The following is a 57,671-nucleotide window of genomic DNA, read 5'->3' as shown; positions in this document are numbered from 1 at the left end:
AACCAGCCAAGGAAGAGACATGGCGACCGATCCGCTGACGCTCGGCGAGATCGTCGAGAACGGTCTTTGCATCGGCTGCGGCCTCTGCCGGTCGATCGCCGGTGCAGGTCGCGTCGACATGGTGATGACGCCGGAAGGGCGCGAGCGGCCGGTGGCGAGGCGTGCATTGGACAGGTCGACGCTGGCGAAGATCAACGCCGTTTGCCCGGGAACGCGCATCGCCGGCCCGCCACCGGCGCAGATGAATGACGCCGCGTTGACGGACACGGTCTGGGGACCTGTCGAACGGCTTGTGCTCGGTTCCGCCGGAGATCCCAGGGTGCGGTTTGTCGGCTCCGGCGGCGGCACGCTGACGGCGCTCGGGCAATTCCTGCTCGACACCGGGCGGGTCAAGTTCGTGCTGCATGTCGCGGCCTCGCATTCCATGCCGATGCGCACGGAGCGCAAGCTGAGCTTCGACGCCGCTTCGGTGCTCGAAGGCGCGGGCTCGCGCTATGGCCCGGYGGCGACGCTGGTGGATTTCAACGATATTCTCGACCGCGGCGAGCCGTTCGCGCTGATCGCCAAGCCCTGCGACGTCACCGCCGTGCGCAACCTGGCGCGGCTCGACCGCCGTGTCGACGAGCACATGCGCTATGCGCTCGCCTTCGTCTGCGGCGGCGCTTCGGACCTCACCAAGTCGGAGCAGGTGCTGCAGCGTTTTGGCCTCCGCGAGGACGAGTTGTCTCTCTTCCGCTACCGAGGCCACGGCAATCCCGGCCCCAACCGCATCGAAACCAAAGACGGCCGCGCCTTCGAGATCAGCTACCGGCAGCTCTGGGAAGACGAGGACAAATGGATGATCCAGCCACGCTGCAAGATCTGTCCCGACGCGATCGGGCAGGTGGCGGATATCGCGGTGTCGGATTCCTGGCTGAACGGCGGCCCGGCTGTCGAGGATGAGGCGCTCAACGGCATCATCGTGCGCACGAAGCGCGGGCTGGAGCTGTTCGACGCGGCCGTCGAGGCTGGCGTGCTGCAGATCAAGCGCGAGAGCGGGGTCGCCGAGATCGGCGAATTGCAATCGCATCAGGTGCGCAAGCGGCGCGCCGTCTGGGCGCGGCTGACAGGCATGGCAATCGCCGGCAAGCCGGTGCCCCTTGTCACCGACCTCGCATTGCATGATTGCGCTTTGCAGAACTCGTTGGCCGAGAATCTTGTCGAAGGGCGGGGCGCCCGCGATCGTGCCCGGCGCGGCCGGCTGGGCGAGCCGCCCGCCGTGCCGCGCGCAACAATTTTGAGGGATCCATGAGCGAGCAGACCGAAGTCATCATCATCGGCGGCGGCATGGCCGGCGCGGGTGCGGCCTTCGAGATTTCGCGCGACAGGAAGGTTGTGCTGCTCGAGCGCGAGAGCCATTGCGGCTATCACACCACGGGACGYTCGGCGGCGAGCTTCACCGAGAATTACGGCAACGGCGTCATCCGCCGCATCGTGCTCGCAAGCCGCGCCTTCCTGACCGAGCCGCCGACAGGTTTTTGCGATTATCCGCTGCTCAGCAAGCGCGGCATGATCACCGTGGCGCGCGCCGATCAGCTCGACCTGTTGCGCGAGGATCTGGCGGCGGCTCAGGCCCTGGTGCCCTCGATCGTTGCGATGACGCCGGCCGAGGCGATCGCGCGCGTGCCCGTGCTGCGCCGGGATCATCTCGCCGGCGCCTATATCGAGCCGCATTCCATGGACATCGACGTCAACGGCCTGCATCAGGGTTTTTTGCGCGGCGCGCGGACGCGGGGCGCGCGCATCGTCACGAAGGCCGGCGTGAAAGGCATCGGGCGGCAGGGCGGACAGTGGCGGGTCGAGACGGAAGCGGGCGCATTCCTCGCCCCGCTGATCGTCAATGCGGCCGGCGCCTGGGGCGACGAGATCGCGCTGATGGCGGGCGTGCATCCGGTCGGCCTGCAGCCGAAGCGCCGCACCGCCTTCAACATTCCGGCGCCCGCCGACGTCGATATTAGCGACTGGCCGCTGGTCAACGATGTCGGCGCGGAGTTCTACTTCAAGCCGGATGCCGGGCAGCTCTTCGTCTCGCCGGCCGACGCGACGCCGTCGGAACCGATGGACGCCTTTGCCGAAGACATGGATGTCGCGATCGGCGCCGAACGTCTCGAACGGGCTACGACGATCGAAGTGCAGCGCGTCTCGCGTTCCTGGGCGGGCCTGCGAACCTTCGTCGCCGACGGGTCGCCGGTGGTCGGGCCGGATGACGAATTTCCGGACTTCGTCTGGCTGGTCGGGCAGGGCGGCTACGGCATCAAGACGTCGCCGGCGCTGTCGCGCGTCTGCGCCAGCCTGATCGCCGGCCGCGGGCTGCCAGACGATGTTGCAAGGCAAGGCGTGTCGCTGGACGATCTCACGCCGCACCGGCTGCGCAATGTCACGCCCGAAGCCAGCAAGGCTGCCTCATGAGCAATGCCGCACTGACTGCCGGTGGGAAACTGGCGGGGCGCATCCTGGATGCGCTCGCCGAAGCCACGACCGACGCGCCTGGCATTACACGCATCGCCTACGGGCCGGGCGAGCGCTTCGCCCATGACCTCGTGCGCAAGGAAGCAGAAAAGCTCGGAGCTGTTGCGCGCACCGATGTTGCCGGCAATCTTTATCTGACGCTGGGCGGCAGCAGCCCGGACCTGCCGGCGATCGTCATCGGCTCGCATCTCGACAGCGTGGCGCATGGCGGCAACTTCGATGGCGCCGCCGGCGTCGTGGCCGGCTTGGCGGTGATGGCCGAACTGGTCGGGCAGGGCATCCGCTTGCCGCGCGACCTCGTCGTGCTGGCGACACGCGCCGAGGAAGCGGTCTGGTTTCCGCTCTCCTACCCTGGCAGCCAGGCGGCGCTCGGTTTGCTCGATCCGCAGGCGCTCGAAGCCAAGCGGTCCGACAGCGGCCGCACATTGGCCGAGCACATGCGCGAGGAAGGCTTCGATCCCGATGCCGTGCGGCGCGGCGTGCACGGCATCGATGCTGGCCGGATAGCGGCCTTCGTCGAGGTGCATATCGAACAGGGACCGCGCCTGGCCGCCGCCGGCGCGCCGGTCGGCATCGTCACCGGGATCGCCGGCGGGTTTCGCTATGTCGACGCCAAATGCCTTGGCGCCTATGCCCATTCCGGCGCCGAGCCGCGCTTCGCCCGGCATGACAGCGTGCTCGGCTTTGCCGACCTGGTCGCCGCGCTCGAAACTGAATGGGATGCGCTCGAACGCGGCGGACATGAAGCGACGATCACCTTCGGTCGCGTGCAGTCCGATCCGACGCAACATGGCGGCAGTCGGGTGCTGGGCGAGCTCGGTTTCACGCTCGATGTGCGCAGCGCCGAAGCCGCTGTCCTGGAGCGGATCGAAGCAAGGCTGCATGAGATTTTCGCCGAGGCAGGCGCTAAACGCGGCGTCACCTTCGAGCCTGGGCCGCGCTTCACCTGGGGGCCGGCAACGATGTCGCCGGATCTGATCGGCAGGCTCGACCGCGCCGCCGCCGAACTGCAAATGCGGGCGCCGCATGTGCCGAGCGGAGCCGGGCACGACGCGGCGACCTTCGCCAGCGCCGGCATTCCGACCGCCATGCTCTTCGTGCGCAACGAGAATGGCAGCCATAATCCGCATGAGAGCATGGAGATCGCCGACCTGGACGAGGCGATCCGGCTGCTCCTGCGTTTCGTCACCGACTTCGACAACCCTTTGGAACAACCATGAACCTCGCCAAGACTGCCTTGCTCGTCATCGACCTGCAGAATGAATACCGCCCCAGCGCGGCATGGCCGGTCGTCGGATATGACGACGTGCTCGCCAATGCCGCCGCGCTGATCGACGCGGCCCGCGAGGCTGGCGTGCCGGTCATCCATGCCCAGGCCTGGGTGAAGCCGGAAGAGCGTGTAGGCTACGCGCGGCAGGAAGAGATTCTCACTGAGGAGTTCCGCTCCGCTGTCGCGGGCAGCAACGGCGCCGCAATCTGCGCCGAGGTGGCGGCGCTGCCCGGCGACATCGTCGTCCAAAAACACTGGCCGAGCGCCTTTCGCAGCACCGACCTTTCGCAGCGGCTCGCCGCGCTTGGCGTCGAGAACCTCGTGGTCGCCGGCGTGCTGACCGACAGCTGCGTGACCGCGAGCGTGTTCGACGCCGTCTATGAGGGGTTTCGCGTCTGGCTGGTCAAGGATGCCTGCGGCAGCATGACGGAAGCCATGCATCGCACCGGCATGCTCGACATGGCGAACCGGCTCTATGGCGGTGGCATATTGCGTCTGCCCCAGGCATTGAAAGCGCTCGCCGGCCAGCCCTTTGACGGTTGGCGCTGCACGCGGCCGGTTGAGTTCGCCTACACGCTGGAGACAGTTGACCGCATTTACGAGGCACTGTGATCGGCACCGCAGCCGCATGCGCCCCTGAATGCCGTCTTTGAGGCCGAAGGCTTGAGAACCGCGCCGGGCAGCGCGCCGGTGGCCCTGCCGCCGCGCCAGACCGAGACGCCGTTGACGAAGACATGGTCGATGCCGGCGGCTGGCCGGCGCGGTTCCTCGAAGGTGGCGGTGTCGATGATCGTTTCGGGGTCGAAGATGACGAGATCGGCGAAATTGCCTTCGGCCAGAATGCCGCGCTGCTCGATGCCGAATTCACGCGCGGGCAGGCCGGTCATGCGGAAAACGGCCTCCTCCAGGCTGAACAGGCCGATATCCCGCGCGTAATGTCCGAGCACGCGCGGAAACGTGCCCCAAAGGCGGGGATGCGGGTGGATGTCGTGCGGCAAGCCGTCGGAGCCGATCATTGTGCGCGGATGCGCGATGATGTTGCGCACGTCATCCTCATCGAGCTGGAAATAGACCGCGCCCGCCGGCAGCAGCCGCTCACCCGCCTCGCGCTCGGTGCAGTTCCATTCGCGGGCGATGTCGGCGATCTCGCGCCTGGCCATCTCCGGATGCGGATCGGACCAGGTGATGAGGATCTTGAGCCCGGTGTCGCAGCGTTCCAGGCGAAGCACCGTGGAGCTTGCGGCATAGGGGTAGACGTCCATGCCGATGTCCATCGTCTCGCGTGCCTGGTCGATCCGTGCGAGCGAGGGCCGGCTCTTGCCGAAATTGGCGCGGCCGGTGCATTGGTGATGCGAGATGAACAGCTTGCCGCCGGCATGATCGGCAATGTCGATCGCTTCCTCGATCGCTTCGTCCATCGTCTCGAAATAGTTGCGCGTATGGGTCACATAAGGACCGCCGAGTTGCGCAGCGGTGGCGGCCAGCGCCTTGACCTCTTCCGTCGAGGAGTTGACGGCCGGCGGATAGTCGAGCCCGGTGCTGAGGCCAAACGCGCCTTCGGCCATGGCCTCGGCGACCGCTTCCTGCATCGCCGCCGTTTCCGCTTCATTGGCCGGCCGATCGGTCACCGGCATGCAGCGCTGGCGCAAGGTGGTGTGGCCCACGAGCAGGGCGGCGTTGGTGGCGATGCCGCGCTGCCTCAGCTCGGCGACATAGTCGGCGAACCGGTCGAAGCGGAAATTCTCGCGGCCGCCGACCAACGTGAAGGGCGGCGGCGGGGTCTTGTCGAGCAGCAGCGGCGCCAGGCTGACGCCGCAATTGCCGGCGATCACCGTCGTCACGCCCTGGCTGATCTTCGGGTCCATGCCGCGTGGGGAAAGCAGCGCGCCGTCGTCATGGGTGTGCACGTCGATGAAGCCAGGCGCCACCACCTTACCTTTGGCGTCGATCTCCTCGACGCCTCGCTCCTCGTCCAGTCGGCCGATCGCCGCGATGCGGTCGCCGGTGACGGCGATATCGGCTTCGAAGGATTTAGAGCCGTCGCCGGCGATCAGCGTCGCGTGACGAATGACGAGATCATAAGGCATTAGCTGAACTTCCTAAGCTTCCGGATTGGCCGCGATCTCTTCGCGGCGGCGCGCGACATAGGCGTCGAGCTCCTCGCGGATCGCGGAATCCATCACCGGCTCCTCGTAATCGTGCAGGGCCTGCTGCCAGAGCTCGGTCGCCCGCTCCAAGGCGTCCTTGCCGCCTGCTCCCTGCCAGGCGCCGTAGTTCTGCCAGTTGGAGAGCATCGGCTGGTAGAAGGCGGTGGTGTAGCGCGACATGGTGTGCTCAGCGCCGAAGAAATGACCGCCGGCCGGCACCGATTTGATCGCCTCGAAGCCGAGGTCGTCCTCCTGGAACGGCAGCGGCCGGAGGAACTCCATCATGTTCTGCAGGATCTCGACGTCGAGCACGAGCTTTTCGTAGGACGCCGTCAGGCCACCCTCCAACCAGCCGGCGGCGTGATAGATCAGGTTGGCGCCGCCGAGCACCGCGCCCCATGTCGCCATCTCCGTCTCATAGGCCGCCTGCAAGTCCACGACGTTGGAGGCATTCGCGTTGGAGGTGCGGTAGGGCAGGTTGTAGCGCCGCGCCAGTTGCCCGGCGATGATGTTGGCCTTGGCGTTTTCCGGCGTGCCGAAGGCCGGCGCACCCGACTTCATGTCGACATTGGAAGTGAAGGCGCCGTACATCACCGGCGTGCCGGGATTGACGAGCTGCGTCAGGGTCACGCCGAACAGCGCCTCGGCATTCTGCTGGCAAAGCGCCGCGGCAAGCGTCACAGGCGTCATCGCGCCCATCAGCGTGAAGGGTGTGACGGTGACCGGCTGGCTGTGCTCGGCCATGGCGATCAGGCCTTCCGCCATCGCGTCGTCGAACAGGCGCGGCGAGTTGATCGAGATGATCGTGGTGACGCCCGGCGAAGCGCGCATCTCCTCGACCGAGATGCCGCGCGCGATAGCCATCATGTTGATGCCATCCATGGCCCGGGCGCGGCCGATCGCGGTGCAGTGGAAGGAGAGGTCGCTCAGCGTCAGATTGGCGTGATAGGTGTCGAGATGGCGCGAATTGGCCGGCAATTCGATCGGCGCCACCACCTGGTTGCCGATGATGTGGATGGCGTTGAAGTGGTGCGCCAGCCGGATGAAGTTCTGATAGTCGGGCAGGTTGCCTGGACGGCGGCCGTTGATGCGGTCATGCACATTGGGCGGTCCGGCGACCAGGCCGAAGACCAGCGAATTGCCACCGAATTCAACCTGCTTGTCCGGGTTGCGGCTGGTCAGCGTGAAGGAGGAAGGAACATTGCGCAGCGCCTCGGTGACGATGCTCTCGTCGATGCGGATGGTGTTGCTGTCGCGGTCGACGATGGCACCGGCCTTGGCGAACAGGTCCATCACCTTTTCGCTCATGACGCGGATGCCGAGTTCCGACAGGATGCGCATCGATGTCTTGTGCAACTGCTCCATGCGCTCTCCGTCGAGGAGCTGCATGGGCGGGTAGGGGTTCCTGACGCTCTGCCACGGCAGTTGCGCGATGCCGCCGCCGCTGCGTCCGAGCTTCGATCGGCGGCCCCCGCCGCGCCTGTCCTGTGACATAGGATTCTTCCTCTCCGGGGCTTCAGTACCCACGTTCCGGATTGACCACGTTTTCCAGCGGTTCGCCTTTGCGGTAGCGCGCCAGATTGTCGGCGAACATGCGCACCGACTTGATGTCCCAGCCGTCATAGACGGCGGCGCAATGCGGCGTGACGGCGACGTTGCCGTAGCCCCAGAGCGGGTGCTCGGCCGGCAATGGCTCGGTCGCGAAGACGTCGAGCGCCGCGCCCTTGATCCGTCCGCCGTCGAGCGCGCTCAGCAGCGCGGCCTCTTCGACGATGCCGCCACGCGAAATGTCGATCAGCACGGCGGACGGCTTCATCGCCGCGAACGCGGCTTCGCCAAGCAGGCCGCGCGTGCTGGGCAGCAAAGGCACGCAGCAGACGATGAAGTCGGCGCGGCCGATCAATGCCAGCAGCGCGTCGGGGCCATGCACCTCGTCGAGCGACGGCATCGGCTTCGGTCGAGCGCGGATGCCGAGCGTGCGCATGCCCATCGCATGCGTTCGCCGAGCCACGGCCTCGCCGGTCTTGCCGAGGCCGATGATGAGGACGGTCTTGCCCTCGATCGGCTCGACGCGGCCGCCGCCCCATTGCCGGGCCTGCTGGCGGCGCTCGAAGCCGCGCAGGTCGAGCGAGAAGGAAAGCATGGCGCCGAGCGCATATTCGGCCAGCATGCCGGCGGCGACGCCGGCTGAATTCGTCACCGTCACATGCGCCGGATCCCAGCGCCCGAGATGGTCGGTGCCGGAGCCGCCGATCGACACCCATTTCACCGTCGGGCTCTCGACCAGGGCCTGGCGCGGATAGCGCGGTGTGCCATCAAAGCGGATCGAATAGACCACTTCCGCGGCGGTCCGTTCGATCAGCGCCGGAAGGCCGGCATAGGTGTCGCAGGCGTGGACATCTAGGTCCGGGTGCGTCTCGGCGAGCACGGCTAGCGCGCCCGCCGGCTTGTCGGTGTGCAGGATGATCGTTGGGCGCGCCGACATCGCGATATCAGCTACGGCCGATATGATCGGCGGCGCTGCCGAGCGCGGCAAGCAGCGCCTGGCCGTTCTCCAGCATCGCATTCTCGTGCGGCGCGCGCAGGTTCAGCCAGCGCCGGTCGCCGGACTTGACCGCAAGCACCGCCTTCATCGCCGGGATCAGCCCGGCATCCTGGATCACCTTGCGGAACGCCTTGATGGCGGCATCCAACTCGGCGACGTCCTCACCCTTGCGGGCCGCGTCATAGAGGCGGCGGATGGCGGCGGCGTTCAGATTGACGGTGGCCGAGATACAGCCGGCCGCGCCGCTCGCCAGGCCCTTGGTGAGCTGCGCCTCGGAGCTTGGGAACACGGACATATCTGGCGCGGCGGCGATGACGGCGGCGGTGTTGTTCCAGTCGCCGGCGCTATCCTTGTAGGCGACGACCGTGTCCGGAAATGCTTTGCTCAACCTAGCTGTCAAAGCGGGGCTGACCGGCACGCCCGAATTCTGCGGGATGTGGTAGAGGATCACGCGCATCGAAGGTTTTGCGACCTTCTCGATCAGCTCGCTGTAGTAGCGCGCCTGACCGTTGTCGCCGGCGCCGGTATAGAAGAAGGATGGCAGAACCATCACCGCGGCGCAGCCGAGGCCGACGGCATGCGCCGACAGTTCGACCGTTTCGGGCAGGGCGGTGACGCCGGTGCCGGGCATCAGCCGGTCAGGCGCGATGCCGGCCTCGACCAGCCATTCCAGCGCCTGCATGCGCTCGCGCAAGGACACCGACAGCGCTTCGCCGGTCGTGCCGAAGGGCGAGAGGAAATGCGCGCCCTGGCCGAGCACCCATTTGGCGTGGGAGATCCACAGATCGCGCGCGATGCGGCCGTCCTCTTCGAACGGCGTCAGGATCGGGGCGATGGTTCCTTGCGGGCGGGTCATGACTATCCTCTGTGCTGGTCTGTGTGGCCGGCCACCGCCGCGACGGCGCGGGCGAAGTAGGCCGAAGCGGTGATGTCGAAGAGTATGTCGAAACCCGTCGGCGAACGAAACGTCACGGCTTCGATATGGCCGACGCGGGTCTGCGCGATATCGTCGTCGGCAAATTTCTGGGGTCTGAGGTCTAGCGCACAAAGCCTGCTCATCGCTTCGGCAAGGCGGGCACCGGAAAGCCGCATCCAGGCCCAACCTTCCTCGCGCCATGACGAATAGCCTTTCGGCGCCGGTGCGGCATGCCAGGCGGCCTTAACTTCGGCGAGAGTCGCCTCCGCGCCTTCCGCGAGAAGCAGGATGTCCTCGTTGCCGAGGCGCAGGACCCGGATACCGCGATGGTCGCCGATGCGGTTGACGGCGGGCAGCTTGACACCCTGCGCGGCAAGCCAGGCGGCGCTGCCGCCGCCTTTCAGGCCGCAGCGCGGCTTGTCGGTGAGATCGCTCAGCACGACCGCGCCGGAAATCAGCTTTGTGCCGTCGGCCGCGCCGCCGGGCATGAAGGGGTAGACGCGCGTCGCGGTGCCGGCGGCCATCTAGATCTCCTGCCGCGCGTTGGTCGGGTCGAAGAAGGCATGGGCGACGACCGGGACCTCGACCAGTTCGCCGTCGCGGCACTTCACCGTCACGCGGCTGCCTTCCGCCTGGTCGTCGGCATGGACATAGGCGAGCGCGATGTGGCGCCCGAGCGACGGCGAGTACCCAACCGACGTGATCTGGCCGACAGGGGCGCCGCCGCGCAGCACCAGGCAGCTTTCGCCGGGGATGTTGCGGGCGCCGGCAGGGAACTGAAGCCCGACCAATTTGCGGGTCTGGCCGAGCCTTGCGCGCATCTCGATGGAGCGCTTGCCGACGAAGAACGGCTTCTTCTTCGAGACCGCCCAGCCGAAGCCCAGCTCGTCAGGCGTGGTGATCGCATCCGTGTCCTGGCCGATCAGGATATGGCCTTTCTCCAGGCGCAAGATGCGCGACGCCTCCAGTCCGTAGGGACGCAGGCCATGCGGCCGGCCCGCCGCCATCACCGCGTCCCAGAGGCTTGGCGCCAGGCTCGACGGGCAATGCAATTCGTAGCTGAGCTCGCCCGTGAAGCCGATGCGCATCACGCGCACCGGAACACCGGCAACCATGCCGTCGCGGCCGCTGAGATAGGGGAAGGCGTCGCGGCTGAAATCGATGTCGCTGTCCAGCGCCTTGAGCACCTGGCGCGCCTTGGGTCCGGTGACGTTGAGGCCCGAGAACGCGCCGGTAAGGTTTAGCACGTCCACCTTCAGGCGCCATTCGGCATTCCAGAACAGCATGTCGGCATAGACACGCGCGACGGCGCCGGTGGTCGCCGTCACATAGAACTGATCCTGCGCCATCCGGTAGGCGACGCCATCGTCGACCACCGAGCCCATCTCGTTGAGCATCAGGCAATAGCGGACGCGACCGACAGGCTGGTTGGCGTGCGCCATCGTGTAGAGCCGGTCGAGAAACTCGCCGGCATCCGGCCCGCGGATTTCCAGCTTGCCAAGCGTGGAGACGTCGAGCAGGCCGACGCCTTCGCGTACGGCGAGGATTTCCTCGCGGACGGCTTCCTCGGCGCCGGTTGGGTTGCCGTAGTAATAAGGCCGCCACCACGCGCCGACCGGCTTCATCGCGGCGTTCAGCGCGACATGCCTTGCATGCAGCGCGGTGCGGCGCTCCAGCGCCTCATGGTGGCCGGCGAGCGCGCCGAGCGTTTCCGGTCCGACGGGAGGACGCGCGGTGGTGATGCCGATTTCGCCGACCGACCGGCCGGTCGCCTCGGCGACGATGCGGGCGGTCGCCAGCGCCGAATGGCGACCCTGGCTCGGACCCATGCCGACGGTGGTGAAGCGCTTGACGAGCTCGATCTCGCGGTAGCCGTCCTTGGTCGCGTTCTGCAGATCCTTGACCTGCAGGTCCTCGTCGAAATCGACGAAGTCGCGTCCCTTGGCATCGGCGACGATCGGCTGCACGTAGCGTGGCCGAACGCTCTTCGGCGCGACGGGGCCTTCTACCGCCACTGCATGGCCGAGCCGCATAAGCCCGGTTGCAGCCGCATGCCGGCCGCTGGCGATTGCGTCCTGCAACTCGTCCGCGCCGGCAACGGCGCCTGCGAGATGGACCGAGCCTACCGGAAGCGTGATCGTCATCGCTTGTGTGCTGGCATCGTAGCCGACCTTGCCGCCGGCCTGGCACGGCAATTGCCATGCCGGCGCCTGGCCGATCGAAACCGTCAGCAGGTCGCAAGCAATCCAGCTCCCGCCGACACGGACGCGGGCAAGGTGGCGATTTCCGACCGTGCCTTCCGCCGCTTCGACAGTCGCGCCTTTGCGGATGGTGACGCCCTTGCCGCGCAGTTCGGTTTCCAACGGGCCGGCCTCGCCAGCAGGTCTCGGATCGACCAGCTCGACGACCGACACACCCGCATCCAGCAGGTCGAGCGCCGTCCGGTAGCCGTCGTCATTGGCGGCGAGCACCACGGCGCTGGTGCCAGGGCGCACGCCATAATGCCGGATCAGCCGCTGGGCGGCGCTGCCGAGCATGATCCCCGGCAGGTCGTTGTTGCGGAAGACGGCCGGCTGCTCGATTGAGCCGGTCGCCAGGATCACCTCGCGAGCGCGTGTCCGATGGAGGCGGTTGCCCTCGATCAGCGGCAGCCAGTTGTCTTCGTACCAGCCATTGCAGACGGTGCCGGTCAGCACCTTGAGATTGGGCAGCGCGTCCAGCCGCGATGACAGGCCGGAAAGCACCGCCGGATCGTAGCGGCCATAGCTCAGCGCGCCGCCGATCTCGGGGTTCTCGTCGCACAGCACCACGTCGGCGCCGGCCTCGGCGGCGTCGATCGCGGCGCTCAATCCGGCCGGACCGGCACCGACGACAAGCACGTCGCAATGCAGGTGCGTCTTGTCGAAATGCCGGTGCGGGGCCTTGGTGTCGACCACGCCCAGGCCCGCCTTGCGGCGGATGATCGGCTCCCAGAATTTCAGCCAGYTGTCGCGGCGCGGACCCATGAAGGTGCGGTAGTAGAAGCCGACCGGCAGGAAGCGGCCGAACCTGTCCATGACGGCATCGCGGTCGCGCTCGAGCGAGCCATTGACGTTTTGCGCGCTGACCCGCAGCCCTTCGCTGATCGGCGTGCGCTCGCCGGCGGCGTTCGGTTCGGACGGCAATTGCACCAGCGCGTTGGCGTCGGCCCCGGTCATCGACAGGATGCCGCGCGGACGGTGATATTTGAACGAGCGCGACAGCACCCATTGGCCGGAGGCGGCGAGCGCGCTGGCGATGCTGTCGCCTTCATAGCCTTCGAAGAATTTGCCCTCGAAGGTGAAGCGGACAGGGCGGCTCCGATCGATCCGGCTTCCAAAGGGGGCGGGCAGCCGGTTCATGCGCGCTCCGGCAGTTCGGACACGTCGAAGGTACGGATGACCTCGTTGCTGACGAGATCGCGCTCGGCCAGGAAGAAATAATTGCTCGGCACGTGCCGCCACCACTCGATCACGATGCCTTTTCGGTTCTCGGCGCGGAACAAATGCCGCGACCAATCCCTGTCTGCGGTCGCGTTTGGATCGGGCCTGGCGCGCACCGGCCCGAAGGACTGGAACTCGTCGATGTTGCGCGGGCCGTTCATGGGGCAGGTGAGAAGTTTCATGGCTAGTGGCTCGCGGCGGTCGCGCCCATTTCATTGAGCAGCCGGAAGGTTTCGAACCGCTCCAATGCAAAGGGTTTCAGGATATCGGGCACGCGGCCTTCGGCGATCGTCTGCGCCATGCGCTTGCCCGCGACAGGCGTCGCCTTGAAGCCCCAGGTGCCCCAGCCGCAGTCGAGCCAGAGGTTGGCGAGCGGGCTTGCGCCCATGATCGGGCTGTAGTCCGGCGTCATGTCGGTGATACCGGCCCATTGCCTCAGCAGCCGCACGCCTTGCAGGAAGGGGAAGAGGTGGACGGCGCCCTCGGCGAGATGCTCCTTCATGTCGAGCGTCGAGCGCGTCGAATAAAGCTGATAGGGATCGGAGCCGCCGCCGATGACAACCTCGCCGCGCGAGGACTGGACGAGATAGGTGTGCAGCGACACCGACGAGACCAGCGTGTCGAGCCAGGGTTTCAAGGGCTGGGTCACCATCGCCTGCAGCGGATAGCAGCGGATGGGAAGCTCGACGCCGGCCATCAGCGCCACGTCGTAGTTCATGCCGCCGGTGGCGATCAGCACCTGGCCGCAGGCGACGCGGCCCCGGTTCGTCTTGACCGCCTGGACCCGGTCGCCGACCACCTCGAAGCCCTGCACCTCGGTGCGCTGGTGGATCTCGACGCCGCGCCGCGACGCCTGGGCGGCGTAGCCCCAGGCGACGGCATCGTGGCGCGCCGTTCCGCCGTCGGCGTGCCAGAGCCCGCCGAGGATTTCGAGCGGGCCGCCATCGTCCATGTTGAGGAGCGGGCAGAGCTCCTTGACGCCCTTCTGGTCGACGACCTCGGTGCGCGTGCCCATGTGCTTGCCCATTTCGGCGCGCATGTGGAAACTGCGCATCGTCGCCTCGCTATGCGCCAGCGTGAGCTGGCCGCGCTGCGAGAACATGACGTTGAAGTCGAGTTCCTGCGACAGGCGCTCGAACAGTTCGACGCCCTCCTTGTAGAAGGCAATGCCTTCCGGCGTGATGTAGTTGGAGCGGATGGTGGTGGTGTTGCGCGCCGTGTTGCCGCCGGCGAGGTAGCCTTTCTCCAGCACCGCGACGCTCCTTATGCCGTGGTACTTGGCAAGATGATGCGCGCAGGACAGCCCATGTCCGCCGCCGCCGATGATGACGACGTCGTAGGCCGGCTTCAGCTCGGGCGTTGCGGGGATGTCGCCGCTGACCGGATAGTCCCGACTGAGACCGTATTTCAGAAGCCTGAGGGGCATTGCGCGCTCAGTTCAAAGCCGTGGGAGGATCGTAGAGCAGCGCCGAGAGATCGGAGAAGCGGCTGTCGCGATCGTCGAGCGAGAGCACGGCGTCGCGGATCGCAGTAGCGCGGCGGGATCCGAGCACGGGCGCGGCGAACTCCATGTATTTGGCCTCGACGTCCTGCTTGGTCATCGGCGCTTCCGGGCCGCCGCGCGCATGCACGTCCCCCGACATCAGCACGCGTCCGTCGGTCGTCGTGACGACGACGTCGGCCCAGCGGCCGGCCGGGAAGCGCGCGCTGTGGCGCTCGGTTTCGCTGACCGTGATGCGGGTGAGCATGTCCGCGACCGCGGCGTCGGCGAGCCCGGCGCCGGAAATATGCTCCAGCCCGATGCGCCGGTGAAGGATGAAGGTCGCGACGGCGAAGCGCAGGCTGTACTGCGCCTTGGACGTCGTGTCCGGCATGCCGTCGAACAGCGTGGCGGCATAGTGGAAGCTGTTGACCTGGACATGGGCGATGCCGGACGGGGCAAGGTTGTGCGCCAGGCAAAGTCCGCGCACGGCATCGATCGCCGCATGCGCCCAGCGGCAGATCGGGTAGGGCTTCACATATTGATGCAGCGACTGCCAGAAGACGCCAAGATCCTGCCAGTGCGTCGCGACGTCCGGCGCCTCGACGGTGATCGCCGGCGCGCCGGTGAAGCCGCGTTCGGCCAGCACCGCGGCGGAAAGGCCGACGAGGGCGCCGGGGCCGGAGCCGTCATGCAGCATGGTCGGGGTGGCGATCTCGCGCATCATCTGGCTGCGCGGGCCGTGATACTCGGCAATGCCGAGCGCGTCGCGCAATTGCGTTTCGTCGAGCCGCCGCAGGCGTGCCGCGATGGCCGCCACTCCCAAGGCGTTCCAAGCGCCCGAGGTATGGTAGTCGCTCACCGTCGCATGCAAGGCGATGCCGGCCCGGCCGGCGACTTCGTAGCCGATCACCAGGGACGCCAGCGCTTCCGGCCCGGTGAGGTCGGGTCTCGCTTCCGCGAGCGCGGCAAGCGCCGGCACCACCGCGACGCCGATATGGCCCTTGGTCGGGCTGTAGCCGTCGTGGCCGTCGAGATTGTCTGTCTGCGTGGCGACGGCGTAGGCCGCGCCGGCGATGCTGGCGCGCCGCCCGTCGAACAGCATGCGGGCCGAGTATTGTGCGTCACTGGAGGCGTAGAGCAGGACGGCGGCGTCGCGGGCGATCCGGCCCGCTTCCATCGGCCCGGCCGCGATGGCGATGCCGAGCGTGTCGAGCAGGAGGTAGCGCGCCTGTTCCAGCACCGGCTGGGGGAAGACGGAGGCGGGGCGCCGCAGCACGAAATCGGCCAGCCGCGTGAACGTATCGGAACTGACGACAGGCCCCTCACGCCGGTATGACGGCACAGCCACGCGCTTATCTCCCCTGTCTCTCCACAACATCAATAAATTGGGTTCATCGCGCAGGCACGTGATTAGTTTGGCGGCTTTGGCCAAAAATATTGATGCCATGTCGCTTGTCTGCGATTGAATGGCCGTCCGCCCATGCGATAGCTATGCGACTACGCAGCAGGAGACCGGGATGAAGCCGCCGCCCCCCTTGAACTATATCCGCTCGTTTGAGAGCTCTGCCCGTCATTTGAGCTTCACCACGGCGGCCAAGGAACTGGGCTACACACAAGCCGCGGTCAGCACGCATGTGCGCGCGCTCGAGCATTATATCGGCCGGCAGCTGTTCATCCGTTATCCACGCAGCCTGAAGCTGACCGAGATGGGGGAGGCATTCCTGCCGACCTTGCGCCAGGCGCTCGACCAGATCGACCAGGCGACCGAGGCGATCGTCGCATCCTCGCGCAACCGCACGGTGGTCGTATCCTGCCCGATGAGCCTTGCGGAGAACTGGCTGGCGGGTTGCATGGCAGCCTTCCGCAAGAAGCATCCCGAAATCGAGATCGTGCTGCACGGCACGATCTGGGAGGACTTGAGCGAGCAGATTGCCGACATCACCATCTCAACGCGGCGTTTCGACGACAGGCCGCCGTCGGCGATCCCGCTCTGGAACGACGAACTCGTGCTGCTCTGCGCTCCCGGCATGCTCGAGGGCGAGCATGCTCTCAAGACGCCTCAGGACATGCTGAAGGTGGACTGGATCTTCGTGCATGGCCGCCAGGAATACTGGCAGGTGGTGACCGAGGCGCTTGGCGTCGACCTGGAAGACCACGACAAGGGCCTGTCGACCAACGCCTCCAACATAGCGCTCGAGCTTGCCGCGATGGGGGCGGGCCTCGTCGCCACGCAGCGCTCGCTCGCGCATGCCTATATGCGCCGCGGCCTGCTCGTCGAGCCGTTTCCGGTGCGGCCGCCAAGTCCCTGGAATTACTATCTCACCGAGAGCCAGCTTTCGAAGGGAAACATTGCCCGCACGGTCAGGGAATGGATCTTGTCCAGGGCCAGGGAAGACGCCGCGCGGCCATAGCATCCGTTTCAGCCTCAAAAATTTGACAGGACAATGGCATTGTTTTTTTAGGCCTTTAGGGCCGGTTTTCTGCGGTTTGTGAAGGGTCGAGCCCTTCCGGGATTTTTGCATCGCCCCTAACATGCTGAGCCGCAAGGGGAATGTAACGGGCGGAAAGCCCTGAACCGGAGAACAACGATGACAATGTTCAAGAGCAACGGTGACCGCGTCCCGGCGGTCATCGAAAGCTACGCAGCCGAAGTCAACGGCGGCCGGATGGACCGCCGCGAATTCCTGGCCATGGCGAGCGTGATGGGCGCTTCCACGGCGCTGGCCTACTCGATGGCAGGGATGGAGCCGGCCAAGGCCGCGGCACCCGTGCCCGGCAAGAAGGGCGGCATCCTGAAGATGCAGATGATCATCAAGGACATGAAGGATCCGCGCGCCTGGGACTGGTCGGAAATCGCCAATGTCATGCGCCAGTGCAACGATTACATGATCCGCTACACCACCGACTTCACCTTCGAGGGCCATCTGGTCGAGAGCTGGGAGGTGAGCGACGACGCCACCGAATACACGCTGCATCTGCGCAAGGGCGTGAAATGGTCGAACGGCGACGACTTCAACGCCGACGACATCGTCTACAACATCGAGCGCTGGTGCGATAAGGCGGCCGAAGGCAATTCGATGGCCGGGCGCATGGGCTCGCTGATCGATGCCGCTACGAAAAAGGCGACCAAGGGCGCCATCACCAAGGTCGACGACCATACGGTGAAGCTCAAATGCAGCCAGTCGGACGTCACCATCATCCCGGGCTTCTCCGACTATCCGGCGGTCATCGTCCATCGCGACTTCGACAAGAACGGCGCCAATATGCTGAAGACGCCCGGCACCGGCCCGTATGAGCTGATCTCGTACAAGGTCGGTGAATCGGCCTCGGTCCGGCGGCGCAAGGACTTCACCTGGTTCGGCGGCGAGCCCTATCTCGACGGCGTCGACTGGGTCGATTACGGATCGGATGCGTCCAACCCAGCCATCGGCAGCGCCTTCGAGGCCGGCGAGATCGACTGCAACTACCAGACCGTCGGCGGCACGGTCGATCTCTATGACAGCATGGGCCTGGTCAAGGAGCAGGTGGTCACCGCCGGCACGATCGTGCTGCGCACCAATGTGACCAACAAGCCCTATGACGACAAACGTGTGCGCAACGCCATCCAGCTCGCTGTCGACAACGAGACGGTGCTGAAGCTCGGCTATAGCGGCTTGGGCCAGGTCGCCGAGAACCACCATGTCTGCCCGATCCATCCGGAATATTACGAGCTGCCGAAAGTCCCGCGCGACCTGGCCAAGGCAAAGGCGCTGATGGCCGAGGCCGGCCAGACGGATCACGAGTTCGAGCTCATCTCCTACGATGCAGACTATGTGAAGGACCCCGCCGACGTCGTTGCCGCGCAGATGCGCGACGCCGGATTCAAGGTCAAGCGCACCATCATTCCGGGCTCGTCCTTCTGGAACGACTGGACGAAGTATCCCTGGTCGACCACCGACTGGGGCATGCGCCCGCTGGGCGTCCAGGTGCTGGCGATCGCCTATCGCAGCGGCGAGGCGTGGAACGAGTCCGGCTACGCCAACCCGGACTTCGACAAGAAGCTCAACGAGGCGATGGCCATCGCGGACCCCGCCAAGCGCAAGGAGCTGATGAAGGAGGTGGAGTTCATCCTGCAGGACTCCGGCATTCTCGTCCAGGCATTCTGGCGCTCGCTCTACCGCCACCACGCCACCTATGTGAAGAATCTCGGCATGCACCAGACCTTCGAACTGCAGCTGGACAAGGTCTGGCTGGACAAGGCCTAGACMGAACGGATCGACGCAATATTCAGGGGCGCATCTCGCGCCCCTGAATTCACCGGCGACTGGGATCGATCAGTCAGCTAAATGAAATCCCAAAGCGCTGCGAGAAGCGCGGACAAAGTCGCCGAACAAAGGGAAGAAACCTCACTATGCGTACTCATGCACAAGCCGTTGTCATTGGCGGCGGTCTGATCGGCTGCTCGATCCTCTATCATCTCGCCAAGTTCGGCTGGACGGATGTGGTCCTCCTGGAGCGCAGCGAACTGACCTCCGGCTCGACATGGCACGCGGCGGCCAACATCCACGGCCTGCATGATTCAACCAATATCAGCCGGCTGCAGCACTACACGATGGCGCTCTACAAGGAGCTGGAGGCCGAGACCGGCCAGGGCTGCGGCATCTTCCAGCCGGGCTCGCTCTATCTCGCCCAGACCGAGGCGCGCGAGCATCAGCTGAGACTCCAGGAAGCCAAGGCGCGGCGCTACAAGATGAATTTCTACGAGGTCGGCCGGGATGAAGCCGAGCGGCTGCACCCGCTGGTCGATTTCGACGGCATACGCTGCATCATGTATGAGCCGGAGGGCGGCAATGTCGATCCGTCGGGCGTGACGGCGGCTTATGCCGCGGGCGCCCGCCAGCGCGGCGCCGAGATCCATCGCTTCACGGCGGTCACGGCGACGGAGGCTCAAGCCGACGGCAGCTGGATCGTGCGCACGCCGAAGGGCGACATCCGCACGCAATGGGTGGTCAACGCGGCCGGCCTATGGGGCAGGGAGGTCGCGGCCATGGCGGGGCTGCAACTGCCGCTGATCCCGACCGAGCATCAGTATTTCGTCACCGAGACCATTCCCGAAATCGCCGCGATGGGCCGGCGCCTGCCGTCGGTCGCCGATCGCGACGGCGAATATTATCTGCGTCAGGAAGGCCTCGGCCTCCTCATCGGCGCCTATGAGCGCAACATGAAGTTCTGGGCCGAGGACGGCACGCCGATGGATTTCGGCCACGAGCTGTTCCCCGACGATCTCGACCGTATCGAGGAAAACATGATGCGCGCCGTCCAGCGCGTGCCGGCGGCCGCGACCGCGGGCGTCAAGAAGGTGATCAACGGGCCGATGATCTGGTCGCCCGACAGCGCCGTGCTGTTCGGGCCGGCGCCAGAGCTCAGCAATTATTTCTGCTGCAACGGCATCATTCCCGGCTTCTCGCAGTCGGGCGGCATGGGCAAGCTCGCGGCCGAATGGATGATCGAGGGCGAGCCCACGCTTGACATGTTCGGCTGGGACATGGCGCGCTTCGGCCATTGGGCCGGCAAGGCCTTCACCAAGGCCCGCGTGCAGGACCAGTACAGCCACCGTTTCAAGATCCATTTCCCGAACGAGGAGCGCGCCGCCGGCCGCCCGGTGCGGACGCGGCCGGTCTACGAAATGCAAAAGGAAATGGGCGCGGTGTTCGGCCTCAATTTCGGCTGGGAGCACCCGCTGTGGTTCGCCGCCGAAGGCGAGCCGCGCGAGGAGACGGTCGGCTTCACGCGCCAGAACTGGTGGGGGCCGGTCGGCCGCGAAGCGCGCATGCTGCGCGAGAATGCCGGCATCATCGACATCTCCAATTTCGCCAAATACCAGGTGAAGGGGCCGGACGCGGAAGCCTGGCTGAACGCTCTCTTCGCCAACCGCATGCCGACCAAGGTCGGCAACTCCTGCCTCACGCCACTGATCGGCAAGCGCGGCGGCATCGCCGGCGACTTCACCGTGACCAGGTTGGYGGATGACGAGTTCATGGTGATCGGCTCGGGCATGGCCGAGCGTTTTCATCAGCGCTTCTTCAATTCCGTGCCGCTGCCGGCAGGCACGACCTTCCGCTCGCGCACCGAGGACCTCGGCGGCTTCAACGTCGCCGGGCCGAAATCGCGCGAGCTGCTGCAGCGGCTGACCAATGACGATCTGTCGAACGAGGCCTTCCCGTTCATGCGCTCGCGCCAGATCACGGTCGCCGGCGTCGACGTCGTGGCGCTGAGGGTCTCCTTCACCGGCGATCTCGGCTGGGAGCTGCACTGCAAGGCGGCCGATCAGGTCGAGCTCTACCGCGCGCTGCTTAAAGCGGGCGCGGAGGTTGGCGCCGGACCGGTCGGCTCGCGGGCGCTGATGTCGCTGCGCGTCGAGAAGGGTTACGGCAGCTGGAGCCGCGAATATTCGCCCGAATACTGGCCGCAAGAGGTCAAGCTCGACAGGTTGATCAAGACGGACAAGCAATTCCTCAACCGCGAGGCCTATCTCGCCGTCGCCGAGAAGCCGGCGCGAGACGAATTGATCATGCTTTCCGTCTCGGCCAAGGATGCGGACGCCACCGGCGGCGAGCCGATCTTCCTGCCCGACGGCACGCCGATCGGCCAGGTGTCTTCGGGCGCCTATGGCTATTTCGTCGAGCAGTCGCTGGCGATGGGCTACGTCAAGGCCGGAACCGCCAAGGCCGGCGACAAGGTGACCGTCGCCATTCTGGGCCGGCCGCACGATGCCGTGTTGCTCGCGCATCCGCCTTTCGATCCGGAAGGCAAGCGCCTGCGGTCGTAAGGGCCTGTCGTCGGGGGGAACTGACGGCGCCGGCCGTCGGGCTTAGCCGCCGAACCGGTCCAGCCAGTGGCGGGCGATGTCGGAGCGCCGGCAGACCCAGATGTCGGGGTTGGACGTGACCTTGTCGAGGAAACGCTCCAGCCCGATCATGCGGCCAGGCCGCGCTGCCAGCCGGCAATGCAGCGACACCGTCATCATGCGCGGGGTCTTCTGGCCTTCCTTCAGCAGCCAGTCGACGCCGTCGCTGACATAGTCGAAGAACTGGCTGCCCGTCTCCAGGCCTGAACCGCGCGAAAAGCGGCTGTCGTTGTTGTCGAAAGAGTGCGGCACGACGAGGTGCCGCTTGGCGCCGACATCGACGAAATAGGGCAGGTCGTCATTGTAGTCGTCGCAGTCGAACAGGAAGCCGCCATGCTCGGCGACCAGCCGTCTCGTGTTGAGGCTCGGCCGGCCCGTGTACCAGCCCAGCGGATCGATGCCGGTGATGCTCCGCACCGTATCCACCGTCATGGCGATATGCTGGCGCTCTTCCTCTTCGGTGAGCGGCGCGTAGTCGATCCAGCGCCAGCCATGGCAGACGATGTCGCTGCCGAGCGCGGCGATCGCCTTGCCGGCGGCCGGATTGAGCTCCAGTGCGCGTCCGACAATGTAGAAGGTCGGGGTGACGCCCTTGTCCCGGAACAGTGAGATCAGCCGCCAGACGCCGACGCGCGAGCCGTATTCGTAAAGCGATTCCATGTTGCGGTTGCGCAAGCCGGGCACGGCCGGCGACACGGCGAGGTCGGACAGGATCGTTTCGGAAACGCCGTCGCCTTCGCCGATCGAGTATTCGGCACCTTCCTCGTAATTGACGACGATGTTGAGCGCCAGCTTCGCGCCACCCGGCCACTCAGCCTGCGGAGGCCGCTCGCCATAGCCGATGAAATCGCGGGCGGGCAGATACGGCGCGTCTGACGTCATGAAATCCCCTCGGATGAAGCCCCTACCAGCATTGCCGGCCGCGCAGGGCGGTCAGGATGCGCAGCGTGCGATCCATGAGGTCCTGCGGCCCGACGGTGATGCGCAGGCAATCGGTGAGGCCGTAACCGGCGAGGCCGCGCACGATGATGTCGGCGCCGCGCATAGCATTGTCGGCCGCTGTTGCCGCCGCGGCGTCGGCAAAGCGCACCAGCACGAAATTCGTCCGGCTCTCGGGAACCTCGTATCCGGCCGCCCGCAAACCTTGCGCGAAGCGGTCGCGAATGTCCGACGTGTTCGCCACCGTCGCGCGCGTATAGGCCTGGTCCTCGATGGCCGCGACGGCCATGGCCAGGCTGACCGTCGAGACCTGGTTGGAATTCTGCATCTTGCGCACTTCGGCGGCGATCTGGGGCGCGAACAAGCCCCAGCCGACGCGCGCGCCGGCCAGGCCGTAGGCCTTGGACAGACTGCGCAGGACGACGGTGTCGCCGCGCCCGGCCAGCGCGAAGACGGCTTGCGGATCCTGGTCGTCGAATTCGCCATAGGCCTGGTCGATCATCAGGAGAACGTCGCCGGGCAGAGCCGCGCGCAGGCGCAGCAACTCCACGTTCTTGATGCGCGTGCCGGTCGGGTTGCCCGGATTGCAGACGAACACGATGCGGGTCGCGGGTGTCACCGCCGCCAGGATGGCGTCGATCGAGACCTCAAAGCCGCGCTCCTGCGCCTTGACATAGGTCGCCCCGACACGCGCGGCCGCCGAGGCGGCAAAATTATAGGCATAGTCCGTACCGAGCACGTCCGCGCCGGGACCGGCGAAGGCCGCGATGGTGCAGGCGATCAGCTCCATCGAGCCCGCGCCGCACAGGACAAGATCTCGCTCGACCGCATAGGTTTTTGCGATCGCATCGCGCAGCAAGGTCCAGTCCGGGTCCGGATAAAGATGGCTGCGCGCCACGGCGTCGCGGCCGGCTTCGATCGCCTTGGGGCTGGGTGGGAAGGCGCTCTCGTTCTGGGCCAATGTCGGCCGGTCGAAGCCGCCGAAATTCGCCAGCGCGAAAGCGGACATGGCCTCGATATGGGCGGTGGCTTTCAGGGGCACGGCATGAAGGTCCGGCTATCGGCTTGTCGGCAAGGTGTTGCGAAGGAAGGCTAAGGCAGGGCGGCCAGGCCGCAAAGCAAAATTCGCCGGTGCAATGGGTAAGGGAATCTGGCCCATGCGGGATTGGGAGGTAGCGGTTGTCTGGGCTCTTTTTCTTCGATTAGCCGAGCCGACCAGCTTTATGCGCTATCAGCGCGATCGAGACTGTCATCGCAAGCACGATCAACGTCCAAATCACCATGTTTGCGGACGGGCGCCAGCGGCGACCTTGTCTCATCCGTTTTCGCCAACGATCGGCCTGATTGGCGCCCTCGTATTTCCCCAAGCCATCCCCCAGTCGCGGCCTAGCGCAGCAGGAGCTAATGTAGCCGGCTGCAAGGGGGCGGAATAGTGGGAAGAAATGAGGCCGCCTGAATGGGGCGCCATGCGGGCACCGATCGCCGGCTCCGATTTCCCCACTCATGTGCTGCTCAGTGTCTTCGCCGGAGACGGCTACATGTCGTATCGGGGGACCATCTTTGGCGACCGTAGCTCCTGGGCCATCTTTGCTGCTTGGAAGATTGTCATAAGAACATAGGTCGTTTCACCTTCGGTCGAGTTTATGGCCAAGACCACGCGGCCAATCTCGTCGCTCATGGCGCACGACCAATCTTTGACTGCAATCGCCCGTTTTCCCGCCATGTGCCCCTGCCTTCCGTTCGCAAGGTTATTTGGCGTCGTTGAGACCGGCAATTTGGACTGAATGCCCATTGCGTTGGGCCTAACGTCGTTCTTTCCCTTGTTCGCTTCAACTGATGAGCAAGAGAAATGCCAGTCGCAAGATTGGCGAATTGCGATGGCCGCCCAAGGACTGTGATGATTGGGCCCATGACGGGGAAGCGGCGCCCGTGAAGCGAGCGGCCCGGCAAGCCAGCTCAGGAAGGCTGCCGGGCCGGTCGGCGGGGCGTTGGACTAAAAACATACGCCCGCACTGGCAACGCTGGATTTATATCAATGTGCGCTAAAGCAGTCCGTCATCCGAATGCAGGACGCCTTCCTTACCGATTCGTAAGGTGTGTCTATCAGCCCTGATCGAGGCATTGGCCTGCAAATGGATGATGCTGGTCGCAGGGCGAGCGATAGGATCGTTGAGTTATGATTGAAACTGGCGGAGGGGCTGCCCATGCAGTCTCTGATGGAAAAGAACAAAAACCCAAATCGACCGTTGCCGGGCGAAGAGGAACGCCAGGCGAGGCTCCAAAAAATGAAAGGGCTGCGATACCTGCGATCTTACGGCTGCGGCCTTCGGTTTGACCCAACCGCCCAGTTTCACGATGTGATCGATTGTACTGCGTTGCTGGAATCGTCGAGCGACGGTGACGGCGAGCAGTGGAAGCGAGCTGCCTTTCCCTAACCGCATCGCTTCCACGCCCCGCGCCGCCCCAGCCGGTACGCCYGGCAGGCCGCGATGAACGCTTGCGATCGGATGGCGCCGTCCCACAACAGGAACATTCGGACCCGGTTATCGTTGCCAGTTGTGTCCGGCCGTAGGGATAAGCTCAATGGAACCTAAATCATCGCGCGATCTGCCCGGTCCCAAACCCCGCAAGGACAAGCAACGCGAAACCCGAGATGCTGCTGTCAAAACCCCTGACAAGACCAACGACTGGGATCGGAACAAGGTCCATGGAGACGGGGACAGTATTGGGATCGAAGAGGACGAGGCCTAGTCGGCGACAGCGGCCGTCACTTCGAAGACGAGCGGCCCGGCAAGGCTGGCGGGGTAGCACCAGTCAGGCCGGGCCTGACCGGCAAGGCTCGCAACGCTCCGGCTGCGACTGAACTTATCAGCCCGATCAAAGGTTATCGCCATACAAACGGAGGATGCTCGGCTCAAGTCCGCCACGAGCCAAGACCCGCCTAGCCGACAAGTCGCGACGGCTGGCCGTGAAATCTATATGTTTTTGAAAAACTTGGCTCCCCGGGCCGGATTCGAACCAGCGACCAACCGGTTAACAGCCGGTTGCTCTACCACTGAGCTACCGGGGAACGGAGGCTCTGACGTGAGTGGCGCAGCCTATAGCAAACACCTTTCCGCTTTGCAAAGCAGCAATTCGCAATTTTTCTCCAGTTTTTAATGCGGCTATATGTGGCATCGTTTCGGCGCGCACACATATGAAGGGCTTCACATCGGCGCGAAACAAAGCGGCCGGCTATCGCATTGAAATGGCATGGACCGCAGATGRGATTTGATTTTGGATGACGGCAGCTGACGACGACAGCACCCCGGCGCGCAAGATTTCGGTTTTCGGCCGCGAGTTCACCATGCCGCGCTCGCGCGGCTGGCGAATCGCGATCGGCATGCTGCTTACCCTTGGCGGACTCCTGGGCTTTCTGCCGATTCTCGGTTTCTGGATGGTCCCGCTCGGTCTCCTGGTTCTGTCCTATGAATTCGCCATGATCCGACGCCACCGGCGGCGTTTCGTCGTCTGGTGGGAGCGCCGGCGCCGGCCCGACTGAGGGACAGGGGCGGCTGCGCCCCGGCGATGCCGCGCCCCCGACAACCGATTGGTAATCACCACTTTGGCCGCTCCATGCGAAAGCGTCGGGAATGACGCGCGGGCGCTTGACGACCTTTGAGCGTCAACATAATGAGTTCGCTCGGAACGCCGGGAGCATTGCGAGGCCTCGTGGCGGAGTGGTTACGCAGAGGACTGCAAATCCTTGCACCCCGGTTCGATTCCGGGCGAGGCCTCCAGATGCTTGCGGGCTCCAGCGCAATCGCGCCGGAGCGGGGTTCCAGTCGAAGTTTTGGCCGCGTGYCTGGCGCGGGGAGCGGATTGTTGGGACATGAGCGCTGATTTCTCCGAACGCCGCGTGAAGATGGTCGACGGCCAGATCCGCACAACCGATGTCACCAGCGCGCCGCTCATCGAAGCGATGCTGACCGTTCCGCGCGAGGCCTTCGTCGGCGCCGGACAGCAGGATCTGGCCTATATCGATGAGGACATCCGCATTTCCAACGGCGCCAATGGCGGCGGCGCGCGCTATCTGATGGAGCCGTCGCCGCTCGCCAAGCTTTTGCAGCTGGCCGAGATCGACGCGAACGATTCGGTGCTCGATGTCGGTTGCGGCACCGGCTACTCCGCCGCATTGCTGTCCAGGCTGGCGCGGTCCGTGGTGGCGCTGGAGAGCGATCCCGCGCTGGCGGAGGCCGCCAAATCCACGCTTTCCAACCTCGGCTGCCAGAACGTCACGGTCATCACCGGGCCGCTGCCGCAGGGGCATGCCGCTAAAGCGCCCTACAACGTCATCTTCATCGGCGGCAGCGTCGAGGAAGTGCCGCAGGCCTTGCTCGACCAGCTTGCGGAAGATGGACGCCTGGTTGCGGTCGAAGGACGGGGCAACTCTGGCGTGGCCCGGCTGTTTTTCAAAGCAGGGGGGGTTGTAACCGGAAGGCGGGCCTTTAATGCGGCAATTAAGCCACTACCGGGCTTTGAACGTGCTCACGCGTTTGAATTCTGAGCGTTTTTGCCTTGCAGCGAAGGCGCTGTCATGATCGCTTGCGCCTGACAATCGTTGCTGATTTGGTTAACCGAGCGTTTCCGGAAGGCTGTCAGCGGGGGAACGATAGACAACGCGGCGCTGGCCGATCCGTAAGGGTAGGCTATCGCGGCGTGGTTCCCATGCAAAACGAATGAGGGAAATAACGTGCCGCCTCTACGCAAGAGTGTTTTAGTAGCTATCCTTGTTTCGGCCACGGCGCTTTCGCCGCTGGCCGCCTCCGCCGAGACCATCACGGGCGCCCTCGCCAAAGCATACCAATACAATTCGCAGCTCAACGCCGCCCGCGCCGGCGTGCGTGTCACCGATGAGGGCGTTGCCATCGCCAAGTCGGGCTGGCGCCCGACCGTCACCGGTTCGAGCAGCATCGACTACACCAGTACCCACGGGCAAGGCATCACTCGGAACATAACGACTGGCAGTTTCGGCGTGCAGATCAACCAGACGCTGTTCGACGGGTTTCAGACCAAGAACAATGTTGCCGCCGCCGAATCGCAGGTGAAAGCTTCGGTCGAAAGCCTGCGCAACACCGAAGAGAACATCCTGTTCAATGCGGCGAGCGCCTATATGGACGTCATTCGCGACCGCCAGATCGCGGTGCTGACCGAACAGAACCTGCAGTTCCTGACCGAGCAGGCGCGCGCCGCCCGCTCGCGTTTCGAGGTCGGAGAGGGCACCCGCACGGACGTCGCCCAGGCCGACGCCTCGCGCGCCACGGCCGTGGCGCAGCTCAGCGCCGCCCGCGCGACGGCGCTGGCGAGCGCGGCCACTTACCACCAGATCGTCGGCGACGAGCCGGGCAAGCTCAAGGCGGCCTCGCCGCTGGGCAAGCTGTTGCCGGGCAACCTCGATTCGGCCTTGGCCGTCGCTTCCGCCGAGCATCCGGCGATCCTTGCCACCCAGCATCTTGTCGATGCGGCGGCGTTCTCGGTGAAATCTTCGGAAGGCGCGCTGCTGCCGCAGGTGACGGCCTCCGCGGGCGTTTCTGACAATTACAGCCACTCCGTTCCCGATCTCACCGGAACCAATGGCACCTCAACCTCGGCCAATATAGGCGCCACGCTCACCATTCCGATCTATTCGGGCGGGAGGACCTCGGCACTGGTGCGGCAAAACAAGGAATCGCTCAGCGAGGCCCGTATCCAGGTCGATGTCAGCCGCGACCAGGTGCGTCAGGCGGTGGTTTCGGCCTGGACGCAATATGTCGCCGCGCGCCAAAGCGTGGATGCCAACAGGCAGGTCATCGATGCCGCGCAACTGGCGCTCAACGGCGTCATCGAGGAGCGCAATGTCGGCCAGCGCACGACCCTGGACGTCTTGAACGCGCAGAATGCCGTCATCACCGCCAAGATCAACCAGGCTAGCTCCGAGCGCGACGTGGTCGTGGCGAGCTACGCCATCCTGTCAGCGATGGGCCGCCTGTCGGTCGATCGCCTTGGTCTGGCGGTCACCAAATACAGGCCGGAAGAGCATTACAACGCCGTCAAGGACAAATGGTACGGCCTGCGCACGCCTGACGGGCGCTGATTTCAGACCCAAGCTTCGACAAACGCCGCGCATCTGTTGGATGCGCGGCGTTTGTCTTTCCGGACGGCTGACGGGGCTGCGCTTCGCCTAATCTGTTGAAATCCAACGAGCCCCCAGATTGGGGATTCTCGGATGACGATCGGTCGGTTACGCTGTCTCCATTGATTCGAATTCCATACCGGGCAGGAACGGAATTCTGGGACGGGTCAAGGCCTAAAGCAGGTCAAGTGCTTGAATGGTCTGGTTCTTTGGCAAGTCACTAGGGCGGCGGATGTGACGATGGCGACGGCAAGCAGCGCGCAGCGCGAACCTTCCATGGAAGAGATACTGGCTTCCATCCGAAGGATCATCGAAGACAGCGACACCGGGCGAAAGCAGCCGGCCGAGGCTGGCGAGCTGCGCCAGGACCTGGAGCCGGCCGCCGCTGCCGTGCCTCTCGCGTCCGTACCGAATGTCGAGGTTGACGCCTTTCGCTCTGAATTGCACGCCGACGCCCGCAAGCCGGTGACGCTGGCGGAGGTCCAGGCCCAGCTTGCCGCGACCGATCCGGCGCCGGCGCGCGCCGAGGCTCGCCACGAGCCGGTCAAGGCGGCGCCCGCGCCGGCGACCTTGTCGGAGGTCGGGGCCAGGAGCGCTGCTCAGTCGAGCGCGTCGCCGGTTGCGAGCAAGCCTGCGGCGGCAAACGCACCGCAGACCGCCGATACCATTGTCACCGATTGGCGGCGGGAAATCGCGGCGGCGGGCGGCAGCACGGTCACCGCGAAGCCGACCGCCCGGGCGCCGGAAGCCGCATCGTGGGTCGAGATCGAGAAGGTCGAGATCGACAAGGAAGAGGTTCGGGCGGCGGACGCTTCCGCGCAAGCCGGCGGCTCCCGGGCATCCGAACCGGAGGCGCAGCCGGCGCGGCCCGCGATCCTTTCGGAGCATACGGGCCGGCAGGTCGCTGCGGCCTTCGGCGAGCTTTCCGACGCTTTTGCCAGCCGCGGCAAGAAGAGCTTCGACGAGATGGCCGAGGAGATGCTGCGGCCGATGCTGCAGGATTGGCTCGACAACAATTTGCCGACGCTGGTCGAAAGGCTGGTGCGCGAGGAGATCGAGCGCGTGGCGCGCGGGGCGCAGTAAGCCGCCGGAACACGCAGGCTTAGAGCGCCGCCCTTGGGGCGGCGCTTTCGTTTGAGGCCGCCGTCGCGTGGAAGCGGTTCAGGCAAAGTGATCTGCCGGCGGCTTGCACCAGCCGGGCGCGCCATTGCGGAACCGGCTGGGATTGCCGCCGGCCACGGCCGGCCTATCTGTGAGAGCGATCGCAGCTCTCGCGGTTGACTCGGCCAAGACCTTCCGATTTACACCGGACGCTTGTTCCCGACAGTTCGGATTTCCTCCATGCTTGAAAAGACATACGACGCCAAAGCCGTCGAGCCGAAGATCGCCAAAATCTGGGAAGAGGCTGACGCCTTCCGGGCCGGCGCCGGCGCGGAGGAAGGGGCCGAGGCCTTCACCATCGTCATCCCGCCGCCGAACGTCACCGGCTCGTTGCATATGGGCCATGCGCTCAACAACACGCTGCAGGACATTCTCGTGCGCTTCGAGCGCATGCGCGGCAAGAACGTGCTTTGGCAGCCCGGCATGGATCATGCCGGCATCGCCACGCAGATGGTGGTCGAACGCCAGCTCATGGAAAAGCAGATCCACCGCCGCGATCTGACGCGCGAGCAGTTCATCGAGAAAGTCTGGGAGTGGAAAGCCGAATCCGGCGGCGCGATCTTCAACCAGCTGAAGCGCCTCGGCGCCTCGGCCGACTGGTCGCGCGAACGCTTCACCATGGACGAAGGCCTGTCCAAGGCGGTGCTGGAGGTCTTCGTCACGCTCTACAAGGAAGGTCTGATCTACAAGGACAAGCGCCTTGTGAACTGGGACCCGAAGCTGCTCACCGCCATTTCCGACCTCGAGGTCGARCAGCACGAGGTGAACGGCAATCTCTGGCACTTCCGCTATCCGATCGAAGGCGAGGCGTTCGACCCCGAGAACCCGAAGACCTTCATCACGGTCGCCACGACGCGTCCCGAGACGATGCTCGGCGACACGGCTGTCGCCGTGCATCCGGATGACGAGCGCTTCACCGATCTGGTCGGCCGCAACGTCGTGCTCCCGATCGTCGGCCGCAAGATACCGATCGTCGCCGACGAGTATTCCGATCCGGAGAAAGGCTCCGGCGCGGTCAAGATCACGCCGGCGCACGATTTCAACGATTTCGAGGTCGGCAAGCGCCATAAATTGCCGGCAATCAACATCCTGACGGTCGAGGCGGCTATCAAGCTGAAGGACAATGAGGACTTTCTTGCCGGCCTCGAGGTGACGCCGGCGCGCCAGGCCATGTGGGACGAGCTCGATGGGCTCGACCGTTTCACTGCCCGCAAGAAGATCGTCGAGCTGATGGAGGCCGGCGGATTCCTCGACAAAGTCGAGCCGCACCGGCATACCGTGCCGCATGGCGATCGCGGCGGCGTGCCGATCGAACCGTTCCTCACCGACCAGTGGTATGTCAACGCCGCCGAGCTCGCCAAGCCGGCGATCGCCTCTGTGCGCGAGGGGCGCACCAACTTCGTTCCGAAGAACTGGGAGAAGACCTATTTCGACTGGATGGAGAACATCCAGCCCTGGTGTATCTCGCGCCAGCTCTGGTGGGGCCACCAGATCCCGGCCTGGTATGGCCCGGACGGACATGTCTTCGTCGAAAAGACAGAAGAGGAGGCGCTTGCTGCCGCTATTGAATATTATCTGGCGCTGGAAGGGCCGTGGAAGGCCTGGGTCGAGGACAAGCTCGAAAACTTCCAACCGGGCGAGATCCTGACCCGCGACGAGGATGTGCTCGACACCTGGTTCTCGTCCGCGTTGTGGCCCTTCTCGACGCTCGGTTGGCCTGACCAGACGCCGGAGCTCAAGACCTACTACCAGACCGACGTGCTGGTGACCGGCTTCGACATCATCTTCTTCTGGGTCGCCCGCATGATGAWGATGGGCCTGCACTTCATGGATGAGGAGCCGTTCCACACGGTCTACGTCCACGCGCTGGTGCGCGACAAGAACGGGCAGAAGATGTCGAAGTCGAAAGGCAACGTCATCGACCCRCTCGAGCTGATCGACGAATACGGCGCCGATGCGCTGCGCTTCACCTTGACCGTCATGGCGGCGCAGGGGCGCGACGTGAAGCTCGATCCGGCCCGCATCGCCGGTTACCGCAATTTCGGCACCAAGCTGTGGAACGCGACACGCTTCGCCGAGATGAACGAAGTCGCGCGCGACGACGCTTTCTGGCTGAACGACGCCAAGCTGCCGGTCAACCGATGGATCCTGACCGAGCTGACGCGGGCGGCGCGTGCCGTCACCGAAGGCATCACCAGCTATCGTTTCAATGAGGCCGCGGGCGCGGCCTACCGCTTTGTCTGGAACCTGTTCTGCGACTGGTATCTGGAGCTGTTGAAGCCGGTGTTCATGGGCACGGACGAAGCCGCCAAGGCGGAGAGCCGGGCCTGCGTCGCCTTCGTGCTGGACGAGATCTACAAGCTCCTGCATCCGATGATGCCGTTCATGACCGAGGAGCTTTGGGCACAGACCGCGGGCGAGGGCAAGGAGCGCTCCTCGCTGCTTTGCCATGCCGCCTGGCCGTCGCCCGACTTCGAGGACGAGGAGGCCGCCGCCGACATCAACTGGCTGGTCGATCTTGTCTCCGGCATCCGCTCGGTGCGTTCGGAAATGAATGTGCCGCCGGCGGCGATCGCGCCGCTGATGGTGATCGGCGCCAATACGCTGACGCAGGAGCGGCTGGAGCGCCACGCCCAGGCGATCAAGCGGCTGGCGCGTGTCGGCGATATCGCGCTCGCCGACGCGCCGCCGAAAGGCTCGGCCCAGATCGTGCTCAACGAGGCGACGGTGAGCCTGCCGCTCGGCAGCCTGATCGACCTCCAGGCCGAGGCAGCGCGGCTGCAGAAGGAACTGGCGAAGGTCACCGAGGAGATCGCGCGCCTGCACAAGAAGCTGTCGAACGAAAAGTTCGTCGCCAATGCGCCGGAAGAGGTGGTCGAGGCCGAGCGTGAGAAACTCGCCGAATATCGTGAGGCGCAGGAGAAGCTTTCGGTGGCTTTGACCAGGGTCCGCGACGCCGGCTGACGGCCAAGATTCGGCACCGGGGAGAGGCGCTTTCCGGTACGTTAGCTGCCTCGAAAATGGCCGTGCCGCTACGTTAATTTTGACGTAAACGGAAAGTTTGCGCCCCATTGTTGCCATAATGTAACAATGGGGGCCGCTATACCCAAAAAGGGCTGTTTTTGGTCTGTTTTGGGTGGTTTTTGCGGATTTTTTTTAGCTGTCAGGCGTCTATCGGTGCGATTTCGGGGCCAATTGTGGCGCCAGCCACCATAGCAAGAATACGCGCTGTCAAGATGTACATGTACAGCTCTTGAAATCGTTGTTGCGTCATTAACCCGAATTGGTTCTAGCTTGAGCCACTTGTATTTCGGGGAGGGATTTCCATGAATATTTTGCGGCTCAAAGCTCTGGCGGGGGCAGGCTGCTTTTCGATCGCGTTGATCGGCGCCGCGATGAACCCAGCGCATGCCGGCGGTCTGGAGCGCGGCGGCTACGACATTGATCTGCTTTTCGATCCGGCGCCGGTCGCGACGGAGGCAGAAGCGACGTATGTGATGCCGGATCGCAAGTACAAGAATGCAACGGGGCCGTTGGGCTTCAATTTTCTCAGTTCTACTGCCGACGGAGCTGAGCCTTATTGGGTGCCGCGCATCGGCGTGAAGGCTCAGGTCGTGCAGGGCGTCGATTGCATGGTCGACTATTCGCAGCCGTGGGGTGCCCATACCGCCCCTGGCGCGTCGTGGAATGGCGCGTTTTCGAACGTTGAAACGGATATCAAGAGCAATAACTACGCCGGTACCTGCTCATACAAGTTCGATGCCGGTAAGGGCCAGCTCCGTTTTATTGGCGGCGTGTTCTATCAGGACATTTCAGGCTTCAAGGAGAGCTTGGTAGGTTTCAATCCAGTTGGGCCGTCGCCGATGGGCCGCGTCGACCTCGAGGCAAGCGGTTGGGGCTGGCGCGCCGGCATTGCCTACGAAATCCCTGAGATCGCGCTCCGGGCAAGCTTGGTCTACAATTCGAAAGTCAAGCTTGACAACATCTCGGGAACGCTGGATCTGACGAGTATTGGTCAGGGCATGATCCCAATCTACGGCTCCACGCAGTACATGCCTGACTCGGTCGAATTGAAACTGCAGTCGGGTATCGCTCCCGGCTGGCTCGCATTTGGTTCGATCAAATGGGTTAACTGGAGCACTCTCCAAAGTGTTCCGATCTGTTCCGAGCAGACCAGAGGTTTGGCCGCGTGTACAACGGTTTCCCCCAAGCCGGTCCGGCTTACCTCTCTTGACCTGATGTATCGTGACGGCTGGACTGTTTCGGGCGGCGTAGGTCACAAGTTCAATGATCAATGGAGTGCTGCCGGCCAGCTTAGTTGGGATCGCGGTACTTCGCACGGTTATGGCGTCCAAACCGATACCTGGACGCTCGGCGGCGGTGTTGCCTACACGCCCCGGCCAAATATTGAGCTTCGCTTGGCGGGTGCCATCGGCGTCATGACGAGCGGCCATTCCGGAACGCTTACTGACGCGAATGGATATACAGCTGGTACAGATGCCACCTACGACGTCGGCAACGATCTGATCACGGCGATTTCTGGCGGCGTCAAGATCAAGTTCTAAGTTTCTGAGAATTCAACAAAAAGGCCGGGCATCGCCCGGCCTTTTTCGTTGCGTGACTGCTGTTTTGGCTTCACCGTTCCGCCCGCTGTTGCAGATTCGCCGCGTAACCGGCGCCCCAAACGATTGTGACGTTTTGGCAACAGTTTATGAACAACCCCCGCGCTAAAAGGCTTGCCGAGGGAACTGCCCATTTCCCGCCATAAACCCGGAGCACCCGAGTTATGTCTCGGGATGCGTGCCAGGTTGGCCCGGCGATGGGACCRGCCGCGGGGTGTGCGGCAAGGACGATGATGGACGCCAAGGCAATCTCCAAGGCCAAGCTGCCCAGCCGCTACGTGACCGAAGGTCCGGCGCGCGCGCCGCATCGTTCGTACCTCTATGCCATGGGCCTGTCGGCGGCCGAGATCGCGCAGCCTTTGGTCGGCGTCGCCAGCTGCTGGAATGAAGCCGCGCCCTGCAACATCTCGCTGATGCGCCAGGCGCAAGTGGTGAAGAAGGGCGTTGCGGCCGCCAACGGCACGCCGCGCGAGTTCTGCACCATCACCGTCACCGACGGCATCGCCATGGGCCACCAGGGCATGAAGTCGTCGCTGGTTTCGCGCGAGGTGATTGCCGATTCGGTCGAGCTCACCATGCGCGGCCATTGCTACGATGCCCTGGTCGGCCTTGCCGGCTGCGACAAGTCGCTGCCCGGCATGATGATGGCGATGGTGCGGCTCAACGTGCCGTCGATCTTCATCTATGGCGGCTCGATCCTGCCCGGCAGCTATCGCGGCCGGCAAATCACCGTGCAGGACGTGTTCGAGGCGGTCGGGCAGCATTCGGTCGGGTCGATCAGCGATGCCGAGCTGCTCGAGATCGAGCAGGCGGCCTGTCCTTCCGCTGGTTCCTGCGGCGCCCAGTTCACCGCCAACACCATGGCCACGGTCGCCGAGGCGATCGGCCTGGCGCTACCCTATTCCTGCGGCGCGCCGGCGCCCTACGAAATGCGCGACCGCTTCAATTTCGCCTCGGGCGAAAAGGTCATKGAACTGGTCGCCAAAAACATCCGGCCGCGCGACATCGTCACGCGCAAGGCGCTGGAGAATGCCGCCACCGTCGTGTCGGCCACCGGCGGCTCGACCAACGCGGCGCTGCATTTGCCGGCGATCGCGCATGAGGCCGGCATCAAGTTCGACCTGTTCGACGTGGCGGCGATCTTCGAGAAGACACCCTATATCGCCGACCTCAAGCCGGGCGGCAAATATGTCGCCAAGGACATGTTCGAGGCCGGCGGCATTCCGCTGCTGATGAAGACGCTGCTCGACCACGGCTATCTGCATGGCGACTGCATGACGGTCACTGGCCGCACTTTGGCCGAAAATATGGAGCACGTTTCCTGGAATGAGAGCCAGGATGTTGTGCGTCCCGCCAATCGGCCAATCACCAAGACAGGCGGCGTTGTGGGCTTGAAGGGCAACCTTGCCCCCGAAGGCGCGATCGTGAAGGTCGCGGGCATGTCGGAACTGAAATTCTCAGGACCGGCGCGCTGCTTCGATTCGGAAGAGGAGTGCTTCGAAGCGGTCACGCAGCGCAACTACCGGGAAGGCGAGGTTCTCGTCATCCGCTACGAGGGGCCGCGCGGCGGTCCAGGCATGCGCGAGATGCTGTCGACGACGGCCGCGCTCTACGGCCAGGGCATGGGCGGCAAGGTGGCGCTGATCACCGACGGCCGCTTCTCCGGCGCCACGCGCGGCTTCTGCATCGGCCATGTCGGGCCGGAGGCGGCGGTCGGCGGACCGATCGGCCTCGTCAAGGATGGCGACGTGATCTCGATCGACGCCCTGAAAGGCACCATCGAAGTGGCCCTGTCGGACACCGAGCTGGCGGCCCGGGCAAAGAATTGGAAGGCGCGCAGAACCGACTACCAGTCCGGCGCGATCTGGAAATACGCGCAGACGGTAGGGTCGGCCCGCGATGGCGCGGTGACCCATCCGGGTGCCGCAGAAGAAACGCGCTGCTATGCGGACATCTGAGGTGTTGAGGTCATCTGTCTTTTCGGCACTGGTCGCGCTTGCGACCTTGGCAGCCGTTGGGCAGGCCATGGCCTTCGACGACAAGGTGTTCGACGACAAGACCGGCGTGAAGCCGCAGTCGAGCCCGTGGGCCGTGTTCCAGTTCGGTTTCTCCGCCTACAAGAACGGCCACAAGGACCAGGCGGTCGAGGCCTATAAATACGCTGCCGAAAACGGTCAGATTGGCGCCACGTGGAAGCTCGCGCGCATGTATGCCGAAGGCGACGGCGTGACGCGCGACGACTATGCCGCCTTCAAGTTCTTCTCGGAAATCGTCGACCAGGATGTCGAGCCCGGCTCGCCGGAGGAAAGCTATGTGTCGGACGCGCTGGTGGCGCTCGGCGACTATCTGCGCAAGGGCATTCCCGGCACGCCGGTCGAGGAGAACGACGTCGCTGCGCAGGAATATTACATGCGCGCCGCCGCCAACTACCGCAACCCGAACGCGCAGTTCGAGATCGGCCGGATGTTCCTCAAGGGTGAGGGCGGCGTGAAGGCCAGCGTCAAGCAGGCCGGCCGCTGGCTGCAGCTGGCGGCCGAGAAGGGCCATGCCGGCGCGCAGGCGACGCTCGGCAATCTCCTGTTCCAGAGCGGCAAGATCGTGCGCGGCCTGGCGATGATGACGGCCGCGCTTGAGCGGGCTCCGGCCGCCGACCAGCCCTGGATCCGCAGCATGCAGGAGGAGGCTTTCGCCGCGGCCGGCGAGGCCGATCGCCGGACCGCGATCTCGCTCGCCGACGATATCCTGACCAAAGGCAACAACGGCGACCAGTAAGCGCCGGATTTCCAAGCGGCTGGCCTTTGGCGATAGCATGCATGGCAGCGTGGCGCATGCATTGTCCAATGGTGCGCTGGTCGACCCCCACTCCGTCCTGGCTTCGCCGAGCCACCTCTCCCCCGATCGACGGGGTAGAGGAAAGGCGCCAAGCTTATTTGCCGTCGACGCTCGTCGGGCAGGCTCCCTTCCTTTCCCTCCGGAGGGGGGAAAGGTGGTGCTGCGAAGCAGCGACGGATTGGGGGAACCACGTGGCAATCAAGCCGGGGCCTGATCAGTCGCGCCAGCCACAGAAAATCTGTGCATAGCGTAGCCTCGATGGGAGATCAGCGGAGCCTCAGTTTTCGGTCGGCTCAGTCGGCGCTGGGCCGGGCGCCGGGGTCGAGATCGATGTCGGGTGCGGTTTCGGCGCGTCTCCCGGACATTCGTCCTTGATCTTCGTCCAGGACGTGTTGTTCAGAACCATGTCGCAGCGGGCGAGGTGGCTTTCGCCGGCAACAGTCAGGCACGCCGTCTGGCCGATAGTGAAGGACTTGCCGTTGGCCAAGCAGGTCGGCGCCGCCAACGAGGGCGTCGGCACGGCAAGCGCCAAAGCAAGGCCGACCGGCCGGAAAAGAAATCGGATCGCCATTCAACCCCCACAGCAATCCGCATCAAAAACCGGATTTGTGGCGATATCTGGTCCAGAACGTCTCAGGCGGGCTGCAGGCTGAGCTCGATCGCGACCGGCACGTGGTCGGAAGGCTTCTCCCAGGCGCGCACGTGCTTTTCCACCGAGGCCGACGAGAAGCGGTTGGCGGCTTCCGGCGACAGCAGCAGGTGGTCGATGCGGATGCCGTTGTTCTTTTGCCAGGCGCCGGCCTGGTAATCCCAAAAGGTGTAGACGYCGGCCGAGTCCGTCACCGAGCGCACCGCCTCGGTGAAGCCGAGATTCTTCAGCCGGCGGAAGGCCTGCCTCGTCTGCGGCTGGAACAGCGCGTCGCCCAGCCAGTTTTCGGGAAAGCGGGCGTCGGCGGGCTCCGGAATGACGTTGTAGTCGCCGGCCAGCACCAGCGCTTCCTCGAGCCGCAGCCGTTCTTCCGCCCAGCGCTCCAGCCGCGCCATCCAGGCCAATTTATAGGAAAACTTCCGCTCGTCATCGACTGGGTTGCCGTTGGGCAGATAAAGCGAAGCGACGCGCAGGGCGCCCTGGTCGGTCGAAAAGACGCCTTCGATGAAGCGGGCATGGTCGTCCGCATCGTCCCCCGGCAAACCGCGGTTGACCTCGTCGAAACGAAGCTTCGACAGGATCGCGACGCCGTTGAAGCTCTTCTGGCCGTTGGTCTCGACGTTATAGCCCAGCGCCTCGATCTCGGCGCGCGGGAACTGGTCGTCGACCGTCTTGATCTCCTGCAGGCACACGATGTCGGGCGCGCTTTCGGTCAGCCAGTGGGTGAGGTTGCCGATGCGGGCGCGAACGCCGTTGATGTTCCAGGTGACGATCTTCATGCAGGCCTCGATGCTGTTCGGACGGAAGGCGTTCGACGCAGCGGATCGTATTGCCTGCACGGCTCTTTAGAAAKGGCGTCCGGTCGCATTCCTGCCAATAGTCAGCCGACGCAGCCATGCGCTACCCGGTTCGCACCGGTCATAGGCCTGCGAAATTGCAGCCGATCAGATGGAGAAGCTGGTGCCGCAGCCGCAGGAGGCGACCGCGTTCGGGTTCCTGATCTGGAAGGACTGGCCCATCAAATCATCGACGAAGTCGATCACCGAGCCGCCCATATAGACCAGCGACAAATCATCGATCAGGATGGTCGCGCCGTCCTTCTCGATGGCGACATCATCATCATTCGCATCTGCGACGAGATCGAATTTGTAGGAAAAGCCGGAGCAGCCGCCGCCTTCGACGGAAACGCGCAGGGCGGTCTTGCCCGGTTCGCCGGCGACGATCCTGGCGATCCGCTTTGCCGCGGCGTCGGTCATTTCGACCTTCATGGCAGTCTTGGCATCAGCGCCCATCGGCGTCACCTTGCTTTCGGTTTCACATGATAGGTATGAAGCGGGCGTGGCCAAGTCAACTGGTGGATCAATGGACGAGCGGCAGGGCGAGGATGCTCTCGGCGACATCGGGTTCGGCGATCGGCCGCGCGCGGCTTACGCGAGCGACCCGGCGCGCTCGCGCGGCCGCCTGTTCGACGAGCCGGAAAGCCCGACCCGAACGCCGTTCCAGCGTGATCGCGACCGCATCATCCATTCCACCGCCTTTCGTCGGCTGAAGCACAAGACGCAGGTTTTCGTCGCGCATGAGGGCGACCACTATCGCACCCGGTTGACGCATTCGATCGAGGTGGCGCAGATCGCTCGCGCGCTGGCGCGGGCATTGCGTGGCGACGAGGACCTCGCCGAGGCTGTGGCTCTTGTGCATGATTTCGGCCACACGCCCTTCGGCCATACCGGCGAGGACGCGCTCAACGAGAAGATGGCGGCCTGGGGCGGCTTCGATCACAACGCGCAGTCGCTGCGCGTGGTGACGCGGCTCGAGCGGCGCTATGCCGAATTCGACGGGCTGAACCTCACCTGGGAAACGCTGGAAGGGCTGGTCAAGCATAACGGCCCGTTGACCGATGCGAGCGGGAAGGGGCTCAAGGGTCCGGTGCCGCAGGCGATCCGCGACTATTCCGAACTGCACGACCTGGAGCTCGACCGCTTCGCCGGCATCGAGGCGCAATGCGCCGCGATCGCCGACGACATCGCCTACAACACCCATGACATCGACGACGGCCTGCGTGCCGGCCTGCTGACGCTGGATATGTTGGGGGAAGTCGGCCTGCCTGGCTCGATCCTGAAGGGCGTGCGCGCCAGATATCCTCAGCTCGACGATGTCCGCACCGGCCACGAACTGATGCGCCGGCAGATCACGCTGATGGTCGAGGATGTCATCGCATCGACCACCGGCAATATCGAACGCCTGAAGCCGGACAGCGCCGATGCGGTGCGGGCGGCGGGCGAGACCCTGGTGACGTTCTCGACAGGCATGGCCGCGGCCGAGAAGGAATTGAAGGCTTTCCTCTACAAGCATCTTTACCGGCATCCGGAAGTGATGCGGGTGCGGGCCGACGCCGAGCGCATCGTGCGGGAACTGTTCGACGTCTATTTCGCCGATCCGCGCGCCATGCCGGATGGCTGGCGCGAAGGGCTCGACCGGGCCGAGGACCGCATCAAGGCGCGCAGCGTCGCCGACTTCCTGGCCGGCATGACCGACACCTATGCCTTGAAGGAACATCGGCGTCTGTTTGACCATACGCCCGATTTGGGCTAGGGCGAGCCTCGATTTTGCCGGCCGTTGGGCCGGTCGCCTCATAAAGCCCAGAGCACTTCCAATGAATATCTTCGCCGATTTCAACGCGCGGATCGTAAAGGCCGTCGAAGCCCTTGACCTGAAGGACAAGGAAGGGGCCGCGCTCGACCTGTCGCGCATCGCGGTCGAGCCGCCGCGCGACGCCAGTCATGGCGACCTCGCCACCAACGCGGCGATGGTGCTGGCCAAGCCCACCGGGCAGAACCCGCGCGCGCTTGCCGAGAAACTCGCCGAAGCGCTGCGGGGCGACGCCGATATCGCCTCGGCCGAGATCGCTGGGCCCGGCTTCGTCAATCTCAGGCTCAAGGACGCGTTCTGGCACGCGCATCTGTCGGCGCTGCTCGGCGAGGGACGCAATTATGGCCGCTCGACCATCGGCGGCGGCCGCAAGGCCAATGTCGAATATGTCTCGGCCAACCCGACCGGGCCCATGCATGTCGGCCATTGCCGCGGCGCCGTGGTCGGCGACACACTCGCCAATCTGATGGCCTTCGCCGGCTACGACGTGACCAAGGAATATGTCATCAACGACGCCGGTTCCCAGATCGACGTGCTCGGCCGCTCAGCCTTCCTGCGCTACCGCGAGGCGCTCGGCGACGACATCGGCGAGATCCCGTCCGGTCTCTATCCGGGCGACTATCTGGTCCCAGTCGGCCAGGCGCTGGCCAAGGAATTCGGCCGCGGCCTGCTGCAAATGCCGGAAGAGGAGGCGCTGGCGATCGTCAAGGATCGCACCGTCGACGCGATGATGGCGATGATCCGCGAGGATCTGGCGCTGCTCAACGTGCATCACGACGTGTTCTTCTCCGAGCGCACGCTGCATGCCGACAACGCCAGGAAGATCAGGGCGGCAATCGCCGACTTGACGCTCAAAGGGCATATCTACAAGGGCACGCTCCCGCCGCCCAAGGGCGAGAAGCCGGACGACTGGGAGGACCGCGAGCAGACTTTGTTCCGCTCGACCGCGGTCGGCGACGACATGGACCGGGCGCTCGTCAAGTCGGATGGTTCGTTCACCTATTTCGCCGCCGACGTCGCTTATCTCAAGGACAAGGTCGAGCGTGGCTTCGTCGATCTGATCTATGTGCTCGGCGCCGACCACGKCGGCTATGTGAAGCGGCTCGAGGCTCTGGCGCGGGCGGTTGCCGGCGATAGCGTCAAGCTGACGGTTCTRCTTTGCCAGCTTGTCAAATTGTTCCGCGACGGCGAGCCGGTCCGGATGTCGAAGCGGTCCGGCGATTTCGTCACCCTGCGCGACGTGGTGGAGGAGGTCGGCCGCGACCCGATCCGCTTCATGATGCTTTACCGCAAGAACGACGCGCCGCTCGATTTCGACTTCGCCAAGGTCACGGAGCAGTCGAAGGACAATCCGGTGTTCTATGTGCAATACGCGTCGGCGCGCTGCCATTCCGTCTTCAGGCAGGCGAGCGAGCAGCTCGGCGAGGCGAATTTCGACCGCAACCGGCTCGCGGCTTCCGTGGCCGCGCTGGCTGACGAGGGCGAAATCGCGCTGATTAGGAAGCTGGCCGAATACCCGCGGCTGATCGAGTCCGCGGCGCTTTCGCTGGAGCCGCACCGGCTTGCATTTTACCTTTACGATCTGGCCTCCGGCTTCCATGCACAGTGGAATCGCGGCCATGACAACCAGGACTTACGTTTTGTTAAGGTTAACGACCGAGAATCAACCTATGCCAGACTAGGGCTGGTGCAGGCTGTTTCGGATGTCTTGACCTCCGGCCTGACGCTGATCGGGGCAGACGCGCCCACTGAAATGCGTTAGGTTTGACTAAAAAACCTGTCACCTTTTGCCCACATTGCGCTGGTAAGGGCCAACCCTGCGCGACGTCCATGGCGTCCGACTTTGTGCGAGTTCGGGAACAATAATGGCAGACAGAACCCCGCTGAAAGTAGCCGACCACAACGACATCGCCGACGATGATCCGTTCGCGGAACTGACCCGGATCATGGGTTTCGACCCGCGCCAGCCGGTGCGGCAGCCGGCCCCCGCGGTCGAGAAGGCCATGCCGGCCAATCAGGCCGTGGAGGCTGACGATTTCGACATCGACCTCGAGAAGGAGTTGATGGGCGAGTTCGATTCCGTCGAGGAAAGCGCGCCGGTCACCCAGCAGGCGGCGCTGCATCGGATCAGCAATGAGACGGCCCTCGAGGCTGCCAGCGGTCCCGCGAATGACGACGAGCTTACCGCCTCCTTCGAGCAGGATTTCGTGTTCGACGACGCGGCGGATCATGCCGACTTCGTCGTGGCCCGCGCGCCGGAGCCGGATTTCGCGGCCGAGCCGCATGTCGCGCCGGAGCCGGACATTGCGGCGGAGGCCCATTTCGCGTCTGAGTCACAAGCGGCTCCCGAGCCGGAAGTGGCTTTCGACGATGATTTCGATAAGGCGGTCGCCAGTTCGCTGGATGTCTCGCCGCTTGATGCCTCGCCGCTTGGGGACGAGTTTCCGATCGATCAGGAAATGGCGGCTTCGCTGGACCAGGATTTCCAGCTCGACCATCACGAGTCCGCCAACCTAGACTATGAGCCGGCTGACACCCGTCAGGACGCCGTCGAAGCCGTGCAGGCTGCGAGCGAGGAGGCGTTCGACGCCGATTTCGACAATGCGGTCCAGATGTCGCTCGAAGACGAGCTGTCGTTTGAGAGCCACGAGCCGGAGCAGCACGCGCCGGCCGTCGAGCCGGTCGAAGCTCATGCCGCCGCCCCGTTGATTTCCGAGGATGATTTCGCTGGCCATTTCGACCAGGCGATGAGCGATGCCGATATCAATGCGGACCAGGATGAGGGTCTTCAGGAGCCGGCGCTGTCGCTTGACGACGAGCCCGCGCCAATGGTCGAGCCCCAAGTCGAGACGGCCCACTTTACCGCCGAGCCGGAGTTCGCCGCGCCCGAACCTACCGCCGCACTGACCCTCGAGGACGATTTCGAACTCAGCTTCCGCGATGCGCTGAACGAGGAGCCGCAAGTTCCGGTCGTCGAGCCCGTTGCCGCGCCGCAACCGGCCGTGGTTGAGCCGGCTCCCGTCGTCGCTGCTCCGGTGCCGCCGGTCGCCGCCGTTGAGCCGATGAAGCCGGCCGCCAGCGAGCGTAGCCTGGAGGACGAGCTCAATGCGCTGCTCGGCGCCATGACCGCGCGGCCGATGCCGGCGGTCATGGAGCCTGCTCCCGCGCCACGGCTGGTTGCGGAACCCGAGAGCCACGCGAGCGGGAAGGCGGCAGCCGACGATCTCGACTGGGATCTCGACGAGCACCAGCCGGCGCCGAACGGGCAGGGTGCTCAGCCGGTCGAAAGCGACCTGGACGACCTGCTTGCCAGCGAGCTCGACCGCCAGGATTTTGTGGCCCCGGCCAAGACCGAGCCTTCCAGGGCCGAACCGGACGTTGATTTCGACGACGACGCCTTCGGCGCCGCTTTCGCCCGGAGTATCGAGGCCGAGCAGGAGGCCGCCGCCCAGGCGAAGTCTCCGGCAAATTCGTCCGGCTGGCTCCATTCCGCCGAGCCGTCAAGGTCGTGGAGCCGTTCGACCCCGACCGCCGCCCCGGTGCAGGCTTCGTTCGCCGCCCAGCCGGCGTCCCCGGCGCCGGTGCAGGCAGTGCCCTCGGCTCCAGCGCAGGCAGCGCCTTCGTCGCCGGTGCAGATGGCGGCGCCTGCCTCGCCTGACTATCGCAGCGAACCGGCAGTGGATTATTCCACCTACGCCAAGCCGGCGTCTTCGTCGCAGGCTCGCCGGCATGAGGACGTGCCGGATGTGGAGACTGTCGATGTTCCGGAGCGCGTGGTTGCGCTCGCCGACGACCTCGACATTCCGGAGCTCAGCTTCGAGGAAGACCAGCCGGCGGCCCCCGCTTACGACGATCTCGATGCGGAATTCGCCAGCCTGCTCACCGATATGAACGCGACGGAGATCGCGTCGGCGCCCGTGCCAAACCGCGGCTATGACGACGAATCCTACAATGCCGGTTTCAACGGCTATGACCGTCGCGACTTGCGCGCCGAGACCCCGGCGGCTCCGCCTGCTCAGGCTTCGTTCGCCGTCGCCAACGATTACGACGCCGACGATCTGCCCGGCAGTCGGCCGGTTTCGCAGCAGGACGACTTCGCCAGCGAAGAGCTCGATTACGACCCTGAGCTCGAGGAAGCGATGGCGATCCCCGGGCTTGCCGAGCGTGAGGCGGCGCAGCCGCGCCGGCGCGGCATGATGGTGGCGGCGCTCGTCGGCGCCGTCGTGGTTCTTGGCGGTCTTGGCGCTCTGGCCTTCTCCTTCGGCGGCAAGGGCGGCAGCGAGGCTCCGGTGATCGTCAAGGCCGACAATTCGCCGATCAAGGTGAAGCCGGAAAATCCGGGCGGCACGGTTGTGCCGAACCAGGACAACAAGGTTTATGACGCGGTGACCAAGGGCGCCGGCGCGGCCAAGCCCGCCGAGCCGGTGCAGCAGAAGCTGGTGAACACCACCGAGCAGCCCGTGGACCTGGCCTCGAAGGAGCCGCCGCAGAGCCGCGTGGTCGATCTTTCGCCCAACGATAACGGCGCCGCGGCGGGTACTGATGCCGCCGACAATTCAAGCTCGGCGTTGCCCGGCGTCGAACAAGCCGCTGTGCCCGAAGGCGCGCAACCTGCCGCACCGGTAAGCGCGCAGCCGGCCGCGCCGGCGCCGAAGTCGGAAGACCGCATCGCCCAGGTGTTGCAGCAGGATGCCGAAAACACCGCCAACAACAACGATGTCGTCGCCGTCGCGCCGCGCAAGGTGAAGACCATGATGGTCAAGCCTGACGGCTCGCTGGTGCCGCGCGAGGATCCGGCCCCGGTTGCGCCGAAGGTCGCGGCGGCCGAGCCGAGCGATCCAGCGCCGCAGCATGTCGCGCAGGCCTCCGACGGCCAGCAGACGGGAACAGTGGCTTCCGACGCGGGCCAGGCCGATACGGGCCAGGCTGATGCAGCGACCATCAAGCCGGCGAAGCCTGCCAAGAAGATTGAAGCCAAGGCGCAGTCGGCCAACACCCCGGCAACGGTGCCGGTGGCGCCGGCGCGCCCGTCCGACCAGCCGGTCGATATCGTCGGCGAGGTCAAGCCGGACCAGGTCGCTTCCATCGATCCGGCGGCGGCGGCCGGCGGCGGCTCGTGGTCGATGCAGATCGCCTCGCAGCCGACGGTCGAGAGCGCGCAGTCGACCTATCAGGACCTGCAGCGCCGTTATGGCAGCGTGCTCTCCGGCCGCACCGCCAACATCGTCAAGGCCGAGGTCGCAGGCAAGGGCACCTTCTACCGTGTCCGCGTCCCGGCCCAGTCGCGCAACGATGCGATCAATCTTTGCACCAGCTACAAGGCGGCCGGCGGCAACTGCTTCGTATCGCGCTGACGGGATATTGGTCTCTCAGAGCCGGCGCCGCCGTAAGGCCGCGCCGGCTTTTCGTTGTGGACGGTTGCGGGCTTTGGCCGGTCCGAGGGCAGGGGTGATTCCCTTTGCCCGCTCAAAGCCTTAAGCTTCCGTCCATGAGCGAATCAAAATCCATGATCCTCGGCTGCGCCGGGAAAGCCCTCACCGAAGACGAAATCCGCTTCTATCGGGACGAACGCCCTTGGGGCTTCATCCTGTTTGCGCGCAACATCGGCGAGGCCGGGCAGATCCGCGACCTTGTCGCCTCGATGCGTGACTGCGTCGGCCGTCCAGGCGCCCCGGTCTTCATCGACCAGGAAGGCGGCCGGGTGCAGCGCCTGCGTCCGCCGCTGGCGCCGAACTATCCCGCGGGCGGCGCGCTCGGCGCGTTGTGGCGCGAGGACAAGCAAGCCGGCCGCCGCGCGGCCTGGCTGATGGCGCGGCTGCATGCCTTCGATCTCTCCCGCCTGGGCATAACGGCCGACTGCCTGCCGGTGCTCGACGTTCCGGTCGAAGGCGCCAGCGACGTCATCGGCGCGCGCGCCTATGGCAAGGAGCCCGACGCGGTGATCGAGCTCGGCTGCGCTTCGGCCGAGGGATTGATGTCGGGCGGCGTGCTGCCGGTGATGAAGCATATTCCCGGCCATGGCCGCGCCTTTGCCGACACGCATTTCGCGCTGCCGACCGTCGATACGCCGCTCGACGAGCTCAGTCGGCATGATTTCGCCMCGTTCAAGGCGTTGAACGAGCTGCCGATGGCGATGACCGCGCATGTCGTCTACAGCGCCGTCGACCCCGACAATCCGGCGACGACGTCCGCCAAGGTCGTCAATCAGGTGATCCGCGGCGAGATCGGCTTCGACGGGCTGTTGATGAGCGACGACACCTCGATGAAGGCACTTTCTGGGGATTTCCCGACAAAGGCGGCCTCGATCCTTGCGGCCGGCTGCGATCTCGTCCTTCACTGCAACGGCGTTTTCGAGGAGATGTCGGGGATCGCCTCGCGCACGGCGGCGCTGTCGGGCAAGTCCATGCAGCGCGCGGAGCGGGCGCTGACCTATATAAAGGATCGCGACGTCGCCGACGAAACGGCGATACGCGCGGAATTTGCCACCTATTTCGAAGCGGTGGCCTGAACCGAAGGGACGAAAGGCAAGTGGCGGAGACATTGGAAGGCAAGGCCGCGAAGGCCGCACCGATGGACCGTCTGTGGGCCGAGAACGACGATTCACGCCTGACAGGCGACCCGTCGCTGGTGGTCGACGTGGCCGGTTTCGAAGGTCCGCTCGATCTTCTCCTGCATCTTGCCCGTAACCAGAAGGTCGATCTGGCGCGCATTTCGATCCTGGCGCTTGCGGAGCAGTATCTGGCCTTCATCGAGAAGGTGCGGGCGCTGAGGCTCGAGCTTGCCGCCGATTATCTGGTGATGGCGGCATGGCTCGCCTTCCTGAAGTCGAAGCTCTTGATCCCGAAACAGCCGGGCGAGGAGGGCGAAAGCGGCGAGGAACTGGCGGCGGTGCTGCAATTCCGGCTGAAGCGGCTGGAGGCCATGCGCGACGCCGCGGCGCGGCTGGTCAACCGCAACCGTCTCGGCCGCGATGTCTTTGCGCGCGGCATGCCGGAAATGGTCATCATCGAGAAGCGCAATAGCTTTTCGGCTTCGCTCTACGATCTGCTCACTGCCTATGCGCAGCAGCGCCAGCGGCAGGCGATCAACAATGTGACGATCGCCCGGCGCGCCGTGTGGTCCCTGAAGGATGCGCGCGAGGTGCTGGCACGGCTGGTCGGCTCGGTCGGCGACTGGACGGCGCTCGACAGCTTCCTGATCGAATATCTGGCGGCGCCGGAAGAGAAACGCACGGCGATCGCCAGTTCCTTCGCGGCGACGCTCGAAATGGTGCGCGAGGGCAAATTGGAAGTGCGGCAGGAACAGGTGTTCGCGCCGATCTATCTGCGCGGCCGCGCGCAAGGGGTCAGGGCAGTCGAGGTGGTATCATGAGCGAACGCGCCAACGCTTCGGTCATCCCGTTCAAGGTCGAGGACGAACCGGACGACGATATGGCCGAACAGGGTTCCATTGAAAACCCCGCCGAGCGGCTGCAATTGTCCGAAGCCGTGCGCATGGCCGAGGCGATCATTTTCGCCAGCGCCGAGCCGGTCAGCGAAAGGCAGCTCGCCGCGCGCCTGCCCGAGGGCGTCAACATCGCCGCCGCGATGGCGGACCTGCAGGAAATCTATGCCAAGCGCGGCGTCAACCTAGTGCGGGTCGGCGACGCCTGGGCCTTCCGCACCGCGGGCGATCTGGCTTTCCTGATGAGCCGGGACTCCGTCCAGCAGAGAAAGCTGTCGCGCGCGGCGCTCGAAGTGCTGGCGATCATCGCCTACCATCAGCCGGTCACGCGGGCCGAGATCGAAGACATCCGGGGCGTCGAAACGTCGAAAGGCACGCTCGACACGCTGCTCGAAACGGAATGGGTCAGGATGCGCGGCCGCCGCCGCACGCCCGGACGGCCGGTGACCTACGGCACGACCGACGCTTTTCTCGATCATTTCGCGCTGGAGGAAATCCGCGATCTGCCCGGCATGGAGGAGTTGAAGGGCGCCGGCCTGCTTTCGACGCGCATGCCGGCCAACTTCTCGATGCCGGTGCCGCCGGCCGATCCGGACGCGCTCGCCGAGGACGAGGATGCGCTGACCGATATCGACCTCGAGGAGCTCGGGCTGCTGACGCCGCGCGTCACGGAAGAGTGACCACGAAACCGGCGCGAATGGTTTATTAGCAAGGCCTGCGCGGATTCGTAGCAAGGCGCTCACGCTGAAAGTGCGTGACATCCGCTAGCCATTTTATCAACTTCATTGCGGTTGTGTTTGAATCCCCGAGCGAAAACGCATAGATCATCGCCAGGGAAAACATTCGAGAGAGAGTAGCAATGGGTTCGTTTTCGATTTGGCACTGGATGATCGTGCTGGTCATCGTGCTTCTGGTGTTCGGCCGTGGCAAGATCCCCGAGCTGATGGGCGACATGGCCAAGGGCATCAAGAGCTTCAAGAAGGGAATGGCTGACGACGACGTTGACGACAAGCGCACCGTCGAGCACCGCGCCGACGAGACTGTTTCGCCGGCCAAGGAAAAGGTCAGCAAGAGCTGATCCCGGTTGTTGCTTTGAGCATGCCGTTGTCCCAAAACCGCTTCGCATGTGCGGGCGGCATGCACGCGTCGGATTAGATTGCCATGTTCGAAGTCGGTTGGAGCGAACTGCTGGTGATCGCGGTCGTCATGATCGTGGTCGTCGGGCCCAAGGATTTGCCCAACATGCTTCGCACTTTCGGTCGCACCGCGGCGAAATTGCGCGCCATGGCCGGCGACTTCCAGAAGCAGTTCAACGAAGCGCTGAAGGAAGCCGAGCTCGACGACGTGAAGAGCTCGATCGACAGTCTTCGCGGCCTCAATCCGATGAACGAGGTGCGCAAGCAGCTCAATCCGTTCGAGCAGGCAGCGGCCGATGTGCGCGCCGGCGTCGATACGATGATGAAGCCGAAGCCGGCCGCCGATCCGGCGGCGCCGGCAGCAGCGACGCCGCAGGCCGCCGAACCGCTCAAGAACGGCGCGACGGACATGCCCGGCCTCAACGGAACCGAGGCCGCCTCGGCCGCTCCGACCTTTCCGGCCATGACCGACGCTTCTGTTACCGCGCCGGCTTCCGAAGCACCCGCAGCGGCCAAGCCCGCGAAAAAGGCCGCGACCGCCAAGGCCAGGACGGTCGGCGCCGCGGCGAAAACGGCAACCGCGTCAAAGGCACCGGCTGCAAAAGCGCCGGCCAAAGCCGCGCCGGCTCAGGTCAAGGCCGCCGCGCCTGCCGCCAAGGCTGAGGCGAAGCCTGCCGCGGCCAAGAAGCCTGCGACCAAGAAGACAACCGACACCAAGAAGACGGCGGGAGCCGCCAAGTGAGCGTATCGGACGAGGAGCGGGAAGAAATCGAGAAATCGTCGGCGCCGCTGATCGAGCATCTCATAGAGCTGCGCCGCCGCCTTATCTGGTCGCTGGGCGGCTTCTTCGTCGCATTTCTCGTCTGCTTCTTCTTCGCCAAGCGCCTGTTCAACCTGCTGGTCATCCCGTTCAAATGGGCGACGCAATGGGCGGGGCTCGATCCACACAAGGTCGAGCTGATCTATACCGCGCCGCAGGAGTTCTTCTTCACCCAGGTGAAGCTTGCCATGTTCGGCGGCATGGTGATCGCCTTCCCGCTGATCGCCACGCAGATCTACAAGTTCATCGCGCCGGGTCTCTACAAGAACGAGCGCAGCGCCTTCCTGCCGTTCCTGATCGCTTCGCCCATCCTGTTCCTGATGGGCGCCTCGCTGGTCTATTTCTTCTTCACCCCGATGGTGATGTGGTTCTTCCTGGCCATGCAGCAGGTCGGCACCAACGACCAGGTGCAGATTTCGCTGCTGCCGAAGGTGTCGGAATATCTCAGCCTGATCATGACGCTGATCTTTTCCTTCGGCCTGGTGTTCCAGCTGCCGGTGGTGACCAGTCTTTTGACGCGCGTCGGCCTGTTGTCGTCGCAGGCGCTGGCCGAGAAGCGCAAATGGGCGATCGTGCTTTCCTTCGTGGTCGCCGCGGTGCTGACGCCGCCGGATCCGATGAGCCAGTGCGGCCTCGCCATCCCGACCATCATCCTCTACGAAGTCGCCATCTGGTCATCGCGCATGATCGAGCGCGCCCAGGCGCGCGACCGCCTGGCGCGCGAGCAGGCGGAAGCGGGGAACTCCGTCGCTAGCAACACGCCGGACGCCTCGTCCACCTAAACGGGGCTTTCCGGTCGGGAAATCGCGGCGGCGCGCTTATCCGCCGTCTTGCATCGATGGCGGATGCGGTTTACCCCCTCGGTCCTTGAAGCGCGTCGCGCTGAAACGGATTCAAGCGACGCGCTTTAAGTCTTAGCTTTGATGCATGTCGTTGTCCCAGAACCGCGGCACACTTCTGGGCGACATGCATGACTTTTGAGGATCGACCATGCTTGACATCAAATGGATTCGCGAAAACCCGAAGGCCCTTGTCGAGGCGCTGGTGAAGCGCTCGTGGTCGGCGGGCGAGGCGCAGTCCGCGGTCGACGATCTGATCGCCAAAGACGAGGCGCGGCGTTCGCATCTGAGCGAATTGCAGGTCAAGCAGGAGCGCCGCAATGCCGCCTCGAAGGAGATCGGCAATGCCATGCGTTCAGGCGATGCCGCACTTGCCGAAAAGCTCAAGGGCGAAGTCAGCGACATCAAGGCGTTCATCCAGAACGGCGAGGCGCGCGAGCGCGAGCTCGACAAGGCGCTGAACGACGCGCTGGCGGTGCTGCCCAACGTGCCGCTGGAGGACGTGCCTGTCGGCAAGGACGAGCACGACAATGTCGTCAAGCGCATCGTCGGCGACGTGCCGACGCGGCCGAACTGGGTGAAGGAGCATTTCGAGATCGGCGAAGCGCTCGGCATGATGGATTTCGAGCGCGCGGCGAAACTGTCCGGCGCGCGTTTCACCGTGCTGAAGAGCCAGCTGGCGCGCATGGAACGCGCGCTTGGCCAGTTCATGCTCGACCTGCACACCACCGAGCACGGCTATGAAGAGATCATTCCGCCGCTGATGGTGCGCGACGAGGTGCTGTTCGGCACCAACCAGCTGCCGAAGTTCGAGGAAGACCTGTTCTTCACGCCGCATGGCGATGGCCGTCTCGGCCTCATCCCGACGGCCGAGGTTCCGCTCACCAACCTCGTGCGCGAGGAGATCACCGCGCACGAAAAGCTGCCGCTGCGCTACACGGCGCTGACGCCGTGCTTCCGCTCGGAAGCGGGCTCGGCCGGGCGCGACACGCGCGGCATGCTGCGCCAGCACCAGTTCTACAAGGTCGAGCTGGTCTCGATCACCGACCAGGAAAGCTCGATCGCCGAGCATGAGCGCATGACGCAATGCGCCGAGGAGGTGCTGAAGCGGCTCGGCCTGCCGTTCCGCACGGTGACGCTCTGCACCGGCGACATGGGGTTCGGCGCGCGCAAGACCTACGACATCGAGGTCTGGCTGCCGGGACAGAACGCCTATCGCGAAATCTCGTCCTGCTCGGTCTGCGGCGATTTCCAGGCCAGGCGCATGGATGCCCGCTACAAGGACAAGGACGGCAAGGGCAACCGTTTCGTTCATACGTTGAACGGCTCGGGCACGGCGGTCGGGCGCGCTCTTATTGCCGTCATCGAGAACTACCAGAATGAGGACGGCAGCGTAACCATTCCTGAAGTGCTGCGGCCTTACATGGGTGGTCTCGCCAAGATCGAAGCGAAGTGACTCGATGCGCATTCTCCTGACCAATGACGACGGCATCCACGCCGAAGGGCTGGCGTCGCTCGAACGCATCGCGCGCACGCTGTCGGACGATGTCTGGGTGGTGGCGCCGGAGCAGGACCAGTCCGGCTATGCGCATTCGCTGTCGATCTCGGAGCCGCTCAGGCTGCGCAAGATCGGCGAGAAGCATTATGCCGTGCGCGGCACGCCGACCGACTGCGTCATCATGGGCACGAAGAAGATCCTGCCCGGACCGCCGGACCTCATCCTGTCCGGCGTCAATTCCGGCGCCAACATCGCCGACGACGTCACCTACTCCGGCACCGTGGCGGGCGCCATGGAAGGCGCGTTGCTCGGCGTGCGCTCGATCGCGGTCAGCCAGGCCTATTCCTATGTCGGCGAGGACCGCGTGGTTCCTTACGAGACGACCGAGGCGCTGGCGCCGGCGCTGCTCAAGAGACTTGTGGAAACGCCGCTGCCGGAAGGCGTGCTGCTCAACGTCAATTTTCCGAACTGCGCGCCCGACGAGGTCGAGGGCACCGTCGTCACCTCGCAGGGCAAGCTGGTTCACAGCCTCTGGGTCGACGAGCGGCGGGACGGTCGCGGCCTGCCTTACTACTGGCTGCGCTTCGGCCGCGAGCCGGTCGAAGGCAAGAAGGGCACCGACCTTTACGCGATGCGCAACCGCCTGGTGTCGGTGACGCCGCTGCAGCTCGACCTCACCGCCCATGAACTGCGCGACCAACTGACCAAGGCGCTGTCATAGATAAGGTTTTGGCATGAACACGGTTTTTGCATGAATACCGGCATCGACGACCGCGAAGGTTTCGCCGCTTTCCTGCTCAGGCTGCGGGGCAGGGGCACGGCGCCGAAGCCGCTGGTCGCCGCCTTCGAGGCGACGCCGCGGCGTGGTTTCCTGTCAGCCCAGTTCCACGCGCTCGCCTGGTCGGACGGCATGCTGCCGATCGAATGCGGCGAGGCGATCGAGGGCGCCGATCTGCAGGCCGCCGTGATCGCGGCCCTTCATGTCGAACCGGGCAACCGCGTGCTCGAGATCGGCACCGGTTCGGGCTACACGGCGGCGGTCATGTCGAGGCTTGCCGCGCGCGTCATCACCGTCGACCGCTACAAGACCCTGACCGAGCAGGCAAAGCAGCGCTTCGAGGCGCTGGCCATCAGCAACGTCATCGTCCGCCAGGCCGACGGCTCGAATGGCCTGCCTAATGAAGGGCCGTTCGACCGCATCGTCGCCTGGGCGGCCTTCGACAGCCTGCCGCGCTTCCTGCTCGACCAACTGTCGAGCGGCGGCGTCGTCATCGCGCCGATCGGCCCGGAGGAGGGCGAGCAGGTGCTGGCCAAGCTCACCAAGGTCGGCAGCCGCTTCGAGCGCGAGGACATCGGCATGGTCAGGCTGCAGCCGATCCTGCGCAGCGTCGCAATGGTGATCTAGCCGCTGTCAACCATTCCAGTGGAAGTTCAGCCGCAGGCCGACTAGGTCGACGTCCTGGCTGATGCGATCCGTGCCGAACGGGAAGGGCAGCCCGACGGTCGCGAAAGCAGTGGTCTTGTCGGGCATGAACAGGTGATCGTATTCGATCGCGAGTGACCAATTTGGGGCGAAGCCGTATTCAAGGCCCGCGCCCAGCGCGCCGCCCCACCGGGCCTGATCGCCGGTCTTGCCAGCAGGGATATCCGGAGGAAAGAGGACCTCAAAACGGTCGTGCGTCACGGCCGCGCCGCCCTTGACGTAAAAGAGTGTGTTATCGACGCTGTATCCGAGCTGGGCCGTCAGCAATCCAAACCAGTCGACACGGGAACGGTCTATAAAAGGCGGAATGAATTCGCTGACATTGGAGCCCTTCAGATCGGTCCAGTTGCCTTGCGCTTCCAGCCCGAACACCCAGTCATTGCGCTGCCAGCGATAGCCGAGCTGTGCGCCGACTGTCCCGCCGGTGGCGTTGTGACAGCCTTCGCTGAAAGACAGGCCGGCGAACTGGGCGTCCCAGCATGAGTGGCTCGATCCCCAGCCGCCATTGGCGCCGATGTAGACGCCGCTCCAGTCGTAGCTCGCGGCGACAGGCGTTTCGGTGAGATCGGCGGCGGACGCAGGCGCGACGGCGCCCAAAGCAGCGGCGAACGCCGCGGCGACGAGAAAACGTTTCATTGAAGGACCCTCCCAAGGTGCCCCGACGCTACCGGAACTCGGTCCGGAAATCCCGTGACCTTGCGGCAACAGTCCGGAATATTTGCATCCGAGCTATACTTGGACAGGAGACTGCATTGCCTGGGCCGACCGCTTCGATGCTTGGGGATTGAAGTTGTTCTCGACCCGGCAATGACACCAGGTCGGCGATCCCGAGAACCAGCTTCAGACCGGCCAGAAAACCGGCATGTCCGCGTCGCCGTCGTCCGGATTTTGGCGCCGCCAAAATTTCCGCCAATGTTTTAAGAAAATTTTCGTCGGATTCTAATGGGTTAACCCCCCAGTAACATTAACGCGCTTTAATCATGACCAGTTTGTACCGGGTCTGTGCGGGTTAGTGCGATGCAATTCAATCACTTGAAGGCAAACAGACGCAATCTGGCGCGCGGTTGCGCTGTCCTGATGATTGCCGGCGCGGCGGCCGGGTGCAGTTCCCAGTCGATGCGCTTCAACGGTGTCGATGATGTCTTCACATCATCCACCAACAATCAGCGCGCCATCATCAACAAGCAGAATGTCGACCAGCCCTATCCGGGCGACACGGTCGCGCCTGCTCCGGTCGACGGCACGCACACCCAGTCGGTGAGCCGATCGAGCCTCGAGCCGGTCACGGCGCAGCAGCTGCCGCCTCCGTCGGCGCCGGCGCCGGCAAAGCCGATGCGTACGGCTTCCGCTCCTGCCCTCGCTCCGGCTCCGGCGCTTGCTCCCGCGCCGCATCTCGACAGGACGGCCACCGGCACGGTCGCCCAGGCCAAGCCATTCAAGACCGCCGAGCCCGATGCGGTTCGCAATGCGAGCTCTGCGCCGCACGCGACCGAAATCGTGGTGCGGGACGGTGAGACGCTTTCGGGCCTGGCGGCGCACTACCATGTGCCGGCCGACGCCATCGCCAAGGTCAACGGGATCGACCCGAAGAAGGGCATCCGTAGCGGCCAGAAGATCGTCATCCCCGCCTATGCCTATTCGAGCAAGGCGGAGCCGAAGGTCGCCGAAGGCAAGCCGACGAACACGCCGAAGCAGCCCGCTCCGGAGAAGGTCGCCGTGCTGCCGCAGCAGCCCAAGGTCAAGGACGGTAAATCCGCCGCTCAGGTCGATACGTCGGCCGCGGCCGCAGGTTCCAAGAACCCGAAGCCCGCTCAGCAAGTGGCCGAGGCCAAGCCGGCCGGCGCCGGCGGCTCCTACACGGTGCAGTCGGGCGACTCGCTGTCCTCGATCGCCAGGAAGACCGGCGTCAGCGTGGTGGCGCTGAAGCAGGCCAACGGCATGCAGGACGGCTTGCTCAAGATCGGCCAGACGCTCAAGGTCCCGGCCGGCGGCACCGTCGTGGCGGCCGCCAAGCCAGCCGCTGCCAAGCCTGCCGTCGATCCTGTGACGACCGCGACGACGCAGCCGCCGGCGAAGACCACGCCGTCGCAGACGCTCGCCTCCTACACGCCGCCGAAGAAGGACGCCAAGGTCATCCAGCAAGCCGAGGACGACGATGCGGTGGCCCCGGACGCGACCGGCATCGGCAAGATGCGCTGGCCGGTCCGCGGCCGCGTGATCTCCGGCTTCGGCTCCGGCAAGGACGGCGTCGACATCGCGGTGCCGGAAGGAACGCCGATCAAGGCGGCGGAGAACGGCGTCGTCATCTATGCCGGCGACGGCCTCAAGGAGTTCGGCAACACCGTGCTGGTGCGGCACGAAAACGGCCTGGTCACGGTCTATGGCCATGCAAGCTCGATCGAGGTGCAGCGCGGCCAGAAGGTCAAGCGAGGCCAGGAGATCGCGCTTTCCGGCATGAGCGGCACCACCGACTCGCCCAAGCTGCACTTCGAAGTGCGCAAGAACTCGGCCCCGGTGGATCCGTCGGGCTATCTCGAATAGAACAAGAACAATTGCGGGCCGCCTGACCTCCAGTCCGGCCCGCCGTCTTCAGCCCGCTCCGCAAGGAGCGGGCTTTTTCAGTTGCGGAAGATGCCTGCCGCCGGCTCAGAGATGATCGCGGAGCGTGTCGGCGATCATCTCCTCGAGGCTGCTGGCCTTCACGCCCAGAAGCGTCTCCGCGTCGGAGGAATCAACCAGCAAGGGAGTCTCGAAAAGGTATCTCATCTCGATAAGCTCCTGCATGCCCAGCGCTTCCATCTCGGGGATGGAATAGGAGCGTGTCTCGGCAACCTCGCGGCCGAGCATCGCCGCGGTTTTGCGGATGAGTTCGTTGGGCGAGGCGTGTTGCGAGGGGACATGAAATGCCCGTCCCCATTCGCCCGTGTAGCAGGAGGCCGCGACGAGCGTCCTGGCGACGTCCTTGGTGAAGGTCCAGGCATGAGTGGCGTCGAGGTCGCCAATGAAGGCGATCGGCTTGTCCTCGATGATGGAGGGCAGGGCGACCAGGGAAAAGTAGCTTATCGCGCCGTGCCCGAGATAGTCGCTGGAGCGTATCTCGATCGCCGGCACGCTGGCACGGGCCGCCCGCTGCCACATGATCGTCCTGGCGGTTCCCTTCTTCGAATTCGGGTCCAGCGGCATGTCGGAGCGCAGCGGGCTTTCGCCATTCCTGCCGTAACCATAGAGATTTCCGAGCACGATGAGCTTGGCGCCGACTGCTTCCGCTGCTTGCACGGTGCCGTCGATTATGGGGAAAAAGTCGGCTGGCCAGCGATGATATGTGGCCATCGCGCACATGAACACGGCGTCGGCGCCTCGGCAGACACGCGACAGCGCCGAGGCATCGGTGGCGTCGGCCTGTATGGACCGTACATTGCGCAACGCGCTCGAACCGACGCTTCGGCTGGTCAGGATGACGTCATGGCCTTCCTCGCCAAGAAGGCGGGCCGTCTCGCGTCCGACCGGGCCCGCGCCGACAACAACATACGAACTCATGACAACCTCTCTTCCATGTTTGAAGGAGAGGCGGGAGTACAGCTTCACGGCGTTGAAAATCGCGCGGGAATTGCCAAATCTTGAGCAGGTTTCGCCATGAATCGAGAGAGCATGCCTCCACAATTCGCTCGGGCCCCTTGCGATGTCACGATGGTTTCCCGGCATGTGGAAGCAGGTGTGCATCGGCTGCCCCGGGCACTACATCATCGCGTCATGGTGCATGCGAGCGCTGCGACGCGCTCCTACTGCAATCAGGCCGGGCGATATTTCGTCAGGCGCGCCGGCGATATTGACCTGGTGCCGGCCGGCGAGGAGGGCGGCTTCGAGGCCGAAACGCCGTTCGAGACGATGGAGATCGTCTTGCCGCCGGCCTTGATGGAAAGGGTCGCCGCGGAACTCGGTGACAAGGCGCAGACATCGCGGTTCGATACCCGCCATCTGCTTCGCGATCAGCGCATCGAGTATCTCGCCCGCGCATTGCAGAGCGATCTCGCCGCAGGCGCACCGAGCGGCCCTTTGTTTGCCGACAGCATCGGCGCCGCGCTTGCCGTGAGGCTGCTCGGCCTCGATGGCCCGGACCAAATTCGCGTGAGCCGGCTTTCGGACGCGCAGCTAAAGCGTGTCCTGGAACACATTGAGACCGCTCTCCATGACCCGCTCACGATCGATCGCCTGAGCCGGGTCGCCGGCGCGAGC

General features: G+C 64.8%; 46 protein-coding genes and 2 tRNA genes (1 of these 48 only partly in view). 31 read left to right on the top strand and 17 right to left on the bottom strand.

Annotated elements, in window-relative coordinates; translation table 11 throughout:
• Window positions 1-19: 19 nt before the first annotated feature.
• From LCM4577_RS11365 to LCM4577_RS11350, 4 genes are read left to right on the top strand one after another with little or no spacing between them, the layout of a single operon-like run.
• Entirely contained in the window at window positions 20-1,291 is a 1,272-nt protein-coding gene (locus LCM4577_RS11365; protein WP_244508294.1) for a Coenzyme F420 hydrogenase/dehydrogenase, beta subunit C-terminal domain, read from the top strand.
• The gene (locus tag LCM4577_RS11360) at window positions 1,288-2,448 is read left to right on the top strand and encodes an FAD-binding oxidoreductase (protein ID WP_071071207.1); all 1,161 of its coding nucleotides are present in this window, start codon (window positions 1,288-1,290) and stop codon (window positions 2,446-2,448) included. The genes LCM4577_RS11365 and LCM4577_RS11360 overlap by 4 nt, the downstream gene beginning before the upstream one ends.
• Window positions 2,445-3,728, top strand: coding sequence for a hydantoinase/carbamoylase family amidase (locus LCM4577_RS11355; RefSeq protein WP_071031951.1), 1,284 nt, complete (start codon window positions 2,445-2,447; stop codon window positions 3,726-3,728). Before LCM4577_RS11360 ends, LCM4577_RS11355 begins: the two co-directional genes overlap by 4 nt.
• A complete protein-coding gene (locus LCM4577_RS11350; RefSeq protein ID WP_071071206.1) occupies window positions 3,725-4,390 on the top strand; it encodes a cysteine hydrolase family protein in 666 nt (221 codons plus the stop codon). Before LCM4577_RS11355 ends, LCM4577_RS11350 begins: the two co-directional genes overlap by 4 nt.
• On the opposite strand, the gene LCM4577_RS11345 is transcribed toward LCM4577_RS11350, so the two are convergent.
• Genes LCM4577_RS11345 through LCM4577_RS11305 form a run of 9 tightly spaced genes read right to left on the bottom strand, consistent with a single transcriptional unit; the run spans window position 4,375 to window position 15,678 of the window.
• Window positions 4,375-5,865, bottom strand: a complete 1,491-nt coding sequence (locus LCM4577_RS11345) for an amidohydrolase family protein (protein ID WP_071071204.1) — start codon at window positions 5,863-5,865, stop codon at window positions 4,375-4,377. The genes LCM4577_RS11350 and LCM4577_RS11345 overlap by 16 nt on opposite strands.
• Before the next feature lie 12 nt (window positions 5,866-5,877).
• Window positions 5,878-7,419, bottom strand: a complete 1,542-nt coding sequence (locus LCM4577_RS11340; protein WP_071071202.1) for a trimethylamine methyltransferase family protein — start codon at window positions 7,417-7,419, stop codon at window positions 5,878-5,880.
• 22 nt (window positions 7,420-7,441) lie between these two features.
• Entirely contained in the window at window positions 7,442-8,410 is a 969-nt protein-coding gene (locus LCM4577_RS11335) for a D-2-hydroxyacid dehydrogenase (protein WP_071071240.1), read from the bottom strand.
• A 7-nt stretch (window positions 8,411-8,417) separates the two neighbouring features.
• Window positions 8,418-9,326 (bottom strand): dihydrodipicolinate synthase family protein, encoded by a 909-nt coding sequence (locus tag LCM4577_RS11330; RefSeq protein ID WP_071031956.1) that lies wholly within the window; start codon window positions 9,324-9,326, stop codon window positions 8,418-8,420.
• A 2-nt stretch (window positions 9,327-9,328) separates the two neighbouring features.
• Complete coding sequence (locus tag LCM4577_RS11325) at window positions 9,329-9,910, bottom strand: hypothetical protein (RefSeq protein ID WP_071071200.1); 582 nt, start codon at window positions 9,908-9,910, stop codon at window positions 9,329-9,331.
• Entirely contained in the window at window positions 9,911-12,766 is a 2,856-nt protein-coding gene (locus tag LCM4577_RS11320) for an FAD-dependent oxidoreductase (RefSeq protein ID WP_071071198.1), read from the bottom strand. It abuts the gene before it with no gap.
• On the bottom strand, window positions 12,763-13,029 hold the full coding sequence (locus tag LCM4577_RS11315; protein ID WP_040981695.1) for a sarcosine oxidase subunit delta: 267 nt from the start codon (window positions 13,027-13,029) through the stop codon (window positions 12,763-12,765). The genes LCM4577_RS11320 and LCM4577_RS11315 overlap by 4 nt, the downstream gene beginning before the upstream one ends.
• A gap of 2 nt (window positions 13,030-13,031) precedes the next feature.
• On the bottom strand, window positions 13,032-14,273 hold the full coding sequence (locus LCM4577_RS11310; RefSeq protein WP_071071197.1) for an FAD-dependent oxidoreductase: 1,242 nt from the start codon (window positions 14,271-14,273) through the stop codon (window positions 13,032-13,034).
• 7 nt (window positions 14,274-14,280) lie between these two features.
• A complete protein-coding gene (locus LCM4577_RS11305; RefSeq protein ID WP_244508293.1) occupies window positions 14,281-15,678 on the bottom strand; it encodes an MmgE/PrpD family protein in 1,398 nt (465 codons plus the stop codon).
• Window positions 15,679-15,847: 169 nt separating this feature from the next.
• Here LCM4577_RS11305 and LCM4577_RS11300 point away from each other — a divergent pair, with 169 nt between their 5' ends.
• From LCM4577_RS11300 to LCM4577_RS11290, 3 genes are all read left to right on the top strand, one after another.
• A complete protein-coding gene (locus LCM4577_RS11300; RefSeq protein WP_040982416.1) occupies window positions 15,848-16,741 on the top strand; it encodes a LysR substrate-binding domain-containing protein in 894 nt (297 codons plus the stop codon).
• Between the two features lie 177 nt (window positions 16,742-16,918).
• Window positions 16,919-18,574 (top strand): ABC transporter substrate-binding protein, encoded by a 1,656-nt coding sequence (locus tag LCM4577_RS11295; RefSeq protein WP_071071195.1) that lies wholly within the window; start codon window positions 16,919-16,921, stop codon window positions 18,572-18,574.
• A gap of 146 nt (window positions 18,575-18,720) precedes the next feature.
• Window positions 18,721-21,138 carry an FAD-dependent oxidoreductase gene (locus LCM4577_RS11290; protein ID WP_071071193.1) on the top strand — a complete coding sequence of 806 codons (2,418 nt, stop codon included), beginning with the start codon at window positions 18,721-18,723 and terminating at the stop codon, window positions 21,136-21,138.
• 42 nt (window positions 21,139-21,180) lie between these two features.
• Here LCM4577_RS11290 and LCM4577_RS11285 read toward each other — a convergent pair whose 3' ends face one another.
• Together LCM4577_RS11285 and LCM4577_RS11280 are read right to left on the bottom strand one after the other, a co-directional pair.
• Window positions 21,181-22,098, bottom strand: coding sequence for an allantoinase PuuE (locus LCM4577_RS11285; RefSeq protein WP_071071192.1), 918 nt, complete (start codon window positions 22,096-22,098; stop codon window positions 21,181-21,183).
• A gap of 22 nt (window positions 22,099-22,120) precedes the next feature.
• A complete protein-coding gene (locus LCM4577_RS11280) occupies window positions 22,121-23,197 on the bottom strand; it encodes a histidinol-phosphate transaminase (protein WP_244508292.1) in 1,077 nt (358 codons plus the stop codon).
• Window positions 23,198-24,359: 1,162 nt separating this feature from the next.
• Between LCM4577_RS11280 and LCM4577_RS11275 the strand changes: the two genes are divergently transcribed.
• Entirely contained in the window at window positions 24,360-24,590 is a 231-nt protein-coding gene (locus LCM4577_RS11275) for a hypothetical protein (RefSeq protein WP_116390028.1), read from the top strand.
• A 560-nt stretch (window positions 24,591-25,150) separates the two neighbouring features.
• On the opposite strand, the gene LCM4577_RS11270 is transcribed toward LCM4577_RS11275, so the two are convergent.
• Window positions 25,151-25,225, bottom strand: a tRNA-Asn gene (locus tag LCM4577_RS11270).
• Between the two features lie 210 nt (window positions 25,226-25,435).
• Here LCM4577_RS11270 and LCM4577_RS11265 point away from each other — a divergent pair.
• From LCM4577_RS11265 to LCM4577_RS11225, 9 genes are all read left to right on the top strand, one after another.
• A complete protein-coding gene (locus LCM4577_RS11265) occupies window positions 25,436-25,696 on the top strand; it encodes a hypothetical protein (RefSeq protein WP_040981681.1) in 261 nt (86 codons plus the stop codon).
• Window positions 25,697-25,860: 164 nt separating this feature from the next.
• A tRNA-Cys gene (locus LCM4577_RS11260) sits at window positions 25,861-25,934 on the top strand.
• 92 nt (window positions 25,935-26,026) lie between these two features.
• Window positions 26,027-26,701, top strand: coding sequence for a protein-L-isoaspartate O-methyltransferase (locus LCM4577_RS11255; RefSeq protein ID WP_041011776.1), 675 nt, complete (start codon window positions 26,027-26,029; stop codon window positions 26,699-26,701).
• 186 nt (window positions 26,702-26,887) lie between these two features.
• A complete protein-coding gene (locus LCM4577_RS11250; RefSeq protein ID WP_071071186.1) occupies window positions 26,888-28,267 on the top strand; it encodes a TolC family outer membrane protein in 1,380 nt (459 codons plus the stop codon).
• A 279-nt stretch (window positions 28,268-28,546) separates the two neighbouring features.
• A complete protein-coding gene (locus LCM4577_RS11245; RefSeq protein WP_071031969.1) occupies window positions 28,547-29,389 on the top strand; it encodes a PopZ family protein in 843 nt (280 codons plus the stop codon).
• 258 nt (window positions 29,390-29,647) lie between these two features.
• The gene (locus tag LCM4577_RS11240; protein WP_071071184.1) at window positions 29,648-32,431 is read left to right on the top strand and encodes a valine--tRNA ligase; all 2,784 of its coding nucleotides are present in this window, start codon (window positions 29,648-29,650) and stop codon (window positions 32,429-32,431) included.
• 362 nt (window positions 32,432-32,793) lie between these two features.
• Complete coding sequence (locus LCM4577_RS11235; protein WP_071071183.1) at window positions 32,794-34,032, top strand: OmpP1/FadL family transporter; 1,239 nt, start codon at window positions 32,794-32,796, stop codon at window positions 34,030-34,032.
• Window positions 34,033-34,322: 290 nt separating this feature from the next.
• Window positions 34,323-36,047 carry a dihydroxy-acid dehydratase gene (gene ilvD / locus LCM4577_RS11230; RefSeq protein ID WP_071071236.1) on the top strand — a complete coding sequence of 575 codons (1,725 nt, stop codon included), beginning with the start codon at window positions 34,323-34,325 and terminating at the stop codon, window positions 36,045-36,047.
• Entirely contained in the window at window positions 36,034-36,861 is an 828-nt protein-coding gene (locus LCM4577_RS11225) for a tetratricopeptide repeat protein (RefSeq protein ID WP_041007341.1), read from the top strand. The genes ilvD and LCM4577_RS11225 overlap by 14 nt, the downstream gene beginning before the upstream one ends.
• A 337-nt stretch (window positions 36,862-37,198) precedes the next feature.
• On the opposite strand, the gene LCM4577_RS11220 is transcribed toward LCM4577_RS11225, so the two are convergent.
• The 3 genes from LCM4577_RS11220 to erpA form a co-directional block, all read right to left on the bottom strand.
• Window positions 37,199-37,492: a hypothetical protein gene (locus LCM4577_RS11220; RefSeq protein ID WP_071031973.1), complete on the bottom strand. Its 294-nt coding sequence runs from the start codon at window positions 37,490-37,492 to the stop codon at window positions 37,199-37,201.
• A gap of 62 nt (window positions 37,493-37,554) precedes the next feature.
• The gene (gene xth, locus LCM4577_RS11215; RefSeq protein ID WP_071071181.1) at window positions 37,555-38,349 is read right to left on the bottom strand and encodes an exodeoxyribonuclease III; all 795 of its coding nucleotides are present in this window, start codon (window positions 38,347-38,349) and stop codon (window positions 37,555-37,557) included.
• A 165-nt stretch (window positions 38,350-38,514) separates the two neighbouring features.
• Entirely contained in the window at window positions 38,515-38,862 is a 348-nt protein-coding gene (gene erpA, locus LCM4577_RS11210; protein WP_071031975.1) for an iron-sulfur cluster insertion protein ErpA, read from the bottom strand.
• 70 nt (window positions 38,863-38,932) lie between these two features.
• On the opposite strand from erpA, the gene LCM4577_RS11205 reads away from it, so the two are divergent.
• From LCM4577_RS11205 to LCM4577_RS11150, 12 genes are all read left to right on the top strand, one after another.
• A complete protein-coding gene (locus LCM4577_RS11205) occupies window positions 38,933-40,162 on the top strand; it encodes a deoxyguanosinetriphosphate triphosphohydrolase (protein ID WP_071071178.1) in 1,230 nt (409 codons plus the stop codon).
• Window positions 40,163-40,223: 61 nt separating this feature from the next.
• Window positions 40,224-41,981, top strand: a complete 1,758-nt coding sequence (gene argS / locus LCM4577_RS11200) for an arginine--tRNA ligase (RefSeq protein ID WP_071071176.1) — start codon at window positions 40,224-40,226, stop codon at window positions 41,979-41,981.
• A gap of 103 nt (window positions 41,982-42,084) precedes the next feature.
• Complete coding sequence (locus LCM4577_RS11195; protein ID WP_071071174.1) at window positions 42,085-45,573, top strand: SPOR domain-containing protein; 3,489 nt, start codon at window positions 42,085-42,087, stop codon at window positions 45,571-45,573.
• A 134-nt stretch (window positions 45,574-45,707) separates the two neighbouring features.
• On the top strand, window positions 45,708-46,727 hold the full coding sequence (gene nagZ, locus LCM4577_RS11190) for a beta-N-acetylhexosaminidase (protein WP_071071172.1): 1,020 nt from the start codon (window positions 45,708-45,710) through the stop codon (window positions 46,725-46,727).
• 62 nt (window positions 46,728-46,789) lie between these two features.
• A complete protein-coding gene (locus tag LCM4577_RS11185) occupies window positions 46,790-47,590 on the top strand; it encodes a ScpA family protein (RefSeq protein ID WP_052457727.1) in 801 nt (266 codons plus the stop codon).
• Entirely contained in the window at window positions 47,587-48,342 is a 756-nt protein-coding gene (gene scpB, locus LCM4577_RS11180) for an SMC-Scp complex subunit ScpB (RefSeq protein WP_071071170.1), read from the top strand. Before LCM4577_RS11185 ends, scpB begins: the two co-directional genes overlap by 4 nt.
• Before the next feature lie 179 nt (window positions 48,343-48,521).
• A complete protein-coding gene (locus LCM4577_RS11175; RefSeq protein ID WP_040981649.1) occupies window positions 48,522-48,740 on the top strand; it encodes a twin-arginine translocase TatA/TatE family subunit in 219 nt (72 codons plus the stop codon).
• 83 nt (window positions 48,741-48,823) lie between these two features.
• On the top strand, window positions 48,824-49,540 hold the full coding sequence (tatB, locus tag LCM4577_RS11170; protein ID WP_071071168.1) for a Sec-independent protein translocase protein TatB: 717 nt from the start codon (window positions 48,824-48,826) through the stop codon (window positions 49,538-49,540).
• Complete coding sequence (tatC, locus tag LCM4577_RS11165) at window positions 49,537-50,400, top strand: twin-arginine translocase subunit TatC (RefSeq protein ID WP_071071166.1); 864 nt, start codon at window positions 49,537-49,539, stop codon at window positions 50,398-50,400. The genes tatB and tatC overlap by 4 nt, the downstream gene beginning before the upstream one ends.
• 208 nt (window positions 50,401-50,608) lie before the next feature.
• Window positions 50,609-51,913: a serine--tRNA ligase gene (serS, locus tag LCM4577_RS11160; protein ID WP_071071164.1), complete on the top strand. Its 1,305-nt coding sequence runs from the start codon at window positions 50,609-50,611 to the stop codon at window positions 51,911-51,913.
• Between the two features lie 4 nt (window positions 51,914-51,917).
• A complete protein-coding gene (gene surE / locus LCM4577_RS11155) occupies window positions 51,918-52,676 on the top strand; it encodes a 5'/3'-nucleotidase SurE (protein ID WP_040982411.1) in 759 nt (252 codons plus the stop codon).
• A 30-nt stretch (window positions 52,677-52,706) separates the two neighbouring features.
• A complete protein-coding gene (locus LCM4577_RS11150) occupies window positions 52,707-53,360 on the top strand; it encodes a protein-L-isoaspartate(D-aspartate) O-methyltransferase (RefSeq protein WP_071071162.1) in 654 nt (217 codons plus the stop codon).
• A gap of 6 nt (window positions 53,361-53,366) precedes the next feature.
• Here the strand turns inward: LCM4577_RS11150 and LCM4577_RS11145 are convergent, their stop codons facing one another.
• Window positions 53,367-54,074 carry an outer membrane protein gene (locus LCM4577_RS11145; RefSeq protein ID WP_071071160.1) on the bottom strand — a complete coding sequence of 236 codons (708 nt, stop codon included), beginning with the start codon at window positions 54,072-54,074 and terminating at the stop codon, window positions 53,367-53,369.
• A 381-nt stretch (window positions 54,075-54,455) separates the two neighbouring features.
• On the opposite strand from LCM4577_RS11145, the gene LCM4577_RS11140 reads away from it, so the two are divergent.
• On the top strand, window positions 54,456-55,979 hold the full coding sequence (locus tag LCM4577_RS11140; protein WP_071071158.1) for a peptidoglycan DD-metalloendopeptidase family protein: 1,524 nt from the start codon (window positions 54,456-54,458) through the stop codon (window positions 55,977-55,979).
• Window positions 55,980-56,084: 105 nt separating this feature from the next.
• On the opposite strand, the gene LCM4577_RS11135 is transcribed toward LCM4577_RS11140, so the two are convergent.
• Window positions 56,085-56,975 carry an NAD-dependent epimerase/dehydratase family protein gene (locus LCM4577_RS11135; protein WP_071031989.1) on the bottom strand — a complete coding sequence of 297 codons (891 nt, stop codon included), beginning with the start codon at window positions 56,973-56,975 and terminating at the stop codon, window positions 56,085-56,087.
• Window positions 56,976-57,071: 96 nt separating this feature from the next.
• Here LCM4577_RS11135 and LCM4577_RS11130 point away from each other — a divergent pair, with 96 nt between their 5' ends.
• A protein-coding gene (locus LCM4577_RS11130) for an AraC family transcriptional regulator (protein WP_071071157.1) crosses the window boundary here: on the top strand, window positions 57,072-57,671 show its 5' portion. The gene runs 231 nt beyond the window's last position; only the first 600 of its 831 coding nucleotides appear in the window; its start codon is at window positions 57,072-57,074; the stop codon falls past the right edge of the window.

It is taken from the genome of Mesorhizobium sp. LCM 4577 (assembly GCF_001854795.2).
GTDB classification, from domain to species: domain Bacteria; phylum Pseudomonadota; class Alphaproteobacteria; order Rhizobiales; family Rhizobiaceae; genus Mesorhizobium; species Mesorhizobium plurifarium.
This window is presented reverse-complemented; position numbering and strand designations above follow the sequence as displayed.

Excerpts from the sequence above, each read along its gene's own strand:
- LCM4577_RS11355 (WP_071031951.1), top strand. The coding sequence starts at position 2,445 with ATGAGCAATGCCGCACTGACTGCCGGTGGGAAACTGGCGGGGCGCATC.
- LCM4577_RS11350 (WP_071071206.1), top strand. The coding sequence starts at position 3,725 with ATGAACCTCGCCAAGACTGCCTTGCTCGTCATCGACCTGCAGAATGAA.
- LCM4577_RS11345 (WP_071071204.1), bottom strand. The coding sequence starts at position 5,865 with ATGCCTTATGATCTCGTCATTCGTCACGCGACGCTGATCGCCGGCGAC.
- LCM4577_RS11340 (WP_071071202.1), bottom strand. The coding sequence starts at position 7,419 with ATGTCACAGGACAGGCGCGGCGGGGGCCGCCGATCGAAGCTCGGACGC.
- LCM4577_RS11335 (WP_071071240.1), bottom strand. The coding sequence starts at position 8,410 with ATGTCGGCGCGCCCAACGATCATCCTGCACACCGACAAGCCGGCGGGC.
- LCM4577_RS11330 (WP_071031956.1), bottom strand. The coding sequence starts at position 9,326 with ATGACCCGCCCGCAAGGAACCATCGCCCCGATCCTGACGCCGTTCGAA.
- LCM4577_RS11325 (WP_071071200.1), bottom strand. The coding sequence starts at position 9,910 with ATGGCCGCCGGCACCGCGACGCGCGTCTACCCCTTCATGCCCGGCGGC.
- LCM4577_RS11315 (WP_040981695.1), bottom strand. The coding sequence starts at position 13,029 with ATGAAACTTCTCACCTGCCCCATGAACGGCCCGCGCAACATCGACGAG.
- LCM4577_RS11310 (WP_071071197.1), bottom strand. The coding sequence starts at position 14,273 with ATGCCCCTCAGGCTTCTGAAATACGGTCTCAGTCGGGACTATCCGGTC.
- LCM4577_RS11300 (WP_040982416.1), top strand. The coding sequence starts at position 15,848 with ATGAAGCCGCCGCCCCCCTTGAACTATATCCGCTCGTTTGAGAGCTCT.
- LCM4577_RS11295 (WP_071071195.1), top strand. The coding sequence starts at position 16,919 with ATGACAATGTTCAAGAGCAACGGTGACCGCGTCCCGGCGGTCATCGAA.
- LCM4577_RS11285 (WP_071071192.1), bottom strand. The coding sequence starts at position 22,098 with ATGACGTCAGACGCGCCGTATCTGCCCGCCCGCGATTTCATCGGCTAT.
- LCM4577_RS11275 (WP_116390028.1), top strand. The coding sequence starts at position 24,360 with ATGCAGTCTCTGATGGAAAAGAACAAAAACCCAAATCGACCGTTGCCG.
- LCM4577_RS11265 (WP_040981681.1), top strand. The coding sequence starts at position 25,436 with ATGACGGCAGCTGACGACGACAGCACCCCGGCGCGCAAGATTTCGGTT.
- LCM4577_RS11255 (WP_041011776.1), top strand. The coding sequence starts at position 26,027 with ATGAGCGCTGATTTCTCCGAACGCCGCGTGAAGATGGTCGACGGCCAG.
- LCM4577_RS11245 (WP_071031969.1), top strand. The coding sequence starts at position 28,547 with ATGGCGACGGCAAGCAGCGCGCAGCGCGAACCTTCCATGGAAGAGATA.
- LCM4577_RS11235 (WP_071071183.1), top strand. The coding sequence starts at position 32,794 with ATGAATATTTTGCGGCTCAAAGCTCTGGCGGGGGCAGGCTGCTTTTCG.
- LCM4577_RS11225 (WP_041007341.1), top strand. The coding sequence starts at position 36,034 with ATGCGGACATCTGAGGTGTTGAGGTCATCTGTCTTTTCGGCACTGGTC.
- LCM4577_RS11220 (WP_071031973.1), bottom strand. The coding sequence starts at position 37,492 with ATGGCGATCCGATTTCTTTTCCGGCCGGTCGGCCTTGCTTTGGCGCTT.
- erpA (WP_071031975.1), bottom strand. The coding sequence starts at position 38,862 with ATGGGCGCTGATGCCAAGACTGCCATGAAGGTCGAAATGACCGACGCC.
- LCM4577_RS11205 (WP_071071178.1), top strand. The coding sequence starts at position 38,933 with ATGGACGAGCGGCAGGGCGAGGATGCTCTCGGCGACATCGGGTTCGGC.
- LCM4577_RS11195 (WP_071071174.1), top strand. The coding sequence starts at position 42,085 with ATGGCAGACAGAACCCCGCTGAAAGTAGCCGACCACAACGACATCGCC.
- LCM4577_RS11185 (WP_052457727.1), top strand. The coding sequence starts at position 46,790 with ATGGACCGTCTGTGGGCCGAGAACGACGATTCACGCCTGACAGGCGAC.
- scpB (WP_071071170.1), top strand. The coding sequence starts at position 47,587 with ATGAGCGAACGCGCCAACGCTTCGGTCATCCCGTTCAAGGTCGAGGAC.
- LCM4577_RS11175 (WP_040981649.1), top strand. The coding sequence starts at position 48,522 with ATGGGTTCGTTTTCGATTTGGCACTGGATGATCGTGCTGGTCATCGTG.
- tatB (WP_071071168.1), top strand. The coding sequence starts at position 48,824 with ATGTTCGAAGTCGGTTGGAGCGAACTGCTGGTGATCGCGGTCGTCATG.
- serS (WP_071071164.1), top strand. The coding sequence starts at position 50,609 with ATGCTTGACATCAAATGGATTCGCGAAAACCCGAAGGCCCTTGTCGAG.
- surE (WP_040982411.1), top strand. The coding sequence starts at position 51,918 with ATGCGCATTCTCCTGACCAATGACGACGGCATCCACGCCGAAGGGCTG.
- LCM4577_RS11150 (WP_071071162.1), top strand. The coding sequence starts at position 52,707 with ATGAATACCGGCATCGACGACCGCGAAGGTTTCGCCGCTTTCCTGCTC.
- LCM4577_RS11145 (WP_071071160.1), bottom strand. The coding sequence starts at position 54,074 with ATGAAACGTTTTCTCGTCGCCGCGGCGTTCGCCGCTGCTTTGGGCGCC.
- LCM4577_RS11140 (WP_071071158.1), top strand. The coding sequence starts at position 54,456 with ATGCAATTCAATCACTTGAAGGCAAACAGACGCAATCTGGCGCGCGGT.
- LCM4577_RS11135 (WP_071031989.1), bottom strand. The coding sequence starts at position 56,975 with ATGAGTTCGTATGTTGTTGTCGGCGCGGGCCCGGTCGGACGCGAGACG.